General features: G+C 71.3%; 35 protein-coding genes. 23 read left to right on the plus strand and 12 right to left on the minus strand.

Features of this window, described 5'->3' with window-relative positions; translation table 11 throughout:
• Both CA984_RS47120 and sepH read right to left on the minus strand, forming a co-directional pair.
• Positions 1-193 (minus strand): hypothetical protein (locus CA984_RS47120; RefSeq protein ID WP_207620850.1); only part of this gene is annotated, 193 nt, incomplete at its 3' end.
• 133 nt (positions 194-326) lie between these two features.
• Positions 327-1,952 (minus strand): septation protein SepH, encoded by a 1,626-nt coding sequence (sepH, locus tag CA984_RS13310; protein ID WP_086571775.1) that lies wholly within the window; start codon positions 1,950-1,952, stop codon positions 327-329.
• 577 nt (positions 1,953-2,529) lie between these two features.
• Between sepH and CA984_RS46065 the strand changes: the two genes are divergently transcribed.
• Complete coding sequence (locus CA984_RS46065; protein WP_086571777.1) at positions 2,530-3,489, plus strand: hypothetical protein; 960 nt, start codon at positions 2,530-2,532, stop codon at positions 3,487-3,489.
• Between the two features lie 12 nt (positions 3,490-3,501).
• Here the strand turns inward: CA984_RS46065 and CA984_RS13320 are convergent, their stop codons facing one another.
• Positions 3,502-4,818 carry a D-arabinono-1,4-lactone oxidase gene (locus CA984_RS13320; RefSeq protein WP_086571779.1) on the minus strand — a complete coding sequence of 439 codons (1,317 nt, stop codon included), beginning with the start codon at positions 4,816-4,818 and terminating at the stop codon, positions 3,502-3,504.
• 98 nt (positions 4,819-4,916) lie between these two features.
• A complete protein-coding gene (locus CA984_RS13325) occupies positions 4,917-6,107 on the minus strand; it encodes an MFS transporter (RefSeq protein WP_086571781.1) in 1,191 nt (396 codons plus the stop codon).
• 126 nt (positions 6,108-6,233) lie between these two features.
• Between CA984_RS13325 and CA984_RS48665 the strand changes: the two genes are divergently transcribed.
• A complete protein-coding gene (locus CA984_RS48665) occupies positions 6,234-7,514 on the plus strand; it encodes a lytic transglycosylase domain-containing protein (protein WP_278249013.1) in 1,281 nt (426 codons plus the stop codon).
• Here the strand turns inward: CA984_RS48665 and CA984_RS13335 are convergent.
• Entirely contained in the window at positions 7,505-8,494 is a 990-nt protein-coding gene (locus CA984_RS13335) for a ferrochelatase (RefSeq protein ID WP_242675923.1), read from the minus strand. The genes CA984_RS48665 and CA984_RS13335 overlap by 10 nt on opposite strands.
• Before the next feature lie 180 nt (positions 8,495-8,674).
• Here CA984_RS13335 and CA984_RS13340 point away from each other — a divergent pair, with 180 nt between their 5' ends.
• Positions 8,675-10,660 (plus strand): S9 family peptidase, encoded by a 1,986-nt coding sequence (locus CA984_RS13340; RefSeq protein ID WP_086571787.1) that lies wholly within the window; start codon positions 8,675-8,677, stop codon positions 10,658-10,660.
• Positions 10,661-10,700: 40 nt separating this feature from the next.
• Positions 10,701-11,495, plus strand: coding sequence for an inositol monophosphatase family protein (locus CA984_RS13345; RefSeq protein WP_086571789.1), 795 nt, complete (start codon positions 10,701-10,703; stop codon positions 11,493-11,495).
• Positions 11,496-11,655: 160 nt separating this feature from the next.
• Here the strand turns inward: CA984_RS13345 and CA984_RS46070 are convergent, their stop codons facing one another.
• On the minus strand, positions 11,656-11,814 hold the full coding sequence (locus CA984_RS46070; RefSeq protein WP_165781226.1) for a hypothetical protein: 159 nt from the start codon (positions 11,812-11,814) through the stop codon (positions 11,656-11,658).
• A gap of 216 nt (positions 11,815-12,030) precedes the next feature.
• Here CA984_RS46070 and CA984_RS13350 point away from each other — a divergent pair, with 216 nt between their 5' ends.
• From CA984_RS13350 to CA984_RS13370, 5 genes are all read left to right on the plus strand, one after another.
• The gene (locus CA984_RS13350) at positions 12,031-12,684 is read left to right on the plus strand and encodes a response regulator transcription factor (RefSeq protein ID WP_086571790.1); all 654 of its coding nucleotides are present in this window, start codon (positions 12,031-12,033) and stop codon (positions 12,682-12,684) included.
• An 80-nt stretch (positions 12,685-12,764) separates the two neighbouring features.
• Positions 12,765-14,063, plus strand: a complete 1,299-nt coding sequence (locus CA984_RS13355; RefSeq protein WP_086571792.1) for a sensor histidine kinase — start codon at positions 12,765-12,767, stop codon at positions 14,061-14,063.
• A gap of 271 nt (positions 14,064-14,334) precedes the next feature.
• Positions 14,335-14,634 carry a DUF4193 domain-containing protein gene (locus tag CA984_RS13360; protein ID WP_012893211.1) on the plus strand — a complete coding sequence of 100 codons (300 nt, stop codon included), beginning with the start codon at positions 14,335-14,337 and terminating at the stop codon, positions 14,632-14,634.
• Positions 14,635-14,717: 83 nt separating this feature from the next.
• Positions 14,718-15,524 carry a hypothetical protein gene (locus CA984_RS13365; RefSeq protein ID WP_086571794.1) on the plus strand — a complete coding sequence of 269 codons (807 nt, stop codon included), beginning with the start codon at positions 14,718-14,720 and terminating at the stop codon, positions 15,522-15,524.
• Between the two features lie 53 nt (positions 15,525-15,577).
• Positions 15,578-16,951, plus strand: coding sequence for an alpha,alpha-trehalose-phosphate synthase (UDP-forming) (locus CA984_RS13370; RefSeq protein ID WP_086571796.1), 1,374 nt, complete (start codon positions 15,578-15,580; stop codon positions 16,949-16,951).
• Between the two features lie 35 nt (positions 16,952-16,986).
• Here CA984_RS13370 and CA984_RS13375 read toward each other — a convergent pair whose 3' ends face one another.
• Positions 16,987-17,283 (minus strand): DUF4235 domain-containing protein, encoded by a 297-nt coding sequence (locus CA984_RS13375; RefSeq protein ID WP_086571798.1) that lies wholly within the window; start codon positions 17,281-17,283, stop codon positions 16,987-16,989.
• 84 nt (positions 17,284-17,367) lie between these two features.
• Here CA984_RS13375 and valS point away from each other — a divergent pair, with 84 nt between their 5' ends.
• From valS to CA984_RS13410, 7 genes are all read left to right on the plus strand, one after another.
• Positions 17,368-19,905, plus strand: coding sequence for a valine--tRNA ligase (valS, locus tag CA984_RS13380; RefSeq protein WP_086571799.1), 2,538 nt, complete (start codon positions 17,368-17,370; stop codon positions 19,903-19,905).
• A gap of 258 nt (positions 19,906-20,163) precedes the next feature.
• Positions 20,164-21,444, plus strand: coding sequence for an AI-2E family transporter (locus tag CA984_RS13385; protein WP_086571801.1), 1,281 nt, complete (start codon positions 20,164-20,166; stop codon positions 21,442-21,444).
• A gap of 11 nt (positions 21,445-21,455) precedes the next feature.
• Entirely contained in the window at positions 21,456-22,010 is a 555-nt protein-coding gene (locus CA984_RS13390; protein ID WP_086571803.1) for a PaaI family thioesterase, read from the plus strand.
• Complete coding sequence (dut, locus tag CA984_RS13395) at positions 22,007-22,450, plus strand: dUTP diphosphatase (protein WP_086571805.1); 444 nt, start codon at positions 22,007-22,009, stop codon at positions 22,448-22,450. Before CA984_RS13390 ends, dut begins: the two co-directional genes overlap by 4 nt.
• A gap of 109 nt (positions 22,451-22,559) precedes the next feature.
• The gene (locus CA984_RS13400) at positions 22,560-23,234 is read left to right on the plus strand and encodes a DUF3710 domain-containing protein (RefSeq protein WP_086571807.1); all 675 of its coding nucleotides are present in this window, start codon (positions 22,560-22,562) and stop codon (positions 23,232-23,234) included.
• Between the two features lie 48 nt (positions 23,235-23,282).
• Positions 23,283-23,675 carry an OB-fold nucleic acid binding domain-containing protein gene (locus CA984_RS13405; protein WP_031159633.1) on the plus strand — a complete coding sequence of 131 codons (393 nt, stop codon included), beginning with the start codon at positions 23,283-23,285 and terminating at the stop codon, positions 23,673-23,675.
• Positions 23,676-23,708: 33 nt separating this feature from the next.
• Positions 23,709-24,374, plus strand: a complete 666-nt coding sequence (locus tag CA984_RS13410) for a DUF3159 domain-containing protein (RefSeq protein WP_086571809.1) — start codon at positions 23,709-23,711, stop codon at positions 24,372-24,374.
• 104 nt (positions 24,375-24,478) lie between these two features.
• On the opposite strand, the gene CA984_RS13415 is transcribed toward CA984_RS13410, so the two are convergent.
• The gene (locus tag CA984_RS13415) at positions 24,479-25,150 is read right to left on the minus strand and encodes a potassium channel family protein (RefSeq protein ID WP_031159630.1); all 672 of its coding nucleotides are present in this window, start codon (positions 25,148-25,150) and stop codon (positions 24,479-24,481) included.
• The gene (locus CA984_RS13420) at positions 25,150-25,815 is read right to left on the minus strand and encodes a potassium channel family protein (protein ID WP_086571811.1); all 666 of its coding nucleotides are present in this window, start codon (positions 25,813-25,815) and stop codon (positions 25,150-25,152) included. The genes CA984_RS13415 and CA984_RS13420 overlap by 1 nt, the downstream gene beginning before the upstream one ends.
• A 128-nt stretch (positions 25,816-25,943) precedes the next feature.
• On the opposite strand from CA984_RS13420, the gene CA984_RS13425 reads away from it, so the two are divergent.
• Together CA984_RS13425 and CA984_RS13430 are read left to right on the plus strand one after the other, a co-directional pair.
• Positions 25,944-28,067: an APC family permease gene (locus tag CA984_RS13425; RefSeq protein WP_242675924.1), complete on the plus strand. Its 2,124-nt coding sequence runs from the start codon at positions 25,944-25,946 to the stop codon at positions 28,065-28,067.
• A gap of 61 nt (positions 28,068-28,128) precedes the next feature.
• A complete protein-coding gene (locus tag CA984_RS13430; RefSeq protein ID WP_086571815.1) occupies positions 28,129-29,367 on the plus strand; it encodes a class I SAM-dependent RNA methyltransferase in 1,239 nt (412 codons plus the stop codon).
• On the opposite strand, the gene CA984_RS13435 is transcribed toward CA984_RS13430, so the two are convergent.
• From CA984_RS13435 to iscB, 3 genes are all read right to left on the minus strand, one after another.
• A complete protein-coding gene (locus CA984_RS13435) occupies positions 29,360-30,154 on the minus strand; it encodes a Clp protease N-terminal domain-containing protein (RefSeq protein WP_086571817.1) in 795 nt (264 codons plus the stop codon). The two genes, CA984_RS13430 and CA984_RS13435, sit on opposite strands and share 8 nt — an antisense overlap.
• Before the next feature lie 63 nt (positions 30,155-30,217).
• The gene (locus CA984_RS13440; protein ID WP_086571819.1) at positions 30,218-31,291 is read right to left on the minus strand and encodes a glycoside hydrolase family 18 protein; all 1,074 of its coding nucleotides are present in this window, start codon (positions 31,289-31,291) and stop codon (positions 30,218-30,220) included.
• A gap of 96 nt (positions 31,292-31,387) precedes the next feature.
• Positions 31,388-32,695 carry an RNA-guided endonuclease IscB gene (gene iscB, locus CA984_RS13445; protein WP_086571822.1) on the minus strand — a complete coding sequence of 436 codons (1,308 nt, stop codon included), beginning with the start codon at positions 32,693-32,695 and terminating at the stop codon, positions 31,388-31,390.
• 488 nt (positions 32,696-33,183) lie between these two features.
• Here iscB and CA984_RS13450 point away from each other — a divergent pair, with 488 nt between their 5' ends.
• The 5 genes from CA984_RS13450 to CA984_RS13470 all read left to right on the plus strand — a co-directional run bounded on the left by CA984_RS13450 (position 33,184) and on the right by CA984_RS13470 (position 41,309).
• A complete protein-coding gene (locus CA984_RS13450; RefSeq protein ID WP_086571832.1) occupies positions 33,184-34,107 on the plus strand; it encodes an LLM class F420-dependent oxidoreductase in 924 nt (307 codons plus the stop codon).
• A gap of 97 nt (positions 34,108-34,204) precedes the next feature.
• Complete coding sequence (locus CA984_RS13455; RefSeq protein ID WP_165781227.1) at positions 34,205-35,746, plus strand: 3' terminal RNA ribose 2'-O-methyltransferase Hen1; 1,542 nt, start codon at positions 34,205-34,207, stop codon at positions 35,744-35,746.
• Positions 35,739-38,282: a polynucleotide kinase-phosphatase gene (locus CA984_RS13460; RefSeq protein ID WP_086571826.1), complete on the plus strand. Its 2,544-nt coding sequence runs from the start codon at positions 35,739-35,741 to the stop codon at positions 38,280-38,282. The genes CA984_RS13455 and CA984_RS13460 overlap by 8 nt, the downstream gene beginning before the upstream one ends.
• A 109-nt stretch (positions 38,283-38,391) precedes the next feature.
• Positions 38,392-39,555: a VLRF1 family aeRF1-type release factor gene (locus CA984_RS13465; protein WP_086571828.1), complete on the plus strand. Its 1,164-nt coding sequence runs from the start codon at positions 38,392-38,394 to the stop codon at positions 39,553-39,555.
• A 344-nt stretch (positions 39,556-39,899) separates the two neighbouring features.
• Complete coding sequence (locus tag CA984_RS13470; RefSeq protein WP_086571830.1) at positions 39,900-41,309, plus strand: sugar porter family MFS transporter; 1,410 nt, start codon at positions 39,900-39,902, stop codon at positions 41,307-41,309.
• Positions 41,310-41,367 lie beyond the last annotated feature (58 nt).

Here is a 41,367-nt window from a genome sequence, read left to right on the forward strand (position 1 = left end):
GCCCGATCGCCTCACCCACCACGTCCAGCACGATGGGGCCGGGGTAACCGAACGGCCCGAGCTTTCCGTACGGCGGGGCCGGGGTAACCGAACGGCCTGTGGCCTCCCGCACGGCGGGGCCGGGGTAACCGAACGGCCCGAGCTTTCCGTACGGCGGGGCCGGGGTAACCGAACGGCCTGTGGCCTCCCGCACGGCGGGGCCGGAGTAACCGAACGGCCCGGAGCTCTCCGTACGGCGGGRCCAAGGGCGCCCGGACGGTGCGGTCCCCCGTACGGCGAAGCGGGGGCGACCGGTCGCCCGGTCGCCCCCGCTCTCAGCGGTGCGGTCAGTCCTGGCGGCGGGCGCCGAACATGATCTCGTCCCAGGTCGGCACGGACGCGCGCCGCCCACGGGCCTTCTTCGCGGGCCGGGCGGGCGCCGGCGCCGCCTTCGGCGGCTCGGCGGGTTTCGGCGGCTCGACGGGCTTCGAGGGCTCCGCGGGCTTCTCCGCCGCGGGCTTGCCCGCCTCACTCTCCTGCGCCTCCGCCCTGTCGGCCTGTCGCGGCCCTTCCTTGACCGGCTCGGCCTGGGCGGGCCGCTCGTCGACGCTGACGCGCGCCGCCGGCACGGCTATCGAGGGCTCCTGGGCCGGGTCCTTCTCGGCTGCGGGCTCGGGAGCGGCGGGCTCCTCCGCCTCGGACGCCACCTCGGCACTCTCGGGCTCCGGTTCGGGCCGCTCCCCGATGGGCTCGGCCGGCTCAGGGCCGGTCTCGGCGACGGCGGGGACGATCTCGGGAACCTTCACGACGACCGGCTCGGGCTCGGCGGGCGCCACCTCGGCACTCTCGGGCTCGGGCTCGGGGGAACGGAACTGCTCGCGCGCGGCGGGCTCGGGTACGGCCGGCGCCGTCTCGGACGCCTTCTCCTGCTCCGGCGCGTCAGCCGGTGCGACGGGGTCGACCGGCTCGGGGGCCTTGACCTGCTCACGCACAGCGGGCTCGGGCGCCTTGGCCGGCTCTTGCGCGGCCGCGGGCTCGGGTGGCCCGACCTGCTCACGCACGGCGGGCTCGGGCGCCCTGACCTGCTCACGGGCGGCGGGCTCGGGCGCCCTGACCGGTGTGTAGCCGACCGGGTCCGGGGCGCGCAGTGGCGGCACCGAGGGCCTGGGCGCCTCGTATCCGGGCGGGATGGGCGGCATCGGCGGCTGCTCGTAGGCGGCCGGGGGCTCGGGCTGGGCGTAGGCGGGCCTGGCCGGGGCCGGCGGCTCGTTGCGCACCACCGAGGGGAACGACACCGGCGGCTGGTTCAGCGGCTCGGGCGCCAGCGGCGGCACCGGCGCGAGCTTGGCCACGCGCGGCACGAACGGCGTGACGATGGAATCCTCCACCGGCTCGACGTACTCCCCGGCGGACAGGCGCATGGCCTCCTCGTCGTGCGGTGTGATGTGGCGCCGTCGCGGATCGAAGATCCATTCCGCGTTGCGGCTGTGACCGTTCCAAACGAAACCGAGCTTGATCCGCCACAGGTTGTCGTCACGCTTGGCGGAGTCCCAGTCGATCTCGTCGGCGGGCACGCCGCGACGGGTCAGCCGCTCGGCGACCAGGTCGCCGAGGGTGGGACCGGGAGCGGAGTCGCCCGGCAGCCGCACGGCGCAGCGCTGCGCCTGCTGAGCCATGTACTCACGTTCCTGGAGCACGGGGCCCTCGAACCAACGCACGCGCTCGACCGGGATGCCCGCCGTGGCGGCGATCTCCTCCGCGGTCTCGCCGGCACGGATCCGGGCCTGGATCTCCTTGGGGCGCAACGGACTCTCCACTTCGATCTCGTACTGGCCGAGACGGGAGAAGTTGCCGCGGACGGCAGCACGGAGCCGGTCGTCGACGGGCAGCGTGAACCGGGTACCCCGGCCGGCTGTCGCCAGCACGAGATAGGTCCCGTCCTCACTCACCGCGACGAGTCGGAGCTCCTGCATGCGAGTCCCTTCGTCGTCGTGCTCAATCTTCCCCCGGACCCTTGAGTCTCTCGCGTGTGCCGGTTGCCTGCCAGCACCGTACCCGGCATGTCCGAACATCGCCTTCCTGGATGGGGCTCGCAGCGATGTGACGCCGGTCACATTTGCTCCATTCATCTACTTACGGGTACCGGTGTGGAGCAGCACGTTCAGGGTCCTCGACGGATTCTCCCGAATAACTTCCGGTGCCGTCGTGGACTTGGGACAAGAGCCGGGAGATGACGTCGAGGCCTGCCCGCCGGTCTCCGGGCGGCGGGCCGGGACCCCGCAGGCGCGCGGAGGCGAGCCGGTGGGGTGCGTGCCGTCACCGCGGCCGGCGGTCACGGCTGCCGGTGTGGCGTAGAGCGGCGGTCGGTGCGAACGGCGGGAGAATGTCATCTCCGGCGTACTCCCTCGGGGTTGGGCGGCGCGGGGCGTCTGCGAATCTGCCTGTCGCACAGGTCACAGGAACAACAGGACACGCGGATGCGTCATTCTTCGGAGGGAGCCTTTACGCACCCCTTTACCGAAAGCTTGTGAGAAGGGACTGATTCGGGGAATGGGCGGCCAGCAGAGGTTCGATCTGAGCGTGCCGCAGATCGTGGGAGGCGCCCTGGCCACGATGACGGCCGCGGTGGCCGCGTCGTACCTGGGGGTCGCCGGGACGGTGATCGGTGCGGCCGTGATGAGCGTGGGCAGCACGGTCGGCGGGGCCGTCTACACCCACTACCTCAAGCGCACCGGCAGCCAGCTCACCCTCCTGGTGACGAACGAGACCGACGACGATCCGCCCAAGAAGGTGGAGGGCAAGGGGGAGCTGGCGACGGCCGTGCAGGCCACCGTACGGGAGGAGGCCCCGGCGGGGAAGGCCGGCAGGCCCGCCCCGGTGGACCCGGACGCCCCGACCTCGGTGTTCCCGGCCGTCGGCGCCACCTCGGCGGAGAGTGTCGGCGACCTCGGCGACCTCGTCGTGGTGGACGTGAACCCGGCCACCGCCGAGCTGCCCAGGATCACCCGCGGCCCCCGCGTCAAGGTCTGGATGCTGGCGGTGACGGCGGTGGTGACCTTCGTGGTCAGCATGGGGGTCATTCTGGGGTTCGAGGGGCTCACCGGGCAGCCCGTGTCGAGCACGCTCAAGGGTGAGAAGAGCTCGGGCACCAGCCTCAACCCGGGCGCGGGGGAGCGGAAGAAGGGCCCCGAGCGGGTCAAGACGTCCAGGCCGGCCAGCCCGGTCCCCCCGCCGGCGACGACGGAGAGGACTCCCGAGCCGGCCTCGACCGCGGACTCCGGGCCGACGCGACAGCCGACGACGGAGCCCACCTCGGGATCCACCCCTCCTCCGACGCCCACCCAGGCCCCGACCTCGGTCCCGACGTCCGGCCCCACCCATGTCGACCCGTCGCCGGAGCCCAGTGAGAAGCCGAGCGTCCCGTCGCCTCCGGGCGAGACGGTCGCCCCCGAGCAGGGCGGTCTCCCGAGCGACGTGCCGGACCAGCAGGGCCTTGACGGCGACCAGTGAGGCCCGGCGGGATCAGCCCAGGACGGTGTCCAGGTAGTCGTTGGTGAACACGCGGTCCGGGTCCAGCCGGTCCCGCAGGGTCCGGAAGTCGCCGAAGCGGGGATAGACCGTGGCCAGGTAGCCCGCGTCGCGGGTGTGGAGTTTGCCCCAGTGGGGACGGCCGCCCAGCCTGGTCATGACCTCCTCGACGCCCTCGAAGTAGGCCGGGTTCGGCGTCGGCCGGTAGATGTGGCAGGCGACGTAGGCCGTCTCCCGGCCGTAGGCGGTGGACAGCCAGGCGTCACTGGCCGGGGTGACCCGCACCTCGATCGGGAAGGTGATCTTCCAGTCCCGCCGTTCCACGAGGTCGCGGGTCTCGCGGAGGGCCTGGCCGAGGAGCTCGCGCGGGACGGCGTACTCCATCTCCAGGAAACGCACGTCCCGCACGCTTGTGAAGATCTTGTACGAGGTGTCGGTGTGGGTCGAGGCCGACAGCGCCGCCGCCGAGATCGCGTTGAGCCGGGGGATCGCGCCGGGGAAGCGCCCGCCGACCCCGCACAACGCGCCGAACAGGGTGTTCTCCAGGAACTTGTTGTCCAGCCAGTGCCTGAACGCGCTCGGCGGGTCGGCCGGTCCCGGGCTCCGGTTGTTCCGCTTGGTCAGGCAGGTGTCGGTGTGCGGCAGCCAGAAGAAGTCCAGGTGCTCGTTGTCCGAGGTGATCGCGTCGAGCGAGTCGAGGATCTCGGTCAGCGGCATCGGCTGCCGGGTGCTGCGCAGCAGGAACGACGGCTCCACCCGGAAGGTCACCGCGGTCACCACGCCGAGCGCGCCCAGGCCGACCCGGGCCGCGTCGAACAGGTCCTGCTCGCTCACCCCGTCACGGATCTTCCCCGTGCCGCCGCGGGAGACCGTGACGACCTCGCCGTCGGCGAGCACCAGCTCCAGCGCCGTCACCTGGTCGGCCAGCCCGCCGACGTCCCTGCCGGTGCCGTGGGTGCCGGTCTGGATGGCCCCGGCCAGGGTCTGGGCGGTGATGTCGCCCATGTTCGCCAGGGCCAGGCCCATCCGGTGGAGTTCCTCGTTCAGAACGCTGAGGGGCGTCCCGGCCGCCGCCGTCACCCAGCCGTCGCCGACCTCCCGGATGCCGGTCAGCGCGTGCGGCCGCAGCAGCAGGCCGTCGGTCAGCGCGACCCCGGTGAAGGAGTGCCCGGTGCCGACCATGCGCACCCGGCGCCCCGACGCGGCGGCCTCCCGTACGGCCCGCGCCACCTCCTCCGCCGAAGAGGGCGCGCGGACCTCCGCCGGAGTGACGGACTGGTTGCCGGCCCAGTTGCGGAAGACCTCGTTCATGCATGCTCCTTGCCTGTCGGCGTCAAGAAGCACGCATGTTCATGCGGTGGCTACCTGTCCACCCTCGCTTCTCTCGCGAATGTGAACAATACTCATGATTATTGCTGCGGAATAGGGGTCCGCAGCCAGGCGGAGCCGCCGATGCCGATGATCACAGCGAGTATGGCGCAGGCGAAGGAGAAGCCGTAGGCGTTGGAGGCGCCGAACGCGTCGGTGAGCCGGCCGCCCGCCCAGGCCCCGAGCGCCACGCCGAAACCGACCGCGGTCGAGACCCACGACATGCCCTCGGTGAGCAGGCGGGCCGGGACCAGCTGCTCGATCAGCGTGTAGCCGGTGATGATCGTGGGGGAGATGGCCAGCCCGGCGAGGAACAGCGCCGGAGCCATGACCCTGACGTCGCCGATCAGGGCGATCGGGGTCAGGCCGACCGCGAACACCCCGATGGCGCGGACGAACCGGCCGCGCAGCGAGAGCTTCCACCGCCGCGCGCCGTACCAGAGGCCGGAGACCAGGCTGCCGCCCGCGAACGCGGCGAGCAGCAGGCCGGCGGCGGGTTTGGCCCCGTGCTCCTCGGCGAAGGCCACCGTGATCAGGTCGACCGAGCCGAAGACCGCGCCCATCGCCAGGAAGACGCACGACAGTAGGGCGACCCCGGGAATGGTGATCGGGCTGCCGGAGCGCCTCTCGCCCCGGTTGACCGGCGGCTCGGTGCCGCGCTGCATCGCGAAGGCGAGGGTGCCCGCGATCGTGCAGACCAGGGCGACGATCAGGCCGGCGTAGGGGTTGACCATGGTGGCCAGGGCGGTGACCAGCGCCGGCCCGGCGACGAAGACGACCTCGTCGGCGACCGACTCGAAGGAGAACGCCGCGTGCAGCCTGGCCGACCCCGCGAGCAGGTGGGACCAGCGGGCCCGCACGAGCGAGCCGAGCGACACCGCGCTCGCGCCGACCAGGACGCCGGTGGCGAACAGGCTCCACGCGGGCGCCCGGAACTGCGCGCAGAGCATCAGGCCCGTCAGCGCGGTGCCGTGTGCCAGGGTGAGCGGGACGATTACCCTGGCCTGGCCGAACCTGTCCACCAGGCGTCCCGTCAGGGGCGCGGCGACGGCGTAGGAGATGTTGACGGTGGCCGCGACCGCGCCCGCCATGGCGAAGGAGTCGGTGAGGGCCTCGATGAGCAGGATGATGCCGAGGCCGAGCATCGACATCGGCATCCGCCCGACGAATCCGGCGATCACGAAACCTTTGACACCGGGCGTGCTGAACAGTCCCCGGTACGGCCCGACCACTGACGACTCCCCCTCGCGCGTTTCAAGCGTAGATCGTACCGACAGTTTCCGACCGAACCGGTGCTCGGCAAGCCATTTTCCACGCGATGGCACACATCATGGCTTCTTGGAGCTAACGTGAGCGCGGTGTCGCATCTTCCCCGGTTGTGGGCGTTCGTCACGATGCTGGCCATCGTGGCCGCGCTCGCGGTCGTCGTCGGCGCGGTGTTCCTCGCCACCCGTCCCGCAGGCTCCCTCACGGCCACCGCCGCCGAGTCCGACCTCCCCGACCTGGCCGGACTCGCCCCGCTGGCCGGCCCTCCGACGGTCAGGCCGACCCCGGCGCCCTCCGCGGCCCCGGTGACCTCGGCCACCGGCGGTCCCGGGATCACCCTGACCCCGCCCCGGCTGCTGGTGATCTCCCAGACGGGCCTGCCCCAGCAGACCAAGGAGGACATCTCCCAGCTCAAGCACGTCGAGAAGGTCGACTCCTTCGACGGCGGAGCGGTCAGGATCTCCGGGGCCGGGCTCAACCTGCTCGCGGTCGACCCGGCGCGCTTCCGGGCCTGGGCGCCGAAGGCCGTGGCCGAACAGCCCAGGGTGTGGAGCGCGCTGACCCAGGGGGAGTTCGTCGCCGACAGCTCGGCGGTGCGCCGCTTCGGGCTGGTCCTCGGATCGGAGTACCAGGTGGACGGCGGCCCCCGGCTCCGGGTCGCGGCGTCCGCCTCGTTCGGCCTGCCCGGCGTGGACGGCCTGGTCGGCATGGAGACCGGCCGGCGGCTCGGGCTGCTGCCGGGCGTGGCACTGCTGGTGCACGGCCCGGAGAAGGCGGCGACCACCCTGAACGCCGGGGTGCGCAGGCTGCTCGGCTCGGGCGCGCAGGTGATCGCGGTGGGCGGCGGCCGTACGGCGCGGGCCGCCGCGGACAAGAGCGCCGCGGACAGGGCCGCCACCGGCAAGACCAAGACCAAGACCACGGCCAAGACCACTGTTAAGACCAAGACCACCGGCAAGCAGTCGCGGGCGGTCCGGCAGGTGGCGGTCGGACGGCCCGGCAGCTACCTGGATCTGTACCGCAGGTCGGCCGCCGTCTGCCCGGGCCTGTCATGGACGGTGCTGGCCGCGATCGGCCAGGTGGAGAGCTCGCACGGGCGCAACAACGGGCCGTCCTCGGCGGGCGCGCAGGGCCCCATGCAGTTCATGCCCGCCACCTGGAAGGCCTACGGGGTCGACGGCGACGGCGACGGCGTCGCCGACATCTGGAGCCCGTACGACGCCGTCCCCTCGGCGGCCAACTACCTGTGCGCCAACGGCGCCGGGCAGGGCGGCAAGAAGCTGGAGAAGGCCATCTGGTTCTACAACCACTCCTGGTCGTACGTCAGCAAGGTCATGTCCATCTCCCAGGGCTACGCCCGCGCCTACCCGTGACGGCCCGCCCCCGGCGCCTGGGCGGTACGGCGGGCCGGGGCGGGGCAGCAGGTGGCCGCGCAGGCGACCGGCTCCGGCTCGGCCAGCAGCTCGCCGACCATCGCGACGAACCGGGGGTGGGTGCCCGCGGTGGCGGCCCTGGCCAGCGGCAGGCCCATCTTCCCGGCCAGCTCCGCGGCCTCCACGTCGAGGTCGTAGACGACCTCCATGTGGTCGGAGACGAACCCGATCGGCACCAGCACCACCGCGGGGGCGTCGATCCCGGCCAGATGGTCGCAGACGTCGGGCTCCAGCCACGGGATGTGCGGGGCGCCGCTGCGGCTCTGCCAGACCAGGTCCCACGGCCGGTCGCCGCCCACCCCGGCGGCGATCAGCGAGGCCGTCCGGCGTAGCTGCGCCTCGTACGCCCCGCCGCCCGGCCCGGACGTCTCCGCCATCGAGACGGGGATGCTGTGCGCGGTGAAGACCAGGCGCGCGGCGTCCCTGTGCTCGGCCGGCAGCTCCTCCAGGGCCGCGCGGGTGTGGTCCACCATGGCCGCGACGAAGCCGGGATGGTCGAAGTAGTGCCGGAGCTTGACGACCTCCGGCGCGCCCTCGACCGCGGCCCTGGCCAGGGAGATGTCATCGATGTACTGCCGGCAGGCCGAGTACGAGCTGTAGGCGGCGGTGACGAAGGCCGCCGCCCGGCGGACGCCGTCGGCGGCCATCTGGCGGAGCGTGTCCTCCAGGTAGGGGTGCCAGTTGCGGTTCCCCCAGTAGACCGGCAGGTCGATGGTCGGCTCGATCGCGGCGATCAGGTCGCGGCACTGCTGGTTGATCGGGCTCATCCCGCCGAAACGCTGGTAGTGCGCCTCGACCTCCAGCAACCGCTCGCGCGGGATCCCCCGGCCCCGCACCACGTTCTCCAGAAACGGCATCACGTCGTCGGGCTTCTCCGGCCCTCCGAACGAGACGACGAGCAACGCGTCGTAAGTCCCCATGGCATTCATCAAACCGCATGCCAGGGCATTCTCTCGCACGGTCACCCTCGGTGTCCGGACAGAGGCGTCCAGCAGGACGCGCGATTGTCCGGACAGAGGTGTCCAGCAGGGCGCGCGATTGTCCGGACAGAGGTGTCCGTCAGGATGCGCGACCGGGGACGACGTCCGAGGTAGGTTCGGATGGTGACCCCTTTCAATGACATTCGCGATTATGTCGGCGTACCGCGGGTGGCATCCCTGCGGCTCTCCCCCGATGGAACCCGCCTGGTCAGCGTGGTGCAGGCACTGAACCCCGACGGCAAGTCCTACGGGACCTCGCTGTGGGAGATCCCCTTCGACGGGCGCAGGCCGTACCGGCTGACCAGGTCCGTCAAGGGCGAGGCCGGAGCGGAGTTCACCGCGGACGGCGACCTGCTCTTCGGCTCGCGCCGTCCCGACCCGACCGTCAAGGACGCCGACGAGGAGACCCCGGCGCTCTGGCTGCTGCCCGCGGCCGGCGGCGAGGCCCGGCAGATCGCCTCCAGGCCCGGCGGTGTGGCCGGATTCGCCGTCGGCGGCCAGAGCGTGGTCTTCGGCTCCGACGTCCTGCCCGGTGACGAGGCCACCGAGGACGAGCGGCGCAAGGCCCGCAAGGAGACCGGGATCAGCGCGATCCTGCACGAGAGCTCCCTGGTGCGCTACTGGGATCACGACCTCGGCCCCGGCGAGCCCAGGCTGTTCGCCGGGATCCTCGGCGAGGACGACCGGCTGGCCGAGGTCAGGGACCTCACCCCGCAGCCGGGCAAGGCGCTGACCAACGCCTCCTACGACGTGACCCCCGACGGCGGGACGGTCGTGACGACCTGGTCGGTGCCGCTGCCGGCGGGCGAGATCCGCTCCCGGCTGGTGGCGATCGCGACGGCCGACGCCGGAGCCCAGCGGATCCTGGCCGAGCAGGACGGCTACGACTTCGACGGCCCCGTCAGGGTCTCTCCGGACGGCCGCCTGGTCGCGTGCGTGCGCAGCGTCCAGGCCGACACCTCGCGGATCCCCGAGACCACCCTGTGGATCGTGGACCTGGCCACCGGCGAGGGGCACGCCGCGGGTGGCGGACTGTGGCCGTCGGACATCGCCTGGGCCCCCGACTCGCGCTCCCTGTACGTGGCCGCCGACCACCAGGGCCGCCGCCCGATCTTCCAGGTCCCGGCCGACGGCTCCGAGCCGGTGCGGCTCACCCCGGACGACGCCGCCTACCTGTCGCTCAACGTCGCGCCCGACGGCGCCGTCTACGCGCTGCGCAGCGCCGTGGACCGCGCCGCGGGACCGGTCCGCGTCACCGCCGGCGGCACGGTCGAGGAGCTGGCCTCCCCGGCCCCCGAGCTGGAGCTGCCCGGAACGCTGACCGAGGTGACCGCGACCGCCGACGACGGCGCGACGGTCCGGGGCTGGCTGGTGCTGCCGGAGGGGGCCTCCGCGGAGAACCCGGCGCCGTTCCTGCTGTGGATCCACGGCGGCCCGCTGTCGAGCTGGAACGACTGGTCCTGGCGGTGGAACCCGTGGATCATGGCGCAGCACGGCTACGCCGTACTGCTGCCCGACCCGTGCCTGTCCACCGGTTACGGCTCGGAGATGATCCGGCGCGGCTGGGCCAACTGGGGCCCGCGCACCCACGCCGACCTGATGTCGATCACCGACGCCGCGCTGGAGCTGCCGGAGGTCGACGCCACCAGGACCGCCGCCATGGGCGGCTCGTTCGGCGGCTACATGGCCAACTGGGTCGCCGGGCACACCGACCGGTTCAAGGCGATCGTCACCCACGCCTCGCTCTGGCACCTGGACCAGTTCGCCGGCACCACCGACGCGCCCATGTACTGGCAGCGCGAGTTCGGCACCCCGGGCGGCGAGCTGTACGCCAGCCTCTCCCCGCACCTGTCCCTGGCGGAGATCTCCACGCCGATGCTGGTCATCCACGGCGACAAGGACTACCGGGTGCCGATCGGCGAGGGCCTGCGCCTGTGGTGGGACCTGCAGCGCTCGGGCGTGGAGTCGAAGTTCCTGTACTTCCCCGACGAGAACCACTGGGTGCTCAAGCCCGGCAACGCCGTGGTCTGGTACGAGACCGTCCTCGCCTTCCTGGACCAGCACGTTCTCGGCCGGGAGTGGAAGCGGCCGGAGTCGCTCTCGTGAGCCCGGCGGAGCGAGGGGCGACGAGGAGGAGGGCGGGACGATGGAGACCCTAGGCACCTTCGCCCACCTGGCCGAGGAGATCGCCCGGGAGGCCGGGGAGATGCTCCTGGCCAAACGCCCGGCCCGGCCCGAGGTGCTGGCCACCAAGTCCAGCCCCACCGACGTGGTGACCGCGCTGGACAAGGCCTCCGAGGAGCTGATCCGCGCCAGGCTCAAGGCGGTCAGGCCGGACGACGCGATCCTCGGTGAGGAGGGCGGATCGACCGGCGACGGCCGCGTCCGCTGGATCGTGGACCCGATCGACGGCACGGTCAACTTCCTGTACGGCCTGCCGGACTGGGCGGTCAGCATCGCGGTCGAGGTCGACGGCGAGGTCGTCGCCGGGGTGGTCAACGTCGTGCCCCGCGGCGAGGTCTTCACCGCGGCCAGGGGCGAGGGCGCGTGGCTGTCGGGGGAGCGGCTGCGCTGCAACACCGGCGTGCCGCTGAACCGGGCCCTGATCGCCACCGGGTTCGGCTACGAGACGGGACGGCGGAGGGTGCAGGCGGAGGTGCTCGCCCACGTGGTGCCGCGCGTGCGCGACATCCGCCGGGCCGGCTCGGCCGCCGCGGACCTGTGCTCGGTGGCGGCCGGCCGGGTGGACGGCTACTACGAGCGGGGCCCGCAGGTCTGGGACTACGCGGCCGGCGGCCTCATCGCCACCGAGGCCGGAGCCAGGCTGGGCGGGCTGAACGGCGGACCGGCCAGTCCGGAGCTCACGCTCTGCGCGGCGCCGGGCCTGTTCGAGGAGCTGCACGACCTGCTGGCGCCGCTGGACCCCGAGCGCGACGCCTGAGGAGCGCGTCCCGGAGCCGGGGCGTCCGGAACGCGGGCACCCGGCTGAGGGCGTCCGGAGCGCGGGCACCCGGGACGCCGGGGACGCGCGGTGGGAGAACGTCAGGGACACCTGACGCGAGGAGGCCCCGGCGTGACGCCGGGGCCTCCTCGCGCCGGCGCTAGAGGGAGAGGCCGTTGTCTGTGGCCAGACGACGGAGGTCCTCGATCTCGGCGGCGAAGGTGTCGGCGAGGTAGTCGTCGCCTGCGGACCTGGCCTCCTGCAGATTCTTGTAGGCCTGGTCGAGGCGGTGTCCGATCGTGGTCGTGAACTCGCCCATTTCACCTTCTTTCTCAACGGGGGATGAAGGGTAGGGCTGGGAGGACTGGCTTCGGGCTGTACCCAGCAATCGGCATCGGCTAAACCTGGATGTGTCACACATCACGGACGGTGTCTATCGTGGCAGTGGCCTTACCGCCGGCTTACGGAGGGTGTGGCGACAATGGGTAGCCGTTCCAGCGGCTCTTTCCATATTTCACGGGAGGTACCAGAGGCCGTGCGGGTGCTTGTGGTTGAGGACGAGCGGGTGCTCGCCGACGCGATCGCGACGGGGCTTCGGCGTGAGGCCATGGCCGTGGATGTGGCCTACGACGGCGCCGGCGCGCTGGAACGGACCGGTTACATCGACTACGACGTGATCGTTCTGGACCGGGACCTGCCCGTGGTCCACGGGGACGAGGTCTGCCGCCGCCTGGTGGCCGAGCGGACCGCGTCGCGGATCCTGATGCTGACCGCCTCGGGTGACGTGGACGACAAGGTGGAGGGGCTGGGCCTGGGCGCCGACGACTACCTGGCCAAACCCTTCGTGTTCATCGAGCTCGTGGCGCGGGTGCGGGCCCTCGGCCGCCGTTCCGCCCCGGCGCTGCCGCCGGTGCTGGAGCGGAACGGGGTCCGGCTGGATCCGGGCAAGCGGCTGGTCAGCAGGGACGGCGAGGAGATCGCGCTCACCAAGAAGGAGTTCGCGGTCCTTGAGGAGCTGATGCGCGCCGAGGGCGCCGTCGTCAGCCAGGAGGACCTGCTGGACAAGGCGTGGGACGAGAACATCGACCCGTTCACCAACGTGGTGCGGGTCACCATGATGACCCTGAGGAAGAAGCTGGGCGAGCCTCAGGTGATCGAGACGGTGCCCGGAGTCGGATACAAGTTGTGAGTTTTCCAGCAGGCGGGGGAGAGGAACGGCCCGGGTCCGCTCCGGCGGACGGGCCGCGCGAGTCGGTGCCCACCCATCCGATGATCAGCCCGCACTCCGAGAGGGAGGCGAGGAAGGGCGCCCCGCCGGCCTTCGCCGCTCCGGCGCGGCCCCAGCCGCCGCCGCCGACCGGCCCGCCGGTGTGGGACGGGCCGCCTCCGCAGGGTGCCTCCCCGCAGCGGCCCTCGGTCCTCGACCAGGTGAGAGCGCTCATGGACCGGATCAGCATCCGGTGGCGGCTGACCATCACCTACGGCGTGCTGTTCTTCGTGGCCGGGATGCTCCTGCTGTTCGTGATCTACATGCTGGTGGGCTGGGCCATCAACGATGCCTGGCCGCCCATCAGCCTGCCGGACGCGCCGCTCGCCTACCAGCAGAAGTTCCAGGAGGAGTGGACCGGGTTCCGGCATCTCGCGATCGACGAGGCGCGTAAAGCCCTGCTCAGGCGCTCGCTGCTGGCTCTGGCGGGCGTGGGCATCCTGGCGGTCATCATCGGCTATCTCGTCGCCGACCGGGCGCTCAAGCCGATCCAGCAGATGACCACGACGGCCCGCAAGCTCTCCGGGACCACGCTCGCCCACGAGCGGATCGACCTCAAGGGGCCCAACGACGAGCTCAAGGAGCTGGCCGACACCTTCGACGCCATGCTGACCAGGCTCAATGTGGCGTTCGACACACAACGGAGGTTCGTGGCCAACGCCTCGCACGAGCTCCGCACACCGTTGACGATCAACCGGACGGTCCTGGAGATCGCGCTGGGAGACCCCGAGGCGTCGGGGGATCTCAAGGCGCTGGGCCGTACGCTCCTGGAGGTCAACGCCCGTAACGAGCACCTGATCGAGGGCCTGCTGCTGTTGGCCCGCAGCGAACGCGAGCTGAGCGTGCGCAAGCGGGTGGACGTGAAGGACGTCGCCGAGACCGCCGTGGAGCAGCTGACCTCACGTGCCGAGGAGGCCGGGGTCACCATGACCACCGAGCTCCGCAGCGCCGAGACGGAAGGCGATCCGGTCCTGCTGGAGCGCTGCGTGGCGAATCTGGTGGAGAACGCGATAAAACACAACCTCCCCGAAGCCGGACGTCTCTGGGTGCGGACGGGAATGGTGGAGGGGGCCCTGGTTGTTCAGGTGGCCAACACGGGGCCGCATGTGCCCGCATACGAGGTGAACAGCTTGTTCGAGCCGTTTCGGCGGCTCAACGCCGACCGGGTCGAATCGGCCAAGGGGGCGGGGCTCGGGCTGTCCATCGTCCGTGCGGTCGTGCGCGCTCACGGAGGCAACGTGACCGCCGTCCCCAGGGACGGAGGAGGTCTCGTGGTGACCGTGAGACTCCAATCACGTTGATCCGGCGGGGGGCGTCTCGTTCACGCCGTACATGTGGTTGGATGTGCCGTCGAACACGGTGGTTCATGTCGCCAATGCTGTGGTTTACGCCATATTTGGCTAACCATGCCCATTGGCGGGAGGTCCCTCACGTGTGGGGAGGTTCAGCGACCATTCCGGCGGGGTACCGAGCAGGAATCTCTCTGTCGGATTGGGCACAACTTGGGCCTCTCGGACGTTACACACGCGCGAGCCGGCGCAGACAGATAGATGAGGGGGATGGAGCAGACCGATGGCTACCGATTACGACAGCCCACGCAAGACCGATGACGACCTCAACGAGGACAGTCTTCAGGAACTGCAGGCACGCCGTACCGACAAGTCCTCGGGCAGTATCGACATCGACGAGACGGATCTCGCCGAGTCGCTCGAACTGCCGGGTGCCGACTTGTCCAACGAGGAGCTTTCGCTCCGGGTGATTCCTCGTCAGGCCGACGAGTTCACCTGCGCGCGCTGCTTCTTGGTGCATCACCGCAGCCAGCTCGCCGTCGAAAGGAACGGCCAGCAGATCTGCCGGGAGTGCGCGGCCTGACGATCGTTCCGATGGCCTGTCCGATGTGTGCCCTCCGATGGAAGGGTAGGGCCCAAGGACAAGCCTTGAGGAGGTTCCGAGACATGCCGTCAGAGAACAGACAGACCGGTGTCGAGCCGGACGACTCCACGGCCGAGGAGTCGGCCGGCACGCCGGAGAACGAAGTGGCCGAGATCGTCGGCAGGCTCGCCGAGCCTGGCGACATGGATGGCGCCGAGCGGCGACGGCTGCTCGGCCGCCTGTCCACCACCCTGGCCGACGGCGCCAGGAAGGCCAAGGCCTCCGGGACGGGCCGGGGCCGCTGGCTGGCCGACGTGTTCATGGCCGTGGCGCCCCGCATCCCCATCCGCGACCTCGCCACCCTCTCCGAGCACCACCACGGACTCACCGCCGAGCCGCTGGCCGACGACCTGGCGCGGACCGCGTCCAAGGCCACCATGACGGTCGGCGCCATCGGGGGAGCCCTCGCCGCCGCCGAGTTCGCCGCCCCGCCCCTGCTGCTGTCGGCCCCCGCCCAGCTCGTGGCGGAGACCCTCGTGGTCGCCGCGATCGAGGTCAAGCTCATCGCCGAGCTCCACGAGGTCTACGGCATAGCGGTGCCCGGCACCGGCTCCCAGCGGGCGGTGGCCTACGTGACCGCCTGGTCCAAGCAGCGCGGGGTCGATCCCATGTCCCCCGGCTCGGTCACCGTCGCCCTGGGCGCGGCCACCAAGACCGCCCTGCGCAACCGGCTGATGCGCACCCTCGGCCGCCATCTGACCACGCTGGGCCCCTTCCTCACCGGTGCCGTGGCCGGAGGGATGCTCAACCGCGCCGCCACCAGGAAGCTCGCCGACATCGTCCGGGCGGATCTGCGGGCTCATCGGGGACTTCCACGTGGAAAGTCATAGAAACGCCCGAATTGGGTAGTCGTTATGGGTAAGACGACTATCTGGAGGAATCTGTGCAGGGCCGCAGTTCATTTCTGATCGTGGCTAACCGCCTTCCCGTCGACCGGATGGGTGAGGACATGTGGCGGCGCAGCCCCGGCGGCCTCGTCACCGCGATCGCCCCCGTCCTCCAGCGCCGGGAAGGCGCCTGGATCGGCTGGCACGGGGCCCCCGACGAGCGGCTCGACCCCTTTGACCACGACGGCATGCACCTCATCCCCGTGCCGCTGTCGGAGTCGGAGGTGGAGCTCTACTACGAGGGATTCTCCAACACCACCCTCTGGCCGCTCTACCACGACGTGGTCGCCCCGCCGGTCTACTCGCGCGTCACCTGGGAGGCCTACCGGGTGGTCAACGAGCGCTTCGCCCGGGCCGCCGCCGAGGAGGCCGCGGAGAACGCCGTCGTGTGGATCCAGGACTACCAGCTCCAGCTGGTCCCGGCCATGCTGCGCAAGCTCCGCCCCGACCTGCGCATCGGTTTCTTCCTGCACATCCCCTTCCCGCCGGTCGAGCTGTTCTCGCAGCTCCCCTGGCGGCGGGAGATCGTCGAAGGCCTGCTCGGCGCCGACCTCGTCGGGTTCCAGCGCCCCGGAGGCGCCTCCAACTTCATCAGGCTCTGCCGCCGCCTGCTCGGCTACCAGCACCACAAGCACGAGATCTACGTGGAGGACCGGGTCGTGCGCGCCGGGGCCTTCCCCATCTCGGTGGACTTCGGCGAGCTGGACTCCCTGGTCCGCGAGCCGCACATCATCGAGCGGGCCAAGGAGATCCGCGCGGAGCTGGGCGACCCCGAGTGCATGCTGCTCGGCGTGGACCGGCTCGACTACACCAAGGGCATCGGCCAGCGGCTGAAGGCGTTCGAGGAACTGCTCTCCGAGGGCTCGATCAAGGCCGGGGAGGCGGCGTTCGTGCAGATCGCGACGCCGAGCCGGGAACGGGTCGAGGAATACATGCGGCTGCGCGACTCGATCGAGCTGCAGGTCGGCCGGATCAACGGCGAGCAGGGCGAGCTCGGCCTGCAGCCGGTGCAGTACATGCACCAGTCCTACGGCCGCGACGAGCTGGCGTCGCTCTACCTGGCGGCGGACGTGATGGTGGTGACGCCGCTGCGCGACGGGATGAACCTGGTCGCCAAGGAGTACATCGCCTGCCACAACGACCTGCGCGGCGCGCTGGTGCTCAGTGAGTTCGCCGGGGCGGCCGACGAGCTACGGCAGGCGTTCATGGTGAACCCCTACGACATCGACGGGCTCAAGCGGATGATGCTGACCGCGATGCGGTCCACGCCGCACGATCTGTCCCGCCGGATGCGCTCGCTGCGCAGACGGGTGGCGACCTACGACGTGGACCGCTGGGCGAAGGAGTTTCTCGCGGCCCTGGAGTCCTGAGGCCCCGGGGCTCCCTCGCACCGCCCTCCCCGCCGTCAGGAGGCGATCTCCTTGGCCGTGCTCTTCACGGCCTTCCAGGCGTCGTAGCGCCTCCTGGCGGTGCGGGCCACCACGATCTGGGCGACCTGCATGCCCACGCCCATCACCACGGCGTAGCCGATCGCCTCGCCGAGGCTGATGTCCAGCGACTCGTTGTCCGCCGGCGGCTTCCTGCCGGTCGTCTTCTCCCAGGCGAACCCGATGACCTTCCTGGCGCCCCAGGCGGTGGCCAGGCCTACCAGGCCGCCGATGGCCCGCCATGCCATGTCCTGCTTCTCGGTCTTGTCGGCCATATGGGTCCTCCCCTTTTTTCGCTCCGCACAGGAACACTAGTCTCCAACAGCGTCGCACCGCGTGAAGCCATACCATAGGGAGGCATGACACAGCAGCGACCGCGCCATGCGCCCATGCCCGAGAAACCGACTCTCGACGGGCTGGAAGCCGTATGCGTAGCCCGCTGGGAGACCGAGGGCACCTACCGTTTCGACAGGTCGCGCACGCGGGACGAGATCTACTCGATCGACACCCCGCCGCCGACCGTCTCCGGGTCCCTGCACGTCGGCCACGTCTTCTCCTACACCCACACCGACACGATCGCCCGTTTCCAGCGCATGCGGGGCCGCGAGGTCTTCTACCCCATGGGCTGGGACGACAACGGACTGCCCACCGAGCGCCGGGTGCAGAACCACTTCGGCGTGCGCTGCGACCCCTCCATCCCCTACGACCCGCGGTTCGAGCCGCCGGACAGGCCCGACGCCAAACGGCAGATCCCCATCTCGCGCCGTAACTTCATCGAGCTGTGCGAGCGGCTCACGATCGAGGACGAGAAGGCGTTCGAGGAGCTCTGGCGCCGCCTGGGCCTGTCGGTGGACTGGTCGCTCACCTACGCCACCATCGACGGCGGCGCGCGGGCCGCCTCCCAGCGCGCGTTCCTGCGCAACCTGGCCCGCGGCGAGGCCTACGTGGCGGAGGCGCCCACGCTGTGGGACGTCACCTTCCGTACGGCCGTCGCCCAGGCCGAGCTGGAGGACCGGGAGTGGCCCGGCGCCTTCCACCGGCTCGGCTTCACCCTCTCCGAGGAGCAGCGGGCCAAGGGGTTCGGCGACCGCGTCTGGATAGAGACGACCCGTCCCGAGCTGATGCCCGCCTGCGTGGCGCTGGTGGCGCACCCCGACGACGAGCGCTACCGGCCGCTGTTCGGGACCACGGTGCGCACGCCGCTGTTCGGCGTCGAGGTGCCGGTGCTGGCCCATCACCTGGCGGAGCCGGACAAGGGCTCGGGAATCGCGATGATCTGCACCTTCGGCGACATCACCGACGTCACCTGGTGGCGCGAGCTGAACCTGCCCACCCGTGCGGTCGTCGGCTGGGACGGCCGGATGCTCCCCGAGGCGCCCGAGGGCGTCCCGGCGGAGCCGTACGCCGAGCTGGCGGGCAGGACCCTGCACGGCGCCCGCGAGCGGATCGTGGAGCTGCTGCGCGGATCCGGCGACATGGAGGGCGAGCCGCGGCCGGTCAAGCGCGCGGTGAAGTTCTACGAGAAGGGCGACCGGCCCCTGGAGATCGTCACCACCCGCCAGTGGTACGTCCGCAACGGCGGGCGCGACCACGCGCTCAGGGACGAGCTGTTGGCGCGCGGCGAGGAGCTGTCCTGGCACCCGCCCCACATGAAGGTCCGCTACGACAACTGGGTGGAGGGCCTGGCGGGCGACTGGCTGATCTCCCGGCAGCGGTTCTTCGGCGTGCCGATCCCGGTGTGGTACCCGCTGGACGGCGCGGGCGAGCCCGACCGCTCCTCGCCGATCGTGCCGGAGGAGTCCACGCTGCCCATCGACCCCTCCAGCGACGTGCCGCCCGGCTACACCGAGGACCAGCGCGGCAAGCCGGGAGGCTTCGCCGGTGACCCGGACGTCATGGACACCTGGGCCACCTCCTCGCTGAGCCCGCAGATCGCGGGCGGCTGGGAGCGGGACGAGGACCTGTTCGAGCGGGTCTTCCCCATGGACCTGCGCCCGCAGGCCCACGAGATCATCCGGACCTGGCTGTTCTCGACGGTGGTCCGGGCGCACCTGGAGCGGGGCACCCTGCCCTGGCGCAACGCCGCGATCTCCGGGTGGATCCTCGACCCGGACCGCAAGAAGATGTCCAAGTCCGTGGGGAACGTCGTCACCCCGCTCGGCCTGCTGGAGCAGTACGGCTCGGACGCGGTCCGCTACTGGGCGGCCCACGGCCGTCCGGGCACCGACACCGCCTTCGACACCGGCCAGATCAAGATCGGCCGCCGCCTGGCGATCAAGATCCTGAACGCCTCCAAATTCGTCCTGAGCCTGGGGGAGGACGGCGGCGAGGTCACCGAGCCGATCGACCTGTCGATGCTGGCCCGGCTGTCGCAGGTGGTCGGAGAGGCCACCGAGGCGTTCGAGGCCTACGACTACACCCGCGCGCTGGAGCGGACCGAGCGGTTCTTCTGGGAGTTCTGCGACGACTACCTGGAGCTGGTCAAGGCCAGGGCCTACGACGGCGGCGCGGCGGCTCGCTCGGCCCACGCGGCGCTGCGCGAGGCGCTGGACGTCATGCTCCGGCTGTTCGCCCCCTTCCTGCCGTTCGTCACCGAGGAGGTCTGGTCCTGGTGGCGGGAGGGATCGGTGCACCGGGCGCCCTGGCCCACGCCCTCCGAGCGGGGCGGGGAGGCGGAGCTGCTCCCGGTGGTGGCCACGGTCCTCGGCCGGGTGCGCAAGGCCAAGTCCGACGCCAGACTGTCGATGCGCGGCGAGGTCTCCCGGCTGACCGTCACCGGCGCCCAGGCCGACCTCGTACGGCAGGCGCAGGACGACCTGTGCGGCGCGGGCGTCATCGAGGAGTTCGTGCTCCGGCCCGGCGAGGGCGACCTGCTGGTGGAGGTCACCCTGACCTGATCCCACACAAGTCTGTCCTCCCGGTCGGGCGGTCCTGCCGTACGGTCGGAACACGACAGGTGAGGGGAGGACAGGACATGACTCCAGGCTGCGGTAGCTGCAGCTGCTACCTCGACGACAGGGTGATCTCCCGGCCGCCGCAGGAGCGCTGATCCGGGCCGCACGACGCGGGGAGGGGCCGGTCATCCCGGCCCCTCCTTTTCGTATCCGGCCGATAACCCCGCGCATTGTCGGCCGCGGCGTGACAGTCTGGAAAGCGTGATCTCCGATCGGGAACGTCTGACGCAGTTGGTGCCGCGCACGCTGCTCCGCCTGGCCGCGTGGAGCCTGTGCCTGATCATCATCGGCTGGGCCGTCTTCTACTTCGCGCAGTTCATCGCGACGCTGCGCATCGTGGTCCTGCCCGTGGCCATCGCGCTGTTACTCACCGCGCTGCTGTTCCCGGTCACCCGCAGGCTCCGGGCGACGGGCATGCGGCCGATCTACGCCACATGGGTCACCCTGCTCATCGCGCTCGCGGTGCTGGGCGGCATCGGCTGGTTCATCGGGGTGCGGGCCAACGACGAGTTCCCCGGACTGGTCGACCAGGTCCGGGCGACCTCCAAGACCGTGGAGGACTGGCTCTACACCGGGCCGCTGCACCTGCAGCCCAGCCAGCTCAGCAAGTGGATCGACGAGATCGCCGTCCAGGTCACCACGCAGCGCAACCAGATCACCCAGACGGTGCTCACCGGCGCCACCGTGGCGCTGGAGGTGCTGGCCTCCATCGTGCTGCTGCTGTTCGTCACGTTCTTCCTGCTCAAGGACGGCGACCGGATCTGGTCGTGGTTCCTGCGGGCCTTCGGGGAGACCGCGCCTCGCGTGGACCGGGCCGGGCGGGCCGCCTGGGTGACGCTCTCGCACTACGTCCAGGGCACGGTCGCGGTGGCCGCCGTGCACGGCGTGATCATGGGCATCGTGCTCGCCGGGATGGGCGTGCCGCTCTGGGCGCCACTGGCGGTGGTGATCTTCCTGGCCAGCTTCATCCCCATCGTCGGCATCTTCTTCGCCGGCGCGGTCGCGACCCTGGTCACCCTCGGCGCCAAGGGCCCGATCTACGCCCTGATCTTCCTGGGCATCCTGGTGGTGGAGCAGCAGCTGGAGAACCACGTGCTCCAGCCGCTGATCGTCGGCCGGGCGCTGAGCTTCCACCCGCTGGCCATCATCCTGGTGCTGGCCGTGGGCGGCATCCTGGCGGGCATCGCCGGGGCGGCGGTGGCGGTGCCGGTCGCCGCCGTGATCTACCGGGCTCTGCCCGAGCTCAGCAGTGATCCGCCGATGGCGCTGCCCGCCGTACCCGAGCCGCCCGAACCGCCGGAGCGGGACGGGTCGTCGGAGCCGCCCGAACCGCCGGAGCAGGACGGGCCGTCGGAGCAGGACGGGCCGTCGGAGCCGGACGAGTCGCCGGGGCGCGACGAGTCGCAGGGGCGGGACCAGCCGGCCGGGGGCGCCGAGCCCTTCGTGCCCGTGAATGAGGGATCACCGCAGCCCAAGGGGTAACGTTCTGCTCCGTGACCCGTTCCACCGTAACAACCCCTCCCCCGGGAGCGACCCGGCCGCAGGCGCACCCCGGCGCGCCCGCTCCCGGCACCCCGCTCGGCCCGCACTACAGCCGCTGCTTCGGCTGCGGCGACCAGCATCCGACCGGCCTGCACCTGAAGGCCACCTCGCCTGACGGGACCACGGTGGTCGCCGAGTTCACCGTGGGGGAGGCGCACCAGGGTGCGCCGGGCCTGGCCCACGGCGGTGTGCTGGCCGCGGCGATGGACGAGGTCATCGGCATGTCCATCTGGCTCTTCCAGCGCCCCTACGTCACCGGACGGCTGGAGACCGACTATCTGGCGCCGGTCCCGGTCGGCACCACCCTGCATCTGCGCGCCTGGTGCACCGGGATGTCCGGCCGGAAGGCGTACCTTGAGGCTGAGGGGCGGATCGGCTCCCCGGACGGCCCGGTCGCCGTGCGAGCCGCCGCGCTCTTCATCGAGGTTGGCATGGAACACTTCGCCAAGCACGGTGATGCCCAGGCCATCATCGACGAACATCACGAGTACGAGGTGAATCCGTGACCGACAACGTCGAGGTGCTGATCCACCGGCTCGACGCCGGGCTGCCGTTGCCGTCCTACGCCCATCCGGGCGACGCGGGCGCGGATCTCCACGCCGCCGAGGACGTCGAACTGCTCCCCGGGGAGCGGGTCATGGTGGGCACCGGGGTGGCGATCGCCCTGCCCGATGGTTATGCCGCGTTCGTCCACCCGCGTTCCGGCCTGGCCACCAAGCACGGTGTGACGCTCGTGAACGCGCCCGGCACCGTGGACGCGGGCTACCGGGGCGAGATCAAAGTGACGCTGCTCAACACCGACACCAAGGACGCGCTACGGCTGCGCAGGGGGGATCGCATCGCGCAGCTCGTGATCCAGCGGGTGGAGAAGGCGGTGTTCCACGAGGTGGACCGGCTGCCCGGATCGGCGCGAGGCGCCGGCGGGTTCGGCTCCACCGGACGTTGACAGGGAGCGAACCCGACGGAGCGAGCGGAGTGGACGGTGAGGGACGGGCCGGCCGCGAAGCGAGCGAGGAGTGGTGAGCGACCAGCGAATCTCAAGGAGCGTGAGGAAAGTGTTCGGACGTCGCCGTCGCGAGGAGTCCCCGGCCGTGGCCGAGGAGGTCGAGAAGGTCGAGCAGGTGCAGGCCCGTGAGTCCGGTCCGTGGGACTCGGGTGAGCCCTGTTCCGAGCGGGAGCGGGTCGATCTGGGCGGTATGCGCCTGCCGGTCGACCCCGGTTTCGAGGTGCAGCTCAACCTGGCCGGTGACCACATCGTCGGTGCGGTCATCATGGTCGGTGAGAGCGCCCTTCAGGTGCACGCGTTCGCGGCGCCCAAGCGCAACGGCATCTGGGACGAGGTGCGGGACGAGCTCGCCGAGGGCGTCAAGGGTGCCGGCGGCACCGCCGAGGAGCGGGAGGGGCCGTTCGGCGTCGAGCTGGCGGCCCGGGTCCCGGCGGACGGGGTCGCCCAGCCGGTCCGCTACATCGGTGTCGACGGCCCGCGCTGGTTCCTCCGGGCGGTGATCAGCGGGCGTGCCGCGCTGGACGCCGAGGCGGCCGCGACGCTGGAGGGCGTGATCCGCGACATCGTGGTGGTCCGCGGAGACGAGCCGATGGCCCCCAAGGAGGCGATCGAGCTGCGGCTTCCGCCGGAGGCCAGGCAGGCCATGGAGCAGCAGGCCGCCGGAGGCGACGTGCCCGACCTCAACCCCTTCAAGCGCGGTCCGGAGATAGCCGAGCTTCGCTGACGTGGGGGATCGCGTACGCTGATTCGACACGTATGTGAAGGAGAGGTCGTGGGTTCTCAGGAACCGCATAAACAGGGCGGATTTCGGGGCTTTTTCCGGCGGCTGACGACGAGTCAGGCCGAGCTGGAAGCCAGCGAACTCCAGCAGGACCTCGATCGTCATGGCGCCACCCCCATCGTCTCGTGCGGCGGGCGCCGCCGGTTCTGCGTTACCGGTACGCTACGGACCGTGACCTTGCGGCCCCGTGGGGGCGCGCCCGCGCTTGAGGCGGAGCTCTATGACGGTTCGGATGTGATCGACCTGATCTGGCTGGGCCGCCGGAGGATCGCCGGGATCGAACCGGGCCGGATGGTGCTGGCCGAGGGGCTCGTCAGCGTGCAGGATGGGCGCAAGGTGATGTTCAATCCTCGATACGAACTACGTCCGGCGGGCGGTGCGTGAGCCATTGACGACCACAGAACGGTGAGCGAGAACATGACCACCACCGATGAGACCGTCGCGCACGACACGGTGGAGGCGGCGATGCGCGTTCAGCTCGCCAAGGCCTTCGGGGGAGTGCGCGGCATCATCGAGGCAGCCGTGCCCACGATCACCTTCACCGGGATGTGGATCGGCACCTCCGACCTGAGGATGTCCCTGGTCGTCAGCATCTCGGCGGCGGTGCTGCTGCTGGTCGTGCGGCTGCTGCAGCGCTCCTCGCCGCAGTTCGTGATCAACAGTCTGATCGGCATCGGCATCGGCGCGTTCTTCGCCTCTCGCACCGGCGACGCCCGTGACGTCTACCTGCCCGGCATCCTCTACAACGCCGGCTACTCGGTGGCGATGCTGCTGTCGATCGTCACCCGGTGGCCCCTGGTGGGCTTCCTGATCGGGTCCGTCACCGGCGACCCGACGGGCTGGCGCAAGGACCCGGCCGTCGTGCGGCTCTGCTCCAGGCTCACCTGGATGCTGATGATCCCGTGCGTGGTCCGGGTGGCCGTGCAGCTGCCCGTCTACCTGATCGGCGGGAACGACGCGGTCGCCGAGCTGGGCATCCTGAAGATCGTGATGGGCTGGCCGCTCCAGGTCGCGGCCCTCGCCGCCATGGTGTGGCTGCTGACCAGAGGCCGGACCCCGGTCCGGCCGCCCGCCATTCCCTGAAACGGACGCCATTCCCTGAAACGGGTGTCGGATCCTGAAGCAGACGCCGGATCCGGGACGGGCGCCGGTCCCGTACGGCATGCCGTACGGGACCGGCGCCCGTCTCAGTGGATGGACCGGTGCGCGGACAGGAGGCGGGCCAGTTCCTCCTCGACCTCCTGGCTGGCCACGAACATCAGCTCGTCCCCGGCCTCCAGCGGGTCGTCGGCGGTGGGCACCAGCACCCGCCCCTCGCGGAGGATCGCGACCAGGGCGGTGTCGGTCGGCCACGGCACCGAACCGGCGCGCTGGCCGACGACCGGCGCGTCCTCGGGCAGGGTGAGCTCCACCAGGTTGGCCTGCCCCTGACGGAAGGTCATCAGCCGGACCAGGTCGCCGACGCTCACCGCCTCCTCGACCAGCGCGCTCAGCAGGCGGGGGGTCGAGACGGCCACGTCCACGCCCCACGACTCGTTGAACAGCCACTCGTTCTTGGGGTGGTTGATCCTGGCGACCACGCGCGGCACGCCGTACTCCGTCTTGGCCAGCAGCGACACGACGAGGTTGACCTTGTCGTCGCCGCTGGCGGCGACGACCACGTGGCAGTCGGCCAGAGCCGCCTCGTCCAGCGAGGAGATCTCGCAGGCGTCGGCGAGCAGCCACTCCGCGCGCGGCACCGTGTCGATCTTGATGGCCTTGGGGTCGATGTCGATGAGCAGGACCTCGTGGCCGTTCTCCAGGAGCTCGGCGGCGATCGACCTGCCGACGGCTCCGGCACCCGCGATGGTGACGCGCATCAGTGGCCCTCCTCCGGCGCACCGGACAGCACCTTGTTGATGCGGTCCATGTCACTTTCGACCGCCATGACGTGCAGGATGTCGCCCTCCTGCACCACGGAGTCGCTCTTGGGCAGCAGGGTCTCGCCCATCCGGTTGACGAACGCCATGCGCGTGCCCGCGGCCTCCTCCAGGTCCTTGCTCCTGGTGCCGATCCAGCCGGGGTGGTAGGCCACCTCGGCCAGCACGACGGACCCGGTCGGGTCGCGCCACAGCGGCTCGGCCCCCTCGGGCAGCACCCTGCGCAGGATCTGGTCGGCGGTCCAGCGGACCGTGGCGACGGTGGGGATGCCCAGCCGCTGGTAGACCTCGGCGCGCCGGGAGTCGTAGATGCGGGCCACCACGTTGTCCACGCCGAACGTCTCGCGTGCGACCCGGGCGGAGATGATGTTGGAGTTGTCGCCGCTGCTCACCGCCACGTAGGCGCCCGCCGACCCGATCCCGGCCTCTTCCAGGACGTCCCGGTCGAAGCCGATCCCGGTGACCCGGCGACCGCGGAAGCCGGCCCGCAGGCGGCGAAAGGCCTGCGGGTCCCGGTCGATGATCGCGACCGAGTGGCCGCTGTCCTCAAGGATGTGCGCCAGGGTCGAACCCACTCGGCCACACCCCATGATCACGATATGCATGCTCCCCCGCCGGTCGCGTTGAGGCGGATCTTCTTCCCGATGTACTTAGCCAGTATGGCCCGCTCAGGGAGTGCCGTGTCAGCGGGGCGGACGGATGGGGACTAGCATCGACAGACGTGTCAAAGGTGATGGACCTTGTCAAGCGCCTGTTCATCGGGCGGGCGCTGCGCAGCACGCAGCTGCATGAGCAATTGCTCCCCAAACGCATCGCATTGCCGGTTTTCGCAAGCGACGCGCTCTCCTCGGTGGCCTACGCCCCGCAGGAGATCCTCGTCATCCTCTCCATCGCCGGCCTCTCGTTCTACAGCTTCGCCCCGTGGGTCGCCGTCGCCGTCGTCGTCGTGATGCTCACGGTCGTGGCGTCCTACCGGCAGAACGTGCACGCCTATCCCAGCGGCGGCGGCGACTACGAGGTGGCCACCGTCAACCTCGGCCAGAACGCCGGCCTCACCGTCGCCAGCGCCCTGATGGTCGACTACGTCCTCACCGTCGCGGTGTCGGTGGCCAACGGCGTCGACTACGTCGGCGCCACGATCCCCTACGTCGCCGAGCACAAGCCGCTGGTCGCGATAGCCATCGTCGTCCTGCTGACGCTGGTCAACCTCCGCGGCATCCGCGAGTCCGGCGGAGCCTTCGCGATCCCCACCTACGCCTTCATGTTCGCGGTCATCGGCCTGATCGTGTGGGGCGGCTTCCGGCTGCTCGTGCTCGGCGACGAACTGCGCGCCCCCACCGCCGGCTACGAGATCCTCGCCGAGCAGGCCAACATGACGTCCTTCGCGGCGGCCTTCCTCATCCTGCGGGCGTTCTCCTCCGGCTGCGCCGCGCTCACCGGCGTGGAGGCGATCAGCAACGGCGTGCCCGCCTTCCGCAAGCCCAAGAGCAAGAACGCCGCGACCACGCTGCTGATGATGGGCCTGGTCTCGGTCGTCATGTTCGTGGGCATCATCTCGCTCGGCATGGCCTCCGGCGTCAAGCTCGCCGACCCCGCCAGGGCCGCCTACGACGTGCTCATCGACGGCAGGCCCGCGGGGCCCGACTACTACCAGCAGCCGATCATCGCCCAGGTCGCCGAGGCGGTCTTCGGCCACGGCTCGCTGTTCTTCTTCGCCATCGCCGCGGTCACCGCGCTGATCCTCTTCCTCGCGGCCAACACCGCCTTCAATGGGTTCCCGGTGCTCGGCTCCATCCTGGCCCAGGACCGTTTCCTCCCCCGCCAGCTGCACACCCGGGGTGACCGGCTGGCCTTCTCCAACGGCATCATCTTCCTGGCCGCCGCCGCGTGCCTGCTGCTGTGGGGCTTCGATGCCGACGTCAGCCGCCTGCTCAACCTCTACATCGTGGGCGTCTTCGTGTCGTTCACGCTGAGCCAGATCGGCATGGTCCGGCACTGGACCCGGCATCTGAAGACCGAGACCGACTCCTCGGTCCGCCAGCAGATGAGACGTTCGCGGGCCATCAACTTCTTCGGCGGCGTCATGACCGGCGTGGTGCTGGTGGTCGTGCTGCTCACCAAGTTCACCCACGGCGCGTGGATCGTCTGCGTGGCCATGCCGCTGCTGTTCCTGATGATGAAGGCCATCCACCGCCACTACGAGAAGGTGGCCCGCGAGCTCGCCGTCTCCGAGGACGCCCAGATGGACGAGTCGATGCTGCCGGCCCGCAACCACGCCGTCGTCCTGGTCTCCAAGATCCACAAGCCGACCCTGCGCGCTCTCGCCTACGCCCGCGCCACCCGGCCCTCGACCCTGGAGGCGCTCACCGTGGGCGTGGAGGGCGAGGAGGCCCGCGCCCTGCAGGAGGAGTGGGAGCGGCGGGGCATCCCGGTGCCGCTGAAGATGCTCGACTCGCCCTACCGCGAGATCACCCGGCCGATCCTGGAGTACGTCAAGTCGCTGCGCCGCCGCTCGCCCCGCGACGTGGTGACCGTCTACATCCCCGAGTACGTCGTCGGCCACTGGTGGGAGCACCTGCTGCACAACCAGAGCGCGCTGCGGCTCAAGGGCCGGCTGCTCTTCCAGCCCGGAGTGATGGTCACCAGCGTGCCCTGGCAGCTCCACTCCTCCGATCGCCTCAAGGGCCGCCCCGAGCGCTACGCCCCCAACGCCGTCCGCCGCCGGCATCGTGAGGCGCCCGCGGGGGAGGCGCGCCACGATGAGGCGCTCCGGGAGGAGGAGGCCGCCGTGGAGGAGGCCGTCCGCGACGCGGTGGTCCGTGACGAGATGGCCCGGGGCGAGGACGGCAAGGCATAACCTTTCGTATGTACTCCTGACGACAGGGAGGCTCGACGACGACGGACTGTGGGGGCATGGCATGGCGGTTGAACTGACGGTGGGACCGGTCGCGCACGGCGGCTGGTGTGTCGCCCGCCACGACGGCCGGGTGGTCTTCGTACGGCACGCGCTCCCCGGCGAGCGCGTCCTCGCGGAGATCACCGAGGAGACCAGCCGTTTCCTGCGGGCCGACGCCGTCGAGATCCTGGAGCCCTCCGCCGACCGGGTGACCCCGCCGTGCCCGTTCGCCGGGCCCGGCCGCTGCGGAGGCTGCGACTGGCAGCACGCCTCCCTCGACGCCCAGCGCCTGTTGAAGACCGACGTGGTCGCCGAGCAGCTCAGGCGGCTGGCCGGAATCGAGTGGAAGGGCGTCGTCGAGGAGGTGCCCGGCGCCCCCGACGGCCTCGGCTGGCGCACCCGCGTGCAGTTCGCCGTCGACCGTGAGGGCGTCCTCGGCCTGCGCCGTCACCGCTCCCACGACATCCAGCCGGTGGACGCCTGCCTGATCGCCCATCCGGAGGTGGAGAACGTCGGCGCCGAGGTCATGAACTGGCGCAACGCCTCCTCGGTCGAGGTCATCGCCTCCAGCGCCGGGGAGCAGGCCGTCGTGGTCGCCCCCCGGCCCCGCCGTACGGTGGCCGTGCCCGACCTCGACACGAGCGTGGCCGTCTTCGTCGACGAGGGCAAGGGCCGCACCCGCGTGGTCCACGGCCGCAACCACCTCACCGAGCGCGTCGGCGACCGGGACTTCCAGGTCACCGGGAGCGGTTTCTGGCAGGTCCACCCGGGCGCCGCGGCCACGCTGCTCGCCACGGTCCTGGAGTTCGCCGCCCCGCAGCCGGGGGAGTGGGCCCTGGACCTCTACTGCGGTGTCGGCCTGTTCGCCGCGGGCCTGGCCGAGGCCGTCGGCCCCGAGGGCGCCGTGTTCGGCGTCGAGTCCGAGGCCGTGGCCGTGCGCGACGCCGAACGCAACCTCCGTGACCTGCCCCAGGCCCGCTTCGCCCGGGGCCGCGTCGAGAACGCCCTCGACCGCTTCGGCATCGAGCGCGCCGACCTGGTCGTCGTCGACCCGCCCCGGGCCGGTCTGGGACGCGACGTCGTCGGCCGCATCGCCACCCTCCAGGCCGGCCGCATCGTCTACGTCTCCTGCGACCCGGCCACCCTCGCCCGTGACATCGCCTGGCTCGCCGACCACGGCTACAGCCTCGCCGACCTGCGCGCCTTCGACGCCTTCCCGATGACCCACCACGTGGAGTGCGTGGCCCTGCTGGTCAAATAGCCGATCCGGCTTCCGGCCGGCGCTGTCCCTCGTCGCCGCCGAGCCGTTCCTCCAGCCGTTCCAGCCTCTGGAGGATCGGCTGCAGTTCCTGGCGGATGGCGGTGGACAGGGCCGCGGCCGGGGTGGCCGGGGCCGCCGCGGCGGTGCCGGCCTGGCCCTGCGCCCGGAGGTGGACGTAGCCGGCCAGGGCGGCCGTGACGGTGCGGCGGGTCAGCCGCGGCTCGGCGCCGAGACCCCGCAGGAGCTGACCGGCGGCCCCGTCGGGTTCGCCGATCAGCCCGAGCAGGAGGTGCTCGCAGCCGACGTAGTTGTGCCCCATGCCGGTCGCGTCGGTGACCGTCAGCTCCAGGGCTCCCGCTGCGGATCCGCTGAACCGGAGCGGGGCGCCGTCCGGTGGTCCGGCGGGAGGCGCCGCGGGGGCCAGCCGGTCCAGCTCGCGCCGTACCTGCTCGGGGTCGATCTCCATGGCGCGCAGGATGTGCAGGGCCAGGTTGCCGCCCTCGGCCAGCATGCCGCTCAGCAGGTGCTCGGTGCCGACCTCGGCGGCCCCCTCGGCGCGTGCCTGCTCCACCGCGAGCTTGACCGCGGTGCGGGTCCGATCGGTGAAATGCGTGAAGCGGGCCGTCGGGTCGTCGAGGTCGGGGGCGCTCAGCGCCGTCTCCCGGATGGCGGTGACCCGCCGTACGGCCTGCTCCAGGGCGCGCTGGCAGATGGCCGAGACCGGCACGCCCGCCTCCTTGACGGCTTCGGCCAGTTCGTCGGGCAGATAGACATTGATCTTCGGCATTGGCCCCCCTGTGGGGTTAGTGAAGGGTTATAACCCAGTTATAACCCCGCCTGGGGGGCCTGTCTAGCGGGACATGGCCGTCAGCAGCCGGGCGACGTCGGAGGTGGGGGCGGCGCCCCGGGTGGACAGCCAGGCCAGCCCGTTGCGGGCGGTGAAGGCGACGAGCTTGCGGGCGTCGGCCGCGGTGAGATCCCGGGAGCCGGCCAGGACGGGGGTGAGGGCGATCCGGTGCCAGGCGGTGGGCACGCCCAGGGAGCGGGCGACCTGGGCGTGGGCGGCGCGGACGGCCGAGGCGACGGGCCGCAGGTCCGCCTGGCCGGCGGGGGTGCGCCAGACCGGGGCGAGGAGGTTGACGGCGGTGATCTCGACGCCCGCCTGCCGGCTGGCGCGGAGCATCGCCTCGTCGCGGGGGGCCAGGCCGGTCCTGGTCACCGGCAGGGTGAAGCTCACGGTGAGCGGACGGCCCCGCGCGGCGGCCTCGCGCTGGAGGGCCGTGATCGCGCCGGCGCGGCGCAGGACGGTCTCGTCGTCACCCGGATCCTGGACCTCGAAGTCGATGTAGGTGGCGCCGAAGGCTCCGACCGCCCGGCGGTAGGCGGCGGTGAGGCGGCCGAGGTCGGTGCAGGCGGCGGCCAGCTCGCGGCCGGCCGGACCGCCGAAGGCGAGACCGGCGTCGCCGCCGGCCGCGCGCAGGCGACCCAGGCGGTTGGCGACCGGATTGCCGTCCTGCTCCTGCCCGCCGCCCCACTCGGGCGTGCAGCCGCGCTGCCCGGCGGTGAGGTGCCCGAGGGTGAACCAGCGGACGTTGCTCTGCCGGGCGGCCCTGGTCAGGTTGTAGAGCGGATCGCGGACGGTGTCCACGAACGTCACGAAACCCGACGGGCGGACGCCGGCGGGGGAGGGCGCCGGTCCGGGCGCCCGGTCGGCCGCGGGCCGGGTGGTCAGATGAGGCGGGCTGACCCTGACGTGGGGCGCCTGGCCGGCCCGCGCCCAGCCGCCGGTCTCGGCGGGCAGCACCCAGATGGCGAGGCCGGTGCCGGCGACGAGCGCGGCCGACGCGAGCGCGACCAGGGATCGGGGCGGGGTGCCCGGCTCGCGGGTCCGGCGGGTGGCGGAGCGGTCTGTCGCCACCGACATCGGATTCACCAGAATCTGCCGAGGACGCCCCGGTCTTCAGGCCGGGGAGGAATCGGGAGCGGGAGGGCCGCCAAGGCCCGAGCGTGTCCTGGCCGGTCAGTCATTTCGATCAGCTTCTTTCTGAGTCGTGTAGCCGTAGCCGTCCGCGCGCTGAAGATGACGGACATGCCTGTGGTTGATCCCGGCGACGCGACCGTGCCGGGTAGTGACGTCGAACGAGCCGGAGGATCGGACCAGGACTCGCCCGACGTGAACCCCGGCTTTCTTGCCTGTCGGGACGTTCGCCCGGACCAGGTCGCCGGTTTGGAAGCCGTGGTGCAATTTGATCCGTGGCCGGAGGAGGCGGGGGAACCCGTATCGGTCGGGGGTGGTGCGGGCGTAGGTACCGCGCCCGGTCGCCGTGACCACCAGGACCGTGGACGGCCAGCCGATCACGGTCTCCAGGTGGCCGACGTGCAGCGCGTCCAACGCGTGCGACTTGGCGGCGCCGGTGCGAGAGCGGTTCCACCTGGTGCGTCCGCCCGACGCCGTCGCGATCGGCAGGCCGGTCGCCTCCAGCGCCCGCCACAGTGCCCACCGGGTGGCGTTGACGGCGGCGGCGTCGCGCAGCGGAGCCTTGACCTGCCTGAGGATCGTCGCCAGCAGGGCGGGCCTGGCTTTGAGGAACTCCTCCACGGGGGTGGCGTTCTTGGTCTGGTTGCACGGGACGCAGGCCACGGTCAGGTTGCTGATCCGATCGGAGCCACCTCGGGAGCGCGGATGGATGTGGTCGATGTTCAGCGGCGCCCCGGAGATTCCGCAGTACGCGCACGCCCGGCCCCATTTGGCCAGTAGGTATTCGCGCACCTCGTACCCGACGAGGGTGCCCCGCTGGTACTCCGCTCCTGCAAGCGGCCTACCGGCCGACAGGGTATGCGTGTCGAACGCGACCCGCTCCACATGCACGGCGCTGACGGGTGCCCAGCGCCTCAGGCGGCCCACCCACGACATGGTGGTGTCCACGCGGTGTTTCAGGGACGGCGCGAGCCACCCCTTGGGTTTGGTGCGGTTGTTGAATCGGGGCGCGCGGTAGCGCAGGTTCCGGGACCTACGTCCCCGGCGCAGCGCAGCCCGCGAGGCGAGCCTGTCGCCGATCGCTGCGCCTCGGTGGTCGAGCTGGAGCGCGTACCTGCCGGTACGGCTCCCGCCGTGCTCGGTGAACACGGCAATGCCGGTGTGCTTGCTGCCGGGGTCTATGCCGACGTGCACGCCTGCGACGGTGGAGCCGGCGGCGGTGCGGTCCTTGAGACGGATGACGAACGGGGTGTGACGGTGAACCACAGCCCGGCCTGAGCGCAGGAGTTTCCGCGCGTAGGCCGGGCTCGTGGGCTGTAGCGGTTGGCCGTGCTTGTCGAGGACGAACACGACCGGGTGGGCTGAACTGCCCGCTCCCTCCCCGGCCGAAGCCAGGTCGGGGTGACGCCGAGCGGACCGGGTGCCGGTCCGCTCGGTCTCCCCTCGCCCATGTTGAACACCAGGTACCGCCGTGTGGCGGTGTCCATGAGCCGTTTCGTCCCGACCCTGCGGGGTGTCTGCTCCCACGGATTCCAGAGCGGCAGACTGAGGAAGCACCTGCCGGTGGGTCTGCTGTCTTGTGTTCAACGTAGCCATCAAAACGCACCTCCTTGAGCTGATGGCTGGGGCTGGTCAACATGGGGCCATCGGTGCGCGGTGCGGCGCCTCAAGCCCCGGCCTTCAGACCGGGGTCGTTGACCTTCTCGACGACATCGAATGGTCGCGGAGAGTGTTCGATCCGTTACCAAGCGGACCGAAAGTTTGAACGTTAGCAAGCGGCCGCGACACCGCGCGGGCTTTCTGTGGATGCCGTCCGGAGTGCCCGGATAATGGGGTTCATGAAGTTGAGGATCTTCACCGAACCGCAGCAGGGTGCCACCTACGACGAGCTGCTGGCGGTCGCGCAGGCCGCCGAACGTCTGGGTTTCGACGCCTTCTTCCGTTCCGACCACTACATGCGGATCGGGCCGGGCGACCCCGGTCCCGGCCCCACCGACGCCTGGGTGACCCTCGCGGCTCTGGCCAGGGAGACCTCCACCCTCAGGCTCGGCACCCTGGTCACCCCGGTCACCTTCCGGTTGCCCGGCCCGCTGGCGATCAGCGTGGCCCAGGTGGACCAGATGAGCGGGGGCCGGGTCGAGCTGGGCCTGGGCACCGGCTGGTTCGACGCCGAACACACCGCGTACGGGATCCCGTTCCCGCCCGTGGGCGAGAGGTTCGGCCGGTTCGAGGAGCAGCTGGAGATCCTCACCGGCCTCTGGACCACGCCCGCGGGCGAGACGTTCTCATTCGAGGGCGCCCACTACCGGCTGGCGGACTCGCCCGCGCTGCCCAAGCCCGTGCAGAGCCCCAGACCGCCGATCATCATCGGCGGGTTCGGGGCCAAGCGCACCCCCCGGCTGGCCGCGCGGTTCGCCGACGAGTACAACCTGCCCTTCCACACCCTGGACGACACCGGGCTGGCCTACGGCCGGATCCGGCAGGCGTGCGAGGCGGAGGGACGTTCGCAGATCGTGCTCTCGGCGGCCCAGACCGTCGCCGTCGGCGCCGATGACGCCGAGATCGCGCGCCGGGCCGAGGCGGCCGGACAGGATCTCGCCGCGCTCCGCACGAGCGGTCTGGCGGGCACCCCCGCCGAGGTGGTCGACAAGATCGGCCGGTTCGCCGAGCTGGGCGCCGAGCGGATCTACCTCCAGGTGATGGACCTGTCGGACCTGGACCACCTGGAGCTCATCGCCGCCGAGGTCCTGCCCCACGTGTAGGCCGTGGGCCTCCACGCCGACGACGCCGGAGCCGGCAGGCTCCCGGCGTCGTCTAACCGATGGCGCACATGATCGGATATCGGGCAGACTGAGCCGGGTGTTGCTCACGATCTCCACGACCGTACGGCCCGCCACCGACCTCGGTTTCCTGCTGCACAAGCACCCGGACCGGGTTCAGGAGTTCGGCCAGTCGTACGGCACGGCCCGCGTCTTCTACCCGGAGGCGGGCGAGGAGCGCTGCACGGCGGCGCTGATGCTCGATGTCGACCCGGTCCGCCTGGTGCGCTCGCGCGGCCGGTCCACCCCCGACTACGCGCTGGGCCAGTACGTCAACGACCGGCCCTACGCCGCGTCGTCGCTGCTGGCCGTGGCGCTGGCGGACGTGTTCCGCACGGCCCGCACCGGCCGCTGCGACAGCCGTCCGGAACTGGCCGCCGGCCCCATCCCGCTGGAGATCACGCTGCCCGTGCTGCCCTGCCGGGGCGGTCCCGAGATGGCCCACCGGTTCTTCGGACCGCTGGGCTGGACGGTCGAGGCCCAGGCCGTACCGCTGGACGAGGGGTTCCCCGAGTGGGGCGACTCCCGTTACGTACGGCTGTCGCTGCGCGGCGAGGTACGGCTGGCCGACGCGCTCAACCACCTCTACGTGCTGCTGCCGGTGCTCGACGACGCCAAGCACTACTGGATCGCCTCCGACGAGGTGGACAAGCTGATCCGGGCGGGCGAGTCCTGGCTGGCCGCCCACCCCGACAGGAGCCTGATCACCCGCCGCTACCTCGGCCGCCGCTGGGCCCTCGCCCGCACCGCCTTCGCCCGCCTGGCCGAGCTCGGGGACGACGTGGAGGAGGACCTCGAACCTCCCGTCGAGGAGGATCCCGCGGCCGACCCCGGGCCGCCGGCGGACGCGCCCCCCTCGGAGGAGCCCGCAGGCGAGCTTCCGGCGGTGCCCGCCGGTGAGCCTCCGGCGGCGCCCGCAGGGGAGGCGCCGGGGGAGCGGGAGGCCGCCCCCAAGCGGCCCCTGAACGTCCTGCGCCGGGAGGCGGTGCTCGAGGCGCTGGCGGAGTCCGGGGCGCACAGCGTCATCGACCTGGGATGCGGGTCCGGGCAGCTGGTCGGGGCGCTGCTGGACAGGCCGGAGTTCACCAAGGTGGCCGGGGTGGACGTGTCGGCGCAGGCGCTGGCGATCGCCGCCAGGCGGTTGAGGCTCGACCGGATGCCCGACCGCCGGCGGGAACGGCTGCAGCTGTTCCAGGGGGCGCTGACCTACACCGACGACCGGTTCGCCGGATACGACGCCGCCGTTCTCATGGAGGTCGTCGAGCACGTCGACCCGCCGCGGCTGAACGCGCTGGAGCGGGTCGTCTTCGGCGCCGCCCGGCCGGGGCACGTGATCGTGACGACCCCCAACGCCGAGTACAACGTGCGCTACGACTTCCTGGAGGGCATGCGCCACCCCGACCACCGCTTCGAGTGGACGCGGGCGGAGTTCCAGGCGTGGGCGGCGGAGGTCTGCCGCGAGTACGGCTACCACGTCGCCTTCCGGCCGGTCGGCGACGACGACCCCGAGCTGGGGCCGCCCACCCAGATGGCCCTGTTCGGCAGGGGAAGCGCCGCGAACGCGGGAGGCGGAGATGACTGAGATCGCTGTGCCGGAGATGTCGCTGGTCGTGCTCGTCGGAGTGTCGGGGAGCGGCAAGTCGACCTTCGCCCGCAAGCACTTCGCACCGACCCAGGTGGTCTCCTCGGACTTCTGCCGGGGCCTGGTGGCCGACGACGAGAACGACCAGACCGCCACCCCCGACGCCTTCGACGTGCTCAACTACATCGTCGGCACCCGGCTGCGGCGGGGCCTGCTCACGGTCGTGGACGCCACCAACGTCCAGTGGGACGCGCGCAAGAAGCTGATCGAGCTCGCCAAGTCCCACGACGTGCTGGTCGACGCGATCGTCATGGACGTGCCGGAGGAGGTGGCGGCCGAGCGGAACGAGGCCAGGCCCGACCGGGACTTCGGCCCCCATGTGATCCGGCGGCAGCACAAGGACCTGCGGCGGTCCATGGCGAAGATCTCCCGGGACGGCTTCCGCCGGGTCCACGTGCTGCGGGGGGCCGACGAGATCGAGGCCGCCACGGTCGTCCGGGAGAAGGCGTGGTCCGACCGGCGTGAGCTGACCGGGCCGTTCGACATCATCGGCGACGTGCACGGATGCCGCGCCGAGCTGGAGACGCTGCTGCGCACCCTGGGCTGGGAGATCGAGCCCGGCGCCACGGGCGCGACCCATCCCGAGGGCAGGACGGCGGTGTTCGTCGGCGACCTGGTGGACCGGGGCCCGGACTCGCCGGGCGTGCTCCGGCTGGTCATGGGCATGGTCGCGGCCGGGACCGCGCTGTGCGTGTCGGGCAACCACGAGCAGAAGCTGGCCCGCGCGCTCAACGGCCGCAAGGTCAGGGTCGCCCACGGGCTGCAGGAGTCGCTGGACCAGCTCGCCGCCGAGCCCGAGGAGTTCCGGACGGCCGCCCTGGCCTTCATGGACGGGCTGATCAGCCACTACCAGCTCGACGGCGGCAGGCTCGTCGTCGCGCACGCCGGGCTGAAGGAGGCCTACCACGGCCGCGCCTCGGGCCGGGTGCGCTCCTTCGCGCTGTACGGCGACACCACCGGTGAGACCGACGAGTACGGCCTGCCGGTGCGCTACCCCTGGGCACGGGAGTACCGGGGCCGGGCCATGGTCGTCTACGGTCACACCCCCGTCCCCGAGACCGAGTGGATCAACAACACGATCTGCCTGGACACCGGGGTCGTGTTCGGCGGGAGGCTGACCGCGCTGCGCTACCCGGCCAAGGAGATCGTCTCGGTGCCCGCCGAGAAGGTCTGGTACGAGTCGGTCAGGCCGTTCGCCGCCCCGGGCCACCGCGACCCCGGCGTGCTCTCCATCGAGGACGTCCGGGGCACCCAGCACATCGAGGTGCGCCACGGCGGCGGCCGCATCAAGGTCCGGGAGGAGAACTCGGCCGCGGCGCTGGAGATCATGAGCCGGTTCGCGGTCGATCCGCGCTGGCTGGTCTACCTTCCCCCGACGATGGCGCCGCCGGAGACCTCCAGGCTCGACGGCTACCTGGAGCACCCGGCCGAGGCGTTCGAGGAGTTCGCGGCCGCCGGGATCACCCGGGTCGTGTGCGAGGAGAAGCACATGGGCTCGCGGGCGGTGGCCGTACTGGCCAGGAGCCCGCAGGCGGCGGCGGCGCGGTTCGGGGTCGCCGACGGCACCGCCGGAGCGGTCTACACCCGGACGGGCAGGCCGTTCTTCGCCGACACCACCGAGCTGGTGGACCGGCTCAGGCGGGCCTGCGCACCCCTCATGGACGAGCTGGGATCGGACTGGCTCGCACTCGACTGCGAGCTGCTGCCCTGGTCGGCCAAGGCGGAGGGGCTGATCCGCAGCCAGTACGCGTCGGTCGGGGCCGCGGCCCGCACCGCGCTGCCGGAGGCGGTCGCCGTCCTGGAGGCGGCGGCGGGGCGCGGGCTGGATGTGGGCGATCTGCTGGACCGCACCCGCCGCCGCCTTACCAACGCTGCCCGGTTCCGGGACGCGTACGCGCGTTACTGCTGGCCGGTCTCCGGCCTGGACGGCGTACGGCTGGCGCCGTTCCAGGTCCTCGCCTGCGAGGGCCGGGCGACCGCCGCGCGGGAGCCGCACTCCTGGCACCTGGACGTGCTCTCCCGGCTCGCCGATCCGCTGATCGCGCCCACCCGGCACGTCTCCGTCGACCTGGCCTCGCAGGAGTCCAGGGACGCCGCGACCGCCTGGTGGTCGGCGCTGACCGCCGAGGGCGGGGAGGGCATGGTGGTCAAGCCGCTGGAGTGGCCGGGCCGCGAGGGGGCGCACGGGCGGGGCGGCGGAACGGGCGCGGCCGTGCCCGAGGGCCGGGTGCAGCCGGGGATCAAGGTGCGCGGGCGGGAGTACCTGCGGATCATCTACGGCCCCGACTACACCGAGAGCCTGGAGGTCCTGCGCCGCCGTTTCCTGGGCCGCAAGCGCTCCCTCGCCCTGCGGGAGCACGCCCTCGGCCTGGAGTCGCTGTCCAGGCTGGCCGACGGCGAGCCGCTGTGGCGGGTGCACGAGGCGGTCTTCGCCGTTCTCGCACTGGAGTCCGAGCCGGTGGACCCGCGTCTGTGACCTCCGGGTAAAGACAGGTGAAGCAGGAAGGCATTTTCCCGATTGGGTCGATCGCTCCCCCCATACAGGTCCATATCGTTGGAGGCCGGACCATCAGGGGGGGAACGTCGTGAGATTCGATCGTGCGGCTCTGCGGGAAGTCGTCGCCATCCACGACGACCAGGGGGTTCTGTCGTTCTACGTGACCGCCGACCCCCGGGAGGAGGCGGCGGTCCGGCCCGCCTGGCGGATCCGTTTCGGCAACCAGCTCACCGAACTGCGGGAGCAGGTCATGGCCGACGGGGACCGGGCGCGGCGGACGGCCGTCCTCAAAAGGCTGGAAGGGCTCGACCAGGATCTCGGGCTGCTGCTCAACCCGACCGAGTCCGGGCTGGGGCGGGTGCTGTACGCCCCGATCGGCAGTGACGAGGTGTGGACCTTCTCCTTCCAGCTGCCGGTCGCCGACCAGATCGTGCTGGAGTCGACCGCCTACGTCCGCCCGCTGGTCAACACGGTCGAGACCGCGCCGCCGGCCGGGATCGTGCTCGTCTCCCGGGACGGACTGCGCATGATCGACTACCGGTACGGCATGGCCGAGGACGCCGACAGGAAATACTTCGAGGTCAGCGCCGAGGACTGGCGGCAGATGCGCGGCCCCGCCGCCTCGGAGCTCGCCCGGCAGGGCGCGGCGCACCGGGACAGGTTCGAGCGCCGGGTCGAGGACAACCTCACCAGGCTGCTGCGCGCCACCGTGCCGGACATCACCGAGCAGGCCGAGAGCCGGGGCTGGACCACGGTCGTGCTGATCGGCGACGTCCAGCTGACCGAGGTCGTGGCGGCGGAGCTGAACGGCGACGTCATCCAGATCGACGCGGTGGTGGACTCGCTGCCCCCGGCGAAGATCGCCGAGTATGCGGAACCCCAGCTGCTGGCCGCCCGGACCCGGCGCGGCGTCGAGCTGGCGGAGCGGGTCAAGGACGCCGCCCTGTCCGGCGGGCGCGGGGCCCTCGGCCTGGAGGAGACACTCACCGGGCTCAACGAGAGCCGGGTGGCTCAGCTCCTGCTGGCCGAATCCCGCGAGTGGAGCGGCAGCCGTACCGCCGGCGGATGGCTCTGCCCGCCCGGCCAGGTGCCGCAGGGGGAGACGGCGCAGTCGCTCGTGCAGGAGCCCAGGATGGGGGAGCGCATGATCGAGCGCACTCTGGACATCGACGCCGAGGTGATCGTCCTGGACCAGAAGGCCTCCGAGGCCCTCGCCGACTTCGACGGGGTCGCCGCGGTCCTGCGCTGGTAGGAGAGACGAGTCCCCCAGGCGGATGCCCGCACCTCTTCCCGGGGCTTCCCGGGGCCGGGCCTCTCGCCGTCCCGGGCCGCCGGTCGCGGGCGGGATCCCGCGACGGCCGCGCGGCTCGTGACGGCGGTGCGCGGCCCGGGACGATCACGCGCGGCGCGCGGCGCCCGGACGCGGGTCCCGTGACGAGAGCCGCGCTGATCCACGGCGAGACGCTGTGAGACACTCTTCATTAAGTCGAATTATGTTTTCGCAGCTCATGACATGAACAGCCCCCCGAACCGGATCGGGTGCGATCTCCTGTGCCGATCCAGGGATACCTACGTTCTTCGGGGGAAAGGACGGTCATGGTCGGTACCGCTTCTTCGGGCACTTCCAGTGAGCATCTCGGGCATGTCGTCTTCATCACCGCGGCGGCGGCACTGGGCGGGTTCCTCTTCGGTTACGACAGCGCGGTCATCAACGGCGCCGTCACCGGAATCCAGAAGCACTTCGGCGTCGGCCCTGTCCAGATCGGCGTCGTGGTGGCCATCGCGCTGCTGGGCTCGGCGGTCGGCGCGTGGATCGCCGGAAGCATAGCCGACCGCTGGGGGCGCACCAGGACCATGCAGGTGGCCGCGCTCCTGTTCGCGGTCAGCTCCGTCGGCCAGGCGCTGCCGTTCGCGATCTGGGACCTGGCCTTCTGGCGGGTGCTCGCCGGCGTCGGGATCGGCATGGCCTCGGTGATCGGGCCCGCCTACATCGCCGAGGTCGCCCCGCCGGCCTACCGGGGGCGCCTGGGATCCTTCCAGCAGCTCGCGATCGTGCTGGGCATCGCGGTCTCCCAGCTCGTCAACTACGCGATCGCGCAGACGGCCGGGGGCAACGTCAACAACGTGCTGTTCGGGCTGCAGGCCTGGCAGTGGATGCTCGGAGCCTGCCTGATCCCCGCCCTGCTGTACCTGCTCTTCTCGACGATCATTCCCGAGTCGCCGCGCTTCCTCATCGCGGTGGGGAAGACGGACCTGGCGCGCCAGGTGCTCAGGGAGGTCGAAGGCGACAAGATCGACCTGGACGCGCGGGTGACGGAGATCTACAACCTGCTGCGCAGCGAGCGCCCGCCCCGGATACGGGACCTGCGCGGCCCGGCGCTGGGACTGCTGCCGATCGTCTGGATCGGCATCCTGCTCTCGGTCTTCCAGCAGTTCGTCGGCATCAACGTCATCTTCTACTACTCCGCGTCGCTGTGGCAGTCGGTCGGCATCAACCAGAGCGACTCACTGCTGATCAGCTTCTCCACCTCGATCATCAACATCATCGGCACCTTCATCGCCATCGCGCTGGTCGACCGGATCGGCCGCAGGCCGCTGCTGCTGATCGGTTCCGCGGGCATGGCGATCGCGCTCGCCACGGCCGCGTGGGCGTTCAGCGCGGGGGTCCGCACCGGCGAGGCCGTCAGGCTGCCGGAGACGCAGGGCACCGTCGCCCTGGTCGCCGCACACGTCTTCGTGCTGTTCTTCGCGCTGTCGTGGGGTGTCGTCGTCTGGGTGCTGCTCGGCGAGATGTTCCCCAACAGGATCAGGGCCGCCGCGCTGTCGGTGGCCGCCGCGGCCCAGTGGGTGGCCAACTGGCTGATCACCGTCTCGTTCCCGTCCCTGGCGGCGTGGAACCTGTCCGGAGCCTACGTGGGCTACGCCTTCTTCGCCGTGCTGTCCTTCGTCTTCGTGCTGTTCAAGGTGAGGGAGACCAAGGGGCGCAGGCTGGAGGAGATGGGGTAGGACCGTGCCGATGCCTCCCGTGAACCCCGCGCCCCGGCGCGTTCCGCGCCTCCCCCGC

Source organism: Streptosporangium minutum (assembly GCF_002149035.1).
Lineage (GTDB): Bacteria > Actinomycetota > Actinomycetes > Streptosporangiales > Streptosporangiaceae > Streptosporangium > Streptosporangium minutum.

What these genes read in the sequence shown, in the direction of transcription:
- CA984_RS13410 (WP_086571809.1), top strand. Translation starts at nt 23,709, where the DNA reads ATGACCACCACCGATGAGACCGTCGCGCACGACACGGTGGAGGCGGCG.
- CA984_RS46070 (WP_165781226.1), bottom strand. Translation starts at nt 11,814, where the DNA reads ATGGGCGAGTTCACGACCACGATCGGACACCGCCTCGACCAGGCCTAC.
- CA984_RS13375 (WP_086571798.1), bottom strand. Translation starts at nt 17,283, where the DNA reads ATGGCCGACAAGACCGAGAAGCAGGACATGGCATGGCGGGCCATCGGC.
- CA984_RS13340 (WP_086571787.1), top strand. Translation starts at nt 8,675, where the DNA reads ATGGTGACCCCTTTCAATGACATTCGCGATTATGTCGGCGTACCGCGG.
- CA984_RS46065 (WP_086571777.1), top strand. Translation starts at nt 2,530, where the DNA reads ATGGGCGGCCAGCAGAGGTTCGATCTGAGCGTGCCGCAGATCGTGGGA.
- CA984_RS13355 (WP_086571792.1), top strand. Translation starts at nt 12,765, where the DNA reads ATGATCAGCCCGCACTCCGAGAGGGAGGCGAGGAAGGGCGCCCCGCCG.
- CA984_RS13440 (WP_086571819.1), bottom strand. Translation starts at nt 31,291, where the DNA reads ATGTCGGTGGCGACAGACCGCTCCGCCACCCGCCGGACCCGCGAGCCG.
- valS (WP_086571799.1), top strand. Translation starts at nt 17,368, where the DNA reads ATGACACAGCAGCGACCGCGCCATGCGCCCATGCCCGAGAAACCGACT.
- CA984_RS13320 (WP_086571779.1), bottom strand. Translation starts at nt 4,818, where the DNA reads ATGAACGAGGTCTTCCGCAACTGGGCCGGCAACCAGTCCGTCACTCCG.
- CA984_RS13460 (WP_086571826.1), top strand. Translation starts at nt 35,739, where the DNA reads ATGACTGAGATCGCTGTGCCGGAGATGTCGCTGGTCGTGCTCGTCGGA.
- CA984_RS13450 (WP_086571832.1), top strand. Translation starts at nt 33,184, where the DNA reads ATGAAGTTGAGGATCTTCACCGAACCGCAGCAGGGTGCCACCTACGAC.
- CA984_RS13345 (WP_086571789.1), top strand. Translation starts at nt 10,701, where the DNA reads ATGGAGACCCTAGGCACCTTCGCCCACCTGGCCGAGGAGATCGCCCGG.
- CA984_RS13425 (WP_242675924.1), top strand. Translation starts at nt 25,944, where the DNA reads ATGGACCTTGTCAAGCGCCTGTTCATCGGGCGGGCGCTGCGCAGCACG.
- CA984_RS13420 (WP_086571811.1), bottom strand. Translation starts at nt 25,815, where the DNA reads ATGCATATCGTGATCATGGGGTGTGGCCGAGTGGGTTCGACCCTGGCG.
- CA984_RS13365 (WP_086571794.1), top strand. Translation starts at nt 14,718, where the DNA reads ATGCCGTCAGAGAACAGACAGACCGGTGTCGAGCCGGACGACTCCACG.
- CA984_RS13335 (WP_242675923.1), bottom strand. Translation starts at nt 8,494, where the DNA reads ATGGGGACTTACGACGCGTTGCTCGTCGTCTCGTTCGGAGGGCCGGAG.
- CA984_RS13415 (WP_031159630.1), bottom strand. Translation starts at nt 25,150, where the DNA reads ATGCGCGTCACCATCGCGGGTGCCGGAGCCGTCGGCAGGTCGATCGCC.
- CA984_RS13360 (WP_012893211.1), top strand. Translation starts at nt 14,335, where the DNA reads ATGGCTACCGATTACGACAGCCCACGCAAGACCGATGACGACCTCAAC.
- CA984_RS13430 (WP_086571815.1), top strand. Translation starts at nt 28,129, where the DNA reads ATGGCGGTTGAACTGACGGTGGGACCGGTCGCGCACGGCGGCTGGTGT.
- CA984_RS13435 (WP_086571817.1), bottom strand. Translation starts at nt 30,154, where the DNA reads ATGCCGAAGATCAATGTCTATCTGCCCGACGAACTGGCCGAAGCCGTC.
- CA984_RS13470 (WP_086571830.1), top strand. Translation starts at nt 39,900, where the DNA reads ATGGTCGGTACCGCTTCTTCGGGCACTTCCAGTGAGCATCTCGGGCAT.
- sepH (WP_086571775.1), bottom strand. Translation starts at nt 1,952, where the DNA reads ATGCAGGAGCTCCGACTCGTCGCGGTGAGTGAGGACGGGACCTATCTC.